This window comes from Synechococcus sp. GFB01 (assembly GCF_001039265.1).
In the GTDB taxonomy this organism is placed as follows: Bacteria; Cyanobacteriota; Cyanobacteriia; order PCC-6307; family Cyanobiaceae; genus NIES-981.
On sequence record NZ_LFEK01000009.1, the window covers coordinates 1 to 47,354 of the forward strand.

The 47,354-nt window shown below is 66.7% G+C and carries 41 protein-coding genes, 1 tRNA gene, 9 pseudogenes and 1 riboswitch; of the genes and pseudogenes, 23 read left to right on the forward strand and 28 right to left on the reverse strand.

Annotation, left to right across the window (positions count from 1 at the left end; translation table 11 throughout):
- On the reverse strand, positions 1-554 hold a 554-nt coding region (gene ndhI, locus SYNGFB01_RS01615; RefSeq protein WP_048016654.1), incomplete at its 3' end, for an NAD(P)H-quinone oxidoreductase subunit I.
- Between the two features lie 78 nt (positions 555-632).
- Positions 633-1,100: pseudogene (locus SYNGFB01_RS01620) on the reverse strand (NADH-quinone oxidoreductase subunit H); the annotation flags it as partial.
- Between SYNGFB01_RS01620 and SYNGFB01_RS01625 the strand changes: the two are divergent.
- Positions 1,098-1,439, forward strand: a pseudogene (locus SYNGFB01_RS01625) (J domain-containing protein); the annotation flags it as partial. The pseudogenes SYNGFB01_RS01620 and SYNGFB01_RS01625 overlap by 3 nt on opposite strands.
- A 1,045-nt stretch (positions 1,440-2,484) precedes the next feature.
- Here SYNGFB01_RS01625 and SYNGFB01_RS01630 read toward each other — a convergent pair.
- A pseudogene (locus SYNGFB01_RS01630) lies at positions 2,485-2,978 on the reverse strand (allophycocyanin).
- Positions 2,979-3,096: 118 nt separating this feature from the next.
- Here SYNGFB01_RS01630 and rlmD point away from each other — a divergent pair.
- Positions 3,097-4,485 (forward strand): 23S rRNA (uracil(1939)-C(5))-methyltransferase RlmD, encoded by a 1,389-nt coding sequence (gene rlmD / locus SYNGFB01_RS01635; RefSeq protein ID WP_048016685.1) that lies wholly within the window; start codon positions 3,097-3,099, stop codon positions 4,483-4,485.
- Between the two features lie 21 nt (positions 4,486-4,506).
- On the opposite strand, the gene pheT is transcribed toward rlmD, so the two are convergent.
- Positions 4,507-6,951 carry a phenylalanine--tRNA ligase subunit beta gene (gene pheT, locus SYNGFB01_RS01640; RefSeq protein ID WP_048016656.1) on the reverse strand — a complete coding sequence of 815 codons (2,445 nt, stop codon included), beginning with the start codon at positions 6,949-6,951 and terminating at the stop codon, positions 4,507-4,509.
- A gap of 123 nt (positions 6,952-7,074) precedes the next feature.
- On the opposite strand from pheT, the gene rpmG reads away from it, so the two are divergent.
- The 5 genes and pseudogenes from rpmG (at position 7,075) to SYNGFB01_RS16095 (ending at position 9,646) form a co-directional block, all read left to right on the forward strand.
- Positions 7,075-7,269: a 50S ribosomal protein L33 gene (gene rpmG, locus SYNGFB01_RS01645; protein ID WP_048016657.1), complete on the forward strand. Its 195-nt coding sequence runs from the start codon at positions 7,075-7,077 to the stop codon at positions 7,267-7,269.
- A gap of 110 nt (positions 7,270-7,379) precedes the next feature.
- Complete coding sequence (gene rpsR, locus SYNGFB01_RS01650; RefSeq protein WP_010308434.1) at positions 7,380-7,601, forward strand: 30S ribosomal protein S18; 222 nt, start codon at positions 7,380-7,382, stop codon at positions 7,599-7,601.
- Positions 7,602-8,142: 541 nt separating this feature from the next.
- Positions 8,143-9,054 (forward strand): annotated as a pseudogene (locus SYNGFB01_RS16085) (RNB domain-containing ribonuclease); the annotation flags it as partial.
- Between the two features lie 142 nt (positions 9,055-9,196).
- Positions 9,197-9,262: pseudogene (locus SYNGFB01_RS16090) on the forward strand (hypothetical protein); the annotation flags it as partial.
- A 63-nt stretch (positions 9,263-9,325) separates the two neighbouring features.
- Positions 9,326-9,646, forward strand: coding sequence for a hypothetical protein (locus SYNGFB01_RS16095; RefSeq protein ID WP_369795450.1), 321 nt, complete (start codon positions 9,326-9,328; stop codon positions 9,644-9,646).
- Between the two features lie 4 nt (positions 9,647-9,650).
- Here the strand turns inward: SYNGFB01_RS16095 and SYNGFB01_RS01660 are convergent.
- A pseudogene (locus tag SYNGFB01_RS01660) lies at positions 9,651-11,512 on the reverse strand (FAD-dependent oxidoreductase).
- Between the two features lie 76 nt (positions 11,513-11,588).
- On the opposite strand from SYNGFB01_RS01660, the gene SYNGFB01_RS01665 reads away from it, so the two are divergent.
- Together SYNGFB01_RS01665 and lptC are read left to right on the forward strand one after the other, a co-directional pair.
- Entirely contained in the window at positions 11,589-13,151 is a 1,563-nt protein-coding gene (locus SYNGFB01_RS01665; RefSeq protein ID WP_048016658.1) for a methionine--tRNA ligase, read from the forward strand.
- Complete coding sequence (gene lptC, locus SYNGFB01_RS01670; protein ID WP_048016659.1) at positions 13,148-14,293, forward strand: LPS export ABC transporter periplasmic protein LptC; 1,146 nt, start codon at positions 13,148-13,150, stop codon at positions 14,291-14,293. The genes SYNGFB01_RS01665 and lptC overlap by 4 nt, the downstream gene beginning before the upstream one ends.
- Here the strand turns inward: lptC and SYNGFB01_RS01675 are convergent.
- Entirely contained in the window at positions 14,217-14,894 is a 678-nt protein-coding gene (locus tag SYNGFB01_RS01675; RefSeq protein ID WP_048016660.1) for a cofactor assembly of complex C subunit B, read from the reverse strand. The genes lptC and SYNGFB01_RS01675 overlap by 77 nt on opposite strands.
- Positions 14,895-14,996: 102 nt before the next feature.
- Here SYNGFB01_RS01675 and psb32 point away from each other — a divergent pair, with 102 nt between their 5' ends.
- From psb32 to SYNGFB01_RS01705, 6 genes are all read left to right on the forward strand, one after another.
- Positions 14,997-15,647, forward strand: a complete 651-nt coding sequence (gene psb32, locus SYNGFB01_RS01680) for a photosystem II repair protein Psb32 (protein ID WP_053068259.1) — start codon at positions 14,997-14,999, stop codon at positions 15,645-15,647.
- A gap of 8 nt (positions 15,648-15,655) precedes the next feature.
- Positions 15,656-16,801 (forward strand): proton extrusion protein PcxA, encoded by a 1,146-nt coding sequence (pxcA, locus tag SYNGFB01_RS01685; protein ID WP_048016687.1) that lies wholly within the window; start codon positions 15,656-15,658, stop codon positions 16,799-16,801.
- Positions 16,802-16,803: 2 nt separating this feature from the next.
- Positions 16,804-17,349, forward strand: a complete 546-nt coding sequence (cobU, locus tag SYNGFB01_RS01690) for a bifunctional adenosylcobinamide kinase/adenosylcobinamide-phosphate guanylyltransferase (protein ID WP_048016661.1) — start codon at positions 16,804-16,806, stop codon at positions 17,347-17,349.
- Entirely contained in the window at positions 17,349-17,879 is a 531-nt protein-coding gene (locus tag SYNGFB01_RS01695) for a tRNA (cytidine(34)-2'-O)-methyltransferase (RefSeq protein ID WP_048016662.1), read from the forward strand. The genes cobU and SYNGFB01_RS01695 overlap by 1 nt, the downstream gene beginning before the upstream one ends.
- 201 nt (positions 17,880-18,080) lie before the next feature.
- Entirely contained in the window at positions 18,081-19,121 is a 1,041-nt protein-coding gene (locus SYNGFB01_RS01700) for a peptidoglycan DD-metalloendopeptidase family protein (RefSeq protein WP_072061514.1), read from the forward strand.
- An 18-nt stretch (positions 19,122-19,139) separates the two neighbouring features.
- Positions 19,140-19,213, forward strand: a tRNA-Met gene (locus SYNGFB01_RS01705).
- A gap of 194 nt (positions 19,214-19,407) precedes the next feature.
- Here SYNGFB01_RS01705 and SYNGFB01_RS01710 read toward each other — a convergent pair.
- A complete protein-coding gene (locus SYNGFB01_RS01710; protein WP_048016663.1) occupies positions 19,408-19,671 on the reverse strand; it encodes a hypothetical protein in 264 nt (87 codons plus the stop codon).
- 184 nt (positions 19,672-19,855) lie between these two features.
- Here SYNGFB01_RS01710 and SYNGFB01_RS01715 point away from each other — a divergent pair, with 184 nt between their 5' ends.
- Positions 19,856-20,446 (forward strand): peroxiredoxin, encoded by a 591-nt coding sequence (locus SYNGFB01_RS01715; protein WP_048016664.1) that lies wholly within the window; start codon positions 19,856-19,858, stop codon positions 20,444-20,446.
- 47 nt (positions 20,447-20,493) lie between these two features.
- Here SYNGFB01_RS01715 and purQ read toward each other — a convergent pair whose 3' ends face one another.
- Positions 20,494-21,150 (reverse strand): phosphoribosylformylglycinamidine synthase subunit PurQ, encoded by a 657-nt coding sequence (purQ, locus tag SYNGFB01_RS01720; RefSeq protein ID WP_048016665.1) that lies wholly within the window; start codon positions 21,148-21,150, stop codon positions 20,494-20,496.
- A complete protein-coding gene (gene purS, locus SYNGFB01_RS01725; protein ID WP_048016666.1) occupies positions 21,147-21,419 on the reverse strand; it encodes a phosphoribosylformylglycinamidine synthase subunit PurS in 273 nt (90 codons plus the stop codon). Before purS ends, purQ begins: the two co-directional genes overlap by 4 nt.
- Before the next feature lie 97 nt (positions 21,420-21,516).
- On the opposite strand from purS, the gene SYNGFB01_RS01730 reads away from it, so the two are divergent.
- Positions 21,517-21,852: a hypothetical protein gene (locus SYNGFB01_RS01730; RefSeq protein WP_235299854.1), complete on the forward strand. Its 336-nt coding sequence runs from the start codon at positions 21,517-21,519 to the stop codon at positions 21,850-21,852.
- 31 nt (positions 21,853-21,883) lie between these two features.
- Here SYNGFB01_RS01730 and cobW read toward each other — a convergent pair.
- The 3 genes and pseudogenes from cobW to SYNGFB01_RS01745 form a co-directional block, all read right to left on the reverse strand.
- A pseudogene (gene cobW, locus SYNGFB01_RS01735) lies at positions 21,884-23,007 on the reverse strand (cobalamin biosynthesis protein CobW).
- Between the two features lies 1 nt (position 23,008).
- Positions 23,009-23,611 carry a HupE/UreJ family protein gene (locus SYNGFB01_RS01740; RefSeq protein WP_048016667.1) on the reverse strand — a complete coding sequence of 201 codons (603 nt, stop codon included), beginning with the start codon at positions 23,609-23,611 and terminating at the stop codon, positions 23,009-23,011.
- A 22-nt stretch (positions 23,612-23,633) separates the two neighbouring features.
- Positions 23,634-23,785, reverse strand: a riboswitch (cobalamin riboswitch).
- Positions 23,786-23,812: 27 nt separating this feature from the next.
- Positions 23,813-24,253, reverse strand: a complete 441-nt coding sequence (locus SYNGFB01_RS01745) for a pentapeptide repeat-containing protein (RefSeq protein ID WP_369795446.1) — start codon at positions 24,251-24,253, stop codon at positions 23,813-23,815.
- Positions 24,254-24,481: 228 nt separating this feature from the next.
- Between SYNGFB01_RS01745 and SYNGFB01_RS01750 the strand changes: the two genes are divergently transcribed.
- The 4 genes from SYNGFB01_RS01750 to SYNGFB01_RS01765 all read left to right on the forward strand — a co-directional run bounded on the left by SYNGFB01_RS01750 (position 24,482) and on the right by SYNGFB01_RS01765 (position 28,081).
- Positions 24,482-25,036, forward strand: coding sequence for a uracil phosphoribosyltransferase (locus SYNGFB01_RS01750; RefSeq protein WP_369795447.1), 555 nt, complete (start codon positions 24,482-24,484; stop codon positions 25,034-25,036).
- Between the two features lie 24 nt (positions 25,037-25,060).
- Entirely contained in the window at positions 25,061-25,384 is a 324-nt protein-coding gene (locus SYNGFB01_RS01755) for a hypothetical protein (protein WP_053068258.1), read from the forward strand.
- A gap of 26 nt (positions 25,385-25,410) precedes the next feature.
- On the forward strand, positions 25,411-27,087 hold the full coding sequence (gene ilvD / locus SYNGFB01_RS01760) for a dihydroxy-acid dehydratase (protein WP_048016668.1): 1,677 nt from the start codon (positions 25,411-25,413) through the stop codon (positions 27,085-27,087).
- 157 nt (positions 27,088-27,244) lie between these two features.
- Positions 27,245-28,081 carry a ferritin-like domain-containing protein gene (locus SYNGFB01_RS01765; protein WP_235299855.1) on the forward strand — a complete coding sequence of 279 codons (837 nt, stop codon included), beginning with the start codon at positions 27,245-27,247 and terminating at the stop codon, positions 28,079-28,081.
- A gap of 62 nt (positions 28,082-28,143) precedes the next feature.
- Here SYNGFB01_RS01765 and SYNGFB01_RS01770 read toward each other — a convergent pair whose 3' ends face one another.
- The 7 genes from SYNGFB01_RS01770 to glpX all read right to left on the reverse strand — a co-directional run bounded on the left by SYNGFB01_RS01770 (position 28,144) and on the right by glpX (position 35,141).
- The gene (locus SYNGFB01_RS01770) at positions 28,144-28,557 is read right to left on the reverse strand and encodes a hypothetical protein (protein ID WP_048016670.1); all 414 of its coding nucleotides are present in this window, start codon (positions 28,555-28,557) and stop codon (positions 28,144-28,146) included.
- 5 nt (positions 28,558-28,562) lie between these two features.
- Positions 28,563-29,144 carry a CIA30 family protein gene (locus SYNGFB01_RS01775; RefSeq protein WP_048016671.1) on the reverse strand — a complete coding sequence of 194 codons (582 nt, stop codon included), beginning with the start codon at positions 29,142-29,144 and terminating at the stop codon, positions 28,563-28,565.
- Between the two features lie 5 nt (positions 29,145-29,149).
- The gene (gene pgl / locus SYNGFB01_RS01780) at positions 29,150-29,866 is read right to left on the reverse strand and encodes a 6-phosphogluconolactonase (protein ID WP_048016672.1); all 717 of its coding nucleotides are present in this window, start codon (positions 29,864-29,866) and stop codon (positions 29,150-29,152) included.
- Complete coding sequence (gene gndA, locus SYNGFB01_RS01785) at positions 29,863-31,281, reverse strand: NADP-dependent phosphogluconate dehydrogenase (protein WP_048016673.1); 1,419 nt, start codon at positions 31,279-31,281, stop codon at positions 29,863-29,865. Before gndA ends, pgl begins: the two co-directional genes overlap by 4 nt.
- Before the next feature lie 114 nt (positions 31,282-31,395).
- The gene (locus tag SYNGFB01_RS01790; RefSeq protein ID WP_048016674.1) at positions 31,396-32,691 is read right to left on the reverse strand and encodes a glucose-1-phosphate adenylyltransferase; all 1,296 of its coding nucleotides are present in this window, start codon (positions 32,689-32,691) and stop codon (positions 31,396-31,398) included.
- 112 nt (positions 32,692-32,803) lie between these two features.
- Complete coding sequence (locus SYNGFB01_RS01795; RefSeq protein ID WP_048016675.1) at positions 32,804-34,111, reverse strand: glutamyl-tRNA reductase; 1,308 nt, start codon at positions 34,109-34,111, stop codon at positions 32,804-32,806.
- Positions 34,112-34,136: 25 nt separating this feature from the next.
- Positions 34,137-35,141, reverse strand: a complete 1,005-nt coding sequence (gene glpX, locus SYNGFB01_RS01800) for a class II fructose-bisphosphatase (RefSeq protein ID WP_048016676.1) — start codon at positions 35,139-35,141, stop codon at positions 34,137-34,139.
- A 229-nt stretch (positions 35,142-35,370) separates the two neighbouring features.
- On the opposite strand from glpX, the gene rpe reads away from it, so the two are divergent.
- Positions 35,371-36,054: a ribulose-phosphate 3-epimerase gene (rpe, locus tag SYNGFB01_RS01805; RefSeq protein WP_048016677.1), complete on the forward strand. Its 684-nt coding sequence runs from the start codon at positions 35,371-35,373 to the stop codon at positions 36,052-36,054.
- A gap of 115 nt (positions 36,055-36,169) precedes the next feature.
- Here the strand turns inward: rpe and ccsB are convergent, their stop codons facing one another.
- From ccsB to SYNGFB01_RS01845, 8 genes and pseudogenes are all read right to left on the reverse strand, one after another.
- Entirely contained in the window at positions 36,170-37,105 is a 936-nt protein-coding gene (gene ccsB, locus SYNGFB01_RS01810; protein ID WP_048016678.1) for a c-type cytochrome biogenesis protein CcsB, read from the reverse strand.
- Between the two features lie 72 nt (positions 37,106-37,177).
- Complete coding sequence (locus SYNGFB01_RS01815) at positions 37,178-38,335, reverse strand: LptF/LptG family permease (protein WP_235299856.1); 1,158 nt, start codon at positions 38,333-38,335, stop codon at positions 37,178-37,180.
- A 17-nt stretch (positions 38,336-38,352) separates the two neighbouring features.
- Positions 38,353-39,081: an LPS export ABC transporter ATP-binding protein gene (gene lptB / locus SYNGFB01_RS01820; protein WP_048016679.1), complete on the reverse strand. Its 729-nt coding sequence runs from the start codon at positions 39,079-39,081 to the stop codon at positions 38,353-38,355.
- Positions 39,078-39,416, reverse strand: a complete 339-nt coding sequence (locus SYNGFB01_RS01825) for a hypothetical protein (RefSeq protein ID WP_369795448.1) — start codon at positions 39,414-39,416, stop codon at positions 39,078-39,080. The genes lptB and SYNGFB01_RS01825 overlap by 4 nt, the downstream gene beginning before the upstream one ends.
- A gap of 166 nt (positions 39,417-39,582) precedes the next feature.
- Positions 39,583-39,990, reverse strand: a complete 408-nt coding sequence (locus tag SYNGFB01_RS01830; protein ID WP_048016681.1) for a DUF309 domain-containing protein — start codon at positions 39,988-39,990, stop codon at positions 39,583-39,585.
- An 8-nt stretch (positions 39,991-39,998) separates the two neighbouring features.
- Positions 39,999-41,806 (reverse strand): annotated as a pseudogene (gene typA, locus SYNGFB01_RS01835) (translational GTPase TypA).
- A gap of 162 nt (positions 41,807-41,968) precedes the next feature.
- A pseudogene (locus SYNGFB01_RS01840) lies at positions 41,969-44,541 on the reverse strand (U32 family peptidase).
- Positions 44,538-45,167, reverse strand: a complete 630-nt coding sequence (locus tag SYNGFB01_RS01845) for a D-alanyl-D-alanine carboxypeptidase family protein (RefSeq protein ID WP_369795449.1) — start codon at positions 45,165-45,167, stop codon at positions 44,538-44,540. Before SYNGFB01_RS01845 ends, SYNGFB01_RS01840 begins: the two are co-directional and overlap by 4 nt.
- Before the next feature lie 264 nt (positions 45,168-45,431).
- Between SYNGFB01_RS01845 and chlP the strand changes: the two genes are divergently transcribed.
- A complete protein-coding gene (chlP, locus tag SYNGFB01_RS01850) occupies positions 45,432-46,832 on the forward strand; it encodes a geranylgeranyl reductase (RefSeq protein ID WP_048016682.1) in 1,401 nt (466 codons plus the stop codon).
- A gap of 65 nt (positions 46,833-46,897) precedes the next feature.
- Here chlP and SYNGFB01_RS01855 read toward each other — a convergent pair.
- Positions 46,898-47,354, reverse strand: a 457-nt coding sequence (locus SYNGFB01_RS01855; RefSeq protein ID WP_048016683.1) for a DALR anticodon-binding domain-containing protein, incomplete at its 5' end; no start/stop codon positions are given.

Consider the following 47,354-nt stretch of genomic DNA (forward strand, 5'->3'; position numbering starts at 1 on the left):
CGGGCAGTCTGCGGCGCGCGGGCCGTGTCCGGCACCCCATGGGGATCCATCTCACCCTTGGGCAGATAGGCAAGTTCCCGCAGAGCGATCACTGCGGGATCGCTGGTCACGCTGGTGGGTAGACGGCCGAGGGCCACGTTGTCGTAGTTGAGGCTGTGGCGATCGAAGGCCGCCAGCTCGTATTCCTCGGTCATCGAGAGGCAGTTGGTGGGGCAGTACTCCACGCAGTTGCCGCAGAAGATGCAGACCCCGAAATCGATCGAGTAGTTCCGCAGTTCCTTCTTCTTGGTGGCCTTGTTCATCACCCAGTCGACCACCGGCAGGTTGATCGGGCAGACGCGCACGCACACCTCGCAGGCGATGCACTTGTCGAACTCGTAGTGGATACGGCCGCGGTAGCGCTCCGAGGGGATGAGCTTCTCGTAGGGGTACTGCACCGTGATCGGGCGGCGGCGCAGGTGATCGAAGGTCACCGCCAGACCCTGGGTCATGTACTGGGCCGCACCCACCGCATCGCGGGTGTAGTCGCCGACTTTCTTGAGAAACCCGAACATGCGCGGAGGTTGCGGAAGGGATTCAGGCCGGTCCAATGATGGCCGGTCGTGGAGCGGGCTGGGGAGGCGGAGCCGGGATCAGCCTCCGAACACCGCCGGGAAGGCCAGCTTGAGGCCGGCGGTCACCAGCAGGTTGACCAGGGCGATGGGGAGCAGGAATTTCCAGCCCAGGTCGAGCAGCTGGTCGATCCGCACCCTGGGGGTGGTCCAGCGCAGCAGGATTGCCAGGAAGACCAGCAGGTAGGCCTTGAGCACGGTCATCACGATCCCCACCGAGGCCGTGATCACCTGCACCAGCGGTGCATCCACCGGCTGGCCCAGCCAGCCGGCGAGCCACTCCACCGGCAGGGGGAAGCCCCAGCCACCCAGGTACAGCACCGACACCAGCAGTGCCGAGAGCACCAGGTTGATGTAGCTGCCCAGGTAGAAGAGCGCGAACTTCATGCCGGCGTACTCGGTCTGATAGCCGGCGACCAGTTCCTCCTCGGCCTCCGGCAGGTCGAACGGCAGGCGCTCGCACTCGGCCAGGGCACAGATCCAGAAGATCRGGTCATGGTGATGGCCGGTGTGCTGGAGGATCCCTTCAGCGCCGACACGCTTGAGATGCGTCAGCCCACCCTGATCCGCCGATTCGTACAGCGTTTCCGACGCCGCCGACGGGGAATGTCATTCGAAACGCTGGCCCACACCATGACTCTGCATGGAGCCCTGCGGATGCTCAATCTGCCGACGGCCCCCGGGCATCGTCTGACCCTCGAACAGATCCGGGAGGCGTACCGCGAGCTTGCACTGGCCAATCATCCCGATTCCGGCGGCTGCGACCAGACGATGCGTCGGCTCAACGAGGCCTACCAGCTGCTCAAGGAGCTGTACCGCCGCCAATGACGACTCACCTATCGCAGTTGAGCCCGATTGCGTGTCTAGGCACGTATCCAGGACAAGGTTCATGAGACTGCTTGGTATGGACCGATTCAAAGCCTTTCCTGCCCCAGCGGCACAGCCGCCCGAGAAACCACCATTCGTCTATGCGATGTCCACCTGGTCTCAGGCTGAGTCCCGGAGCTTGTCCAGGGCCGGCAGCATGAGACCTGCCCTGCGGCGTCGGTCGACGCTGTCCTTGGTCGTGTATCACGCGAGGCATTCCCACAAGTTTCGCGCCTGGGTGAACACCCATAGCCACGGCACGATGCAGGCCTATCCCCGGAAATGAAGATGAGACACAGGCTGGGTACCATACCTAGACCTGGGCGCGACATTGCAGACGTGCGTTTCCATCAATTCTGATTGCGGCCAGGGAGACCTGAGAGGCTTGCAGTTCACGCTCCCTCCGTGCAGGGAAGACTCTGTCCAGTCGCCATGGCCAGATCTGCTGCTGCGCTAGAAAGTGTTGCTGCAACAAGCTTCTGATTCTCGATCATCTGCGGCGGACACAGGTACGCAGTAATTTTGGTCTCGCGGACGCTTGGGCGTTCCGCCTGAGGAGCACTTGGCCCAGCTTGCCCGTCACGGGCCGCGAGGGCGCGCAAACATGCTTCAGGGCGTATCTCAGTTTGCGCATGGGACCCCAGGCGAGACCGGAAATGCGTCCGATTCGAGACTGCTGCGAAGCAACCGGGTGGCGCCTCCTGCCAGGCCTCCCGCTGCCACAGCCATGTCTTGGAGGGCTGGCAAGGCGAGCAGGGGAAGCTAACCCAATCAGCCCACGGCGGAGCTGCGCAGGGCCAGGCATGTACAGCTCGATCCATGGCCCGGTGGTTTGATGAGCCCCGACCCTGCAATTCAACCGATCGCTTCGGACAGGGTCACTGACGGATTCACGCGAATTTCAGGAGCGCGACTCGGGGGCATGCCAAGGGTCAGGCAAGACTCAAGGATCAAGCCCTAGACGCATAACGAGACCGGCCTCTGGTCCTGGATGCGACAGGTGAGATCAGGTGGCTGTCTGCATGCCCTGGATCAGGAAGTCGAAGTAGGGTCCCGCCAGGCTGCCTCCGAGCCGCTGAGCAGATCGATCGAGGCGTCCTTGAGGGTGCGCATCGCCTCCACCATGCCGGGCATGGGCACGCCGAGGCTGTTGTACATCTCGCGAGCTCCCACCAGCCCGATCTGCTGGATCTGTTCGGTGCTGCCGGCCAGCACGCCGTAGGTGACCAGCCTCAGGTACCAGCTGAAATCGCGCAGGCACTGGGCGCGCTGCTTCTGGCCGTAGGCATTGCCGCCGGGCGCCACATACTCAGGTTTGCGGGCAAACAGCTGACGGGCAGCTTCATCCACGATCTTCCGTTCGTTCTCAGTCAGCACCCGAACCACCGCCAGGCGCTGGGCGCCACCGGCGAGAAACTGCACCATCGATCGGAGCTCGCCACCGGTGGGGTAACGCAACTGATCGTCTGCCTGAAGGATCAGATCCCGAACGACGCTCATTGCTGCGGACCGACGCGCCCGCCAGCATATCCAGCCGAACCGCATCTTCAGCGGCCTGCGGAGCCAAGGTGTAACGGCCCTTTGCACGCCGTAGGGTCGAGAGAGCTGCGTGTTCGTGATGGACCCCCACGCCGCGGCATCGCCGCACCGGGTCGGCAGCCGCGTGGAGCTCGAAGTGACAGGACTCACGCACAGCGGTGACGGCGTAGGCCGGCTCGACGGTCAGGTCTGCTTCGTGCCGGGTGCGCTGCCCGGCGAGACCGTGCGGGTCCTGCTGCGGCAGGCCACGCGCCGGCACTGGCTGGCCGGGCTTGAAACAGTGCTGGCGGCCAGTCCGGAGCGCCAGCGCGCCACTTGCATCCTGGCCGACCGATGCGGGGGCTGCAGCCTGCAGCACTGGAGCGTGGAAGCGCAGCGTGCGTGGAAGCGCGATCTGGTGAAGGAGACCATGCAGCGCATCGGACATCTCACGCCACCAGTGCTGCCGATCTGCAGCGATCAGCAGGTGCTCGGCTATCGCAACCGGGCGATCATTCCGCTTCGCCGGCCGGCCGATCAACGGCTGCGCGGCGGCTATTTCCGCCGCGGCAGCCACCGGATCGTGAACATGAACCACTGCCCGGTTCTCGATCCCCGCCTCGATGCCCTGATCGAGCCGATCAAGCAGGATCTCGACGCCACCGGCTGGCCTGCCGACTGCGATGCCGCAGGGGAGGGGGGGTTGCGCCATCTGGCTGTTCGGATCGGCCACGGCAGCGGCGAGCTGCTCATCACCCTGGTAAGCAGCCACGACCGCCTGCCTGGGCTGGAATCGCTGGCCGACGCCTGGATGAGGCGCTGGCCGCAACTGGTGGGCGTGGTGCTCAACCTGCAGCCGTCCCCCACCAACACCCTGATGGGCGACACCAGCCGTACGCTCTGCGGCCGTGGCTGGTTGCGCGAAAGCTTCGCCGGCCTGTCTCTGCGGATCGCTGCGGACACGTTCTTCCAGGTGAACACCGCCCTGGCGGAGCGAGTGGTGACGCCGCTGCTGATGGCCCTGGCCGGTGGGCCGCCCGGCCGCCTGATCGATGCCTACTGCGGCATCGGCACCTATTCCCTGCCCCTGGCACGGCAGGGGTGGCAGGTGGTGGGTCTGGAGCGCAACCCCGAGGCTGTGCGCCTGGCCCGTCTCAATGCCGCTGACAACCGGCTGGAGAACCGCTGCCGCTTCGAAGCGGTGAATGTGGCCGAGGTGCTGGCCGAGCAACTGCCCAACTGCGAGGCACTCCTGCTCGACCCCCCACGCAAGGGTCTCGATGCCGCCTGCATGGCCGCCATCACAGCGATGCCGCCTAAGAGTCTGTTGTATCTGAGCTGCGATCCAGCCACTCTCGCCAGGGATCTGCACCAGCTGAGCGGTGCTGCCGGCTACGCCATCGAGTCGCTGCAGCCCTTCGACTTCTTCCCACAGACAGCCCACGTGGAGACCCTGGCCGTGCTGCGCCGCTCAGAGGATGGAGGCTGACCCGCTCTCATCTGGAGCGGTTCAGCTACGCAGCACGGCACCGCACTCCTTCTCGAGCGCGGCCCGCACCTTGGCGTGACAGCGGTCCACATCCTCATCGGTGAGGGTGCGCCGGGGGTCGCGGTAGCGCAGCCGGAACGCCTGACTGCAGCGGTCAGCGCCGAGTTGCTCGGCCTCGAAGCGATCGATCAGTTCGGCCCTCTCCAGCAGCGGTCTCCCCGCCTTGCGGATCACCTGCAGCAGGGAGAGGCAGCTGGTCCGCTGCGACACCACGACAGCCAGATCCCGTTCCGAGGCCGGCACGGTGGGGAAGGGGCTGAAGGCCGGCTGCCAACGGTTGCGACGCGTGGCAGCCACAAGCAGAGGCTCGAGTGCGATCTGGAACAGGTGGCAGGCCTCGGGCAGATCCAGAGCGGCAGCCTGCTCGGGATGGAGCTGCCCGAACCAGCCCACCGGCCTGCCCTCCACAAGCAGCTCTGCGGCACGGCCCGGATGGAGCAGACCTGGGTCGCTCAGCGGCCGGTCCTCCACGGCCAGGGCCAGGACATCCAGGGCCTGCTGCAGCACGCCCCGGGCCTGGTGGTACTCGGGTGGCCTGGGCTTGCCCGAGCTGCTCCAGCGTTCCGAGCGACGTTCACCACAAAGGATGCCGGCGAGCAGTGATCGGCTCTGTTCGACCTCCCCCGGACGGAACACCGCCCCGATCTCGAAGGCCCAGAAGCCCGGCTGCCCCGCCTGAAGGTTGCGTCGCGCAGCAGCCAGGAGTTCACCGTGGAGCTCGTCGCGGAGATGGCCGTAGTCGGCCAGCAGAGGATTGGCCAGAGGGATCCGGCCCGGCCCGGCTGGCACCAGGGAGAAACTGCAGGTCTCCTGCAGTCCGGCGGCAGAGAGGGATCGGCGCAGCCGGCGCTCCGCCAGTTGTGCAGGGGTGAGACCACCCGGTGCGATCGGATCGGGGAGGTGACAGGCGAACCGGTCGTAACCGATGAGCCTCGAGACTTCCTCGATCAGATCCACCTCTCGCTGCAGATCGATGGCGCGCGCCGGCGGAGGCAGCACCCGCCAGCCTTCCGCGTCGGGGTCGGGATCGACCTCGCAGCCGATGGCCCGCAGTGTCTGCTCGATGCGGGCATCGGGCAGATCGATCAGCTCACCTCCCTCTTCCACCGGTCCGAGCCGGTTGTGCAGAGCATCGCGGCGCAGCACCAACGGCTCGGGCGGTGTGGAGGGCCGGCTGACCGACCAGCGTCCCTCCACGGTGGCGCCGCAGAGCTGCTGCAGCAGCAGAACGGCACGATCGGCGGCCGGCAGCGTGGCCTCGATGGGCAACCCCTTCTCAAAGCGGCAGCTCGCCTCCGTCCGCAGCCCCTGGCGACGGGCCGAACGGCGGACCTGCTGGGGAGGGAACACCGCCGCCTCAAGCCAGATCGCATTGGTGTCGGGCTGCACGCCGTCCTCCAGGCCCCCGATCACCCCCGCCAGTGCGATCGGGCGATCGGCATAGGTCACCACCAGATGCTCGGGATCCAGCTCACGGGTTTCGCCATCCAGGCTCACGAAGAGCTCATTGGGGTGACCCTGGCGTAGACCGACACGGCTGAGGTCGGCATCGGGCGCGCCACCGGCAAGGCGGAGGCGATCGTAGGCGTGCANGGGCTGCCCCGTCTCCAGCATCACCAGGTTGGTGACATCCACCACGTTGTTGATCGGCCGGATGCCGGNCTTGGTCAGTCGCTGCTGCAGCCACGCCGGAGAGGCAGCCACCGTGATTCCGCCCAGCGACGTGATCGAGAACAGACCGCCCGCCTCCATGCAACTGCGGCTCGCGGCACTCGCCGGCAGGCTGGCGCAAGGCCATGGCGACGCCGTCGGCGGGAGCTGCACCACCCCGTCGATGAGTGCAGCCACTTCGCGGGCGATGCCCAGCATGGAGAGGCCGTCAGGCCGGTTGGCGGTGATCGCCAGCTCAAGAACCTGGTCGTCGAGCCCGAAGCTTGGGCCCACGGCTGTCCCCACCGGCGGCACGCTGGCAAGCAGCTCATCGAGGATGGCGATACCGTCGGATGAGGCCTCCAGGCCCAGTTCCGCCAGCGAACAGATCATGCCGCTGCTGGCCACTCCTCGAAGCTCGGCCGGCTTGATGGTGAGATTCGCCGCCGGCAGGGTGCTGCCCACCAGTGCCACGGGTACGTGGATGCCAGCCCGCACGTTGGCGGCACCGCAGACGATCTGCAGCCGTGCCTCAGGGCCGACGCGCACCTGGCAGACGCTCAGCTTGTCGGCGTCGGGATGGGGCTCGCGCTCCTCCACCAGACCCACCACCACCCCAGCGGCCCGGGCGGCGAGATCCGCGATCGCCTCGACCTCGAAACCGGCCATCGAGAGGCGATCCGCCAGGCTGTCGGGCGCGAAGGCCTCGGCAGGGCCAGTCACCAGCTCCTTCAACCACTGGAGCGAGACCCGCATGACGCAGTCCTTGAGTCAGGCGGGATCCTACGGAGCAAGCCAACCGGTAGCTGGCGAGGGGAACATGGCCAGGTAGGGTGGCTCCTTGTCCTTTCGCATCGCACCAGCGGCGCAACGTCCTTCATGGCTAAGAACAANGGCGTCCGGATCGTGATCACTCTCGAGTGCACCGAATGCCGGTCCAACCCCGCCAAGCGGTCTCCCGGTGTGTCCCGCTACACCACCGAGAAGAACCGTCGCAACACCACGGAACGGCTCGAACTGAAGAAGTTCTGCCCGCATTGCAACAAGTCGACCGTGCACAAGGAGATCAAGTGAGCCGTANGGCTNCCCTCTGATCGCCGCACTTCGTTCGTTGTTGCAGGCTGCGGCAAGCCTTCATCCTCTTCCTTCAGGATCCTCGTCCAGAGTCGCTGTTCCACCATCCCATGGCCAGTTCATTTTTCAAGAAGCGTCTGTCGCCGATCAAACCCGGCGATCCGATCGACTACAAGGATGTCGATCTGCTCAAGAAGTTCATCACCGAGCGCGGCAAGATCCTGCCCCGCCGCCTCACAGGGCTCACGGCCAAGCAGCAGCGCGATCTCACCAATGCTGTAAAGCGTGCCCGCATCGTGGCCCTGCTTCCCTTCGTGAATCCCGAGGGCTGACCCCCTGGCGTCCGCCTCGCTCCACCCCGGCGACCTGGTCGGTGTTGCGGAGCCTCGCGGCGGCCAGCTCGGCGTGGTCGAAAGCTGCCAGGGCAGCAAGGTTCGCCTCTGGGTCGGCTTCGAAGGCCGCTCGCAGGTCCTGCCCCAGCGGCAGCTGGATCTGATCAGCTCCCTGCCGTCCGGCACAGAGCCCCCGCGGCGGCTTGGATCACCCCCCTGGTCGCTGAGTGCCGANGGGCTTCGGATCGCGAAGCCCGATCCGCGTGCCTGGGCGACCGCCTGGCTGCTGCTGCGCGACGAGCCCAGCGCCCTGCCGTTGGCGGCATTCACCGATCTGGTTTGCGGCACCACCCGGCCGGTGGAATTGGCCGCCTGCTGGCAGGAACTGGTGGGAGCGCAACTGTGGTTTCGCTGGAAGCATGGCCAGGTCCAGCCTCGCCGGCTTGATGAACTCAGACAGCTGCGTTGGGAGCGCCATCGCAGGATCCTGATCGAGCGGCAGGAGCAGAGCTGGCTCGACCTTCTGCGGCGGCGGCGGCGCATGGATGCCGCCGAGCTGCCGGAGGGGCAGCGCCTGCGCCTGGAACTGCTGAAGCAGCTGGCCGGCGGTGCTCTGGAGGCCGATCAGCTTGATCCGGCTGTACTCCAGAGCCTCAGGACCCTGCACATCGGCACTGATCGGGGCGAGATCCGTCATCTGCTGGCGGATCTGGGTCAGTGGGATCCGCACCATCTGGTCTCCGTCGCAGGAACCACCTGGAGCACCGGCTTCACCCCGGAGCTGCTCGAGGAAGCCGATCGACTCCTGCGGCACAGCTCCGATCCCTGGCCCGGTGACGACGAGCGCCGCGACCTCACCCGGCATCGGTGCTTCACCATCGACGATGACGACACGCGTGACATCGACGACGCACTGGCTCTGGAGCGACGCTCCGATGGCCCGCCGCGGCTCTGGATCCATGTGGCCGATCCCGGCCGGCTGATCCAGGCCGATTCACCCCTCGATCTGGAGGCGCGCCGCCGCGGCAGCAGCCTGTACCTGGCCAGCGGGATCCTGCCGATGTTCCCGGAGCCCCTGTCGGTCGGGCCATTGAGTCTTCGGGCCGGTGAGCGCTGCGCCGCCTGGAGCAGCTGGGTGGAGCTTGACGCCGATGGCGCGATCGCCGCCTGCGGCATCGTGCGCAGCTGGGTGCAACCCACCTATCGGCTCAGCTATGGCGATGCCGACGAGCTGATCGACCTGGCCCCTCCCGAGGAAGCCGACCTGGCGGAGCTGGAGCGGCTTCTGCAGAACCGCCGCCGGTGGCGGGTCAGCCAGGGGGCGCTGCTGATGGATCAGCCCGAGGGGCGGATCCGCTGCGTGGATGGACAGCCACAGCTGGAACTCACCGATCCCTCCCCCTCCCGACTGATGGTGGCCGAGGCGATGATCCTGGCCGGTTCCGTGGCCGCCCGCTTCGCGCAGGAACAGGGCCTGGCCCTTCCGTTCCGCAGCCAGCTGCCAGCCGAGCTGCCCTCGCACGCTGAGCTGCAGGCCCTGCCGGAGGGAGCGGTGCGCTTTGCCGCGATCAGGCGGTGCCTCAGCCGGGGGCTNGATGGGCACCCGGCCGGCTCCCCATTTCAGCCTCGGCCTGCCTGCCTACGTTCAGGCCACCTCGCCGATCCGCCGCTACGGCGACCTGGTGGTGCAGCGGCAGATCGGTGCCTGTCTGACCGGTCAACCCGTGCTCAGCGACTCGGAGCTGGGGGAGCTGCTGGAGCAGTTCGATGGCGCGGTGCGCCAGGGCATCGCCATTTCCCGTGAGGATCAGCGCCATTGGCAGCAGGTCTGGTTCGAGGCCCACCGCAGCGGCCAGTGGCGGGCGCGATTCCTGCGCTGGCTGCGGCCCCAGGACCGGCTCGGACTGGTGCGCGTCGACTCGCTGGCGATGGATCTGGCGGCCGACTGTCCCCAGAAGGCCAGTCCCGGCGAGGACCTTCTGCTGCGTGTGCTGCAGGTGGACTCCCTGCGCGATCAACTCAGGCTGGTGGCATCGGCCAGCTGACAGGTCAGGGCGCCAGCCTCGAGACTCTCAGCCAGGGCCCCCAGGCGTTGACGCAACCCAGCAGCCGCACGGGCCTGGCGGCATCCTGCAAGCTCAGCCAGTGATGCAGGCCGGGCTCCAGGGTGATCAGAGGCCAGAGACGCCGCTGCTCGCCGGGGTGAGGCGCGACGCAGCCGGAGTCCAACGCCAGGGCGTAGCCACCCGCTCCGTCGGGATGCAGCGTGCCGGTCCAGAGATGCTCGTGCGCTTCGGTTGGCGCCGACTCCGGGCCGGCGGCCGGCGCCGTAGCCGGGTCATCGGCGCATCCCTGCCAGCGCCCGTCCACGCCCACCAGGCCCGGGTCGTCGAGCGCCGCCCGCTGGCGCTGGCGCCAGCGCGGATGGTGCCACGGCAGGTCCCACAGCGGAACCACCCGCGAGGGTGCCATCACGTCGCCCAGCAACGCCTCCTGCAGGCGTCGCACCGGCAGCTCCGCCGGGGTGATGCCACCCTGCACCGCCAGGGCGGCAGCCGCTCCCGCCGCCTGACCGATGTTGAGAATCAGGGGCTGCAGACGGGTGGCCCCATTGGCCATGTGGCTGCAGCTGAAGGCCTTGTCGGCGGCCAGCAGGTTGGGCAGATCGGCACTCACCAGGGCGCCGTAGGGGATGCAGAAGGGGGTGCCGCTCCATCGCCCCCCCCAGCGGCAGCTTTTGGGAGCCAGGGGCCAATCGGGGCCGGGATAGTGATGGTCGTTGGCGTAGTTGCCCACGGCGATCGACTGCAGCACTCCGGTCTGATCCGCGGGCAGGGGGGCGATCGCCTGGCCATCGCTGCACGGCAGCAGCTGCTGTTCGATCACCACCTCCCGGCCCACCAGGCGGCGACCCTCCCGCCAGTAGGGCATCAGCGCCAGTGACGGCGAGACTGCACCCAGCTCCATCGGGAAGGCTTCCCCGAGCCGCAACCAGCCGCCGCTGGCCTCGCTCAGGGCAGTCGCGAAGGCGAGGCTGTGAGCCTGCATCTCGCGGGCCAGCGCCCCGTCGAGCCGCGATCCGCCGGCGAAGGCCCGCTCCAGGCGCTGATGCCAGTCGTTGCCGTGCAGCGGCCAGTTGAGCATCACCAGCCCGCCGGGCAGACGCCCGTAGCTGATCGTGCGCTCCAGGCCGAATGCCTCGCAGGCCCGCTCGAAGGGTGGTGGAAGCAGCGGCCTGGCCTGCGGATCGATCCGCCACTCGGCATCGGCCTCCAGCCGATCGCTGCCCAGCTGGCCCATCACCACCCAGGTGGGCGACTGCACGGGTTGACGGGCGAAGAAGGGATCGGTGTCCAGGCGCTGCTGGACCGGGGCACTGGGCTCGCCCCACTGCTCCTGGGCCTCCCAGCCCAGCCGGTAGGGCGCCTCAGCCAGCGGCAGCAGATCACCGCGATCACTCCCGTCGATCAGCACCTGCAGCTCCACCCGCAGCAGACCCGTGTCCCGCTCCACCACAACGGCACCAACCCGTGAGCCCAGCCGCTCCACGGATCGCACCGTGGATGCGGGCCACCAGACCAGGTTGGGGAGCTGGCGAACCCAGCCCTGCAGGATCGCCTCGGCGGTGGCCGGCCGGTAGCGAAGCAGCTCACCCAGTTGTGATCGAGCCCCTGCTGCTCCGAGCCGGCGAGTGCGCGCAGGAACGCGCCCCACAGGCCGGTCTGCCAGGGGCTCAGCTCATTGCCATCGGGGCAGCAGACACCCGCCGCGCTCACCATGCCGCCCAGCCAGCAGCCTGGCGTGAGCAGAAGGGTGTTGGCACCGCAGCGTGCCGCCTGGATCGCGGCGGCCACGCCCCCTGTGCCGCCGCCCCATACCACCACCGGAAACGACTCGCAGCGGAGGTCCATCCCGAACGTGGCAGCGGATCTGGGTCAGGCTCGCAGGCGACGGGCCACTCCGGAAGGGCTGCGTAGGATCCGCCCGATGACCTACACGCTCACCACCCCGCTCTACTACGTCAACGACAAGCCGCACCTGGGCAGCGCCTACACCACCCTGGCCTGCGATGCGCTGGCCAGGTTCCAGCGACTGCGGGGTGAGCAGGTGGTGTTCATCACCGGCTGCGATGAGCACGGCCAGAAGATCCAGCGCACCGCCGAAGCCGCCGGGCTGACCCCTCAGGCCCACTGCGACGCGGTCAGCGCGCTCTACCGCGATCTCTGGAGCCGCTGGCAGATCAGCCATGACCGTCTGATCCGCACCACCGATCCGCGTCACCGCCGGATCGTGGAGCAGTTCTTCGCCCGGGTGGACGCGGCAGGCGACATCGTCGAGGGTCGTCAGCANGGCTGGTACTGCGTGGCCTGCGAGGAGTTCAAGGACGATCCCCACGAGGCCCAGGATCCCGAGTGCCCCACCCACCGCCGCCCTCTGGAATGGCGTGACGAGCTCAATCTGTTCTTCAGGCTTTCGCGTTATCAGCGCGACATCGAGGAACTCATCGGCCGGCCTGGATTCATCCAGCCCGCAACCCGCCGCAACGAAGTCGAGAGCTTCGTGAGGCAGGGTCTCCGCGACTTCTCGATCTCCCGGGTGAACCTGCCCTGGGGCATCCCCGTGCCCGGCCATGCGGGCCACNCGTTCTATGTATGGTTCGACGCACTGCTCGGCTACATCACCGCCCTGCTGGAGAACGACGACGACGCTGACCTCGGCCTGGCGCTCAGCCGTGGCTGGCCGGCCTCCGTGCATGTGATCGGCAAGGACATCCTGCGCTTCCATGCCGTCTACTGGCCGGCGATGTTGCTCTCGGCCGGCCTGCCCCTGCCCGACAAGGTGTTCGGACACGGATTCCTGACCCGCGAGGGGCAGAAGATGGGGAAGTCGCTCGGCAACGTGCTCGATCCCTCGGTGCTGCTGGAGCGCTGCGGGCGCGATGCGGTGCGCTGGTATCTGCTGCGCGACATCCCCTNCGGCGACGACGGCGACTTCCAGCAGCAGCGGTTCTGCGATCTGGTGAACAACGACCTGGCGAACACGATCGGCAACCTGCTCAACCGCACCAGCTCGATGGCTCGCAAGTGGTTTTCCATGGCGGTGCCGCCCGCCGGAGAGGCAGCTCAGAGCAGCCACCCTTTAGCAGAGGCCGCCCGGCTGGCCGCTGACCAGAGCCTGAGCTCGCTCGAGGCGCTCGACTTCCGCAGTGCCGCCGAAGCGATCCTGCAGCTGGCCGTGCAGGCCAACGGCTACCTCAACGAGCAGGCCCCCTGGGCCCGGAAGAAGCAGGGAGATCAGGATGATCAGGTGGCAGCCGACCTCTACGCCGTGCTGGAGGCCAGCCGCTGGATCGCCGTTCTGCTCACCCCGCTGCTCCCGGATCTCTCGGCCCGGATGCTGGGGCAGCTGGCCCAGCCGCCCCTGGCCAGCGAGGTGACCCGTGACGGTGGCCTGGCCGATCTGCTGCGCTGGGGCCTCCTGGAGCCGGGGCTGGGCCTGCCGGAGCCGCAGCCTGTGATGCAGCGGCTGGAGCTGGACGAACCGCTGTGAAACGGTCCTCCACCCCCGCCATCGCCCTGGTGATCCTGCTGCTGGCGGGCTGCCAGGACCAGAACCGCTCGCCGCAGGCCGGCGAGCCTCCATTCGTGTTCCGCAGCCTGGCTCTGCGCCAGACGGACCCGAAGGGCCGGCCCGCCTGGGAGATCAGCAGCCCGGAGGCCCGCTATGAACTGGGCCGCAAGCTGGCCCGTGCCCGCAACCTGCGGGGTCTCGTCTACGAGAAGGGCGTACCGCGCTACCGGGTGTCGGCCAACCGCGCGATCGTGCTCAATGACGGGGAGGTTGTGCAGCTGGAGGGCCTCACACGGGTGGAGCGCATCGACAAGGATCCCGTCGTGATCACGGCCCAGCGCGTTCGTTGGTATCCCCACANGGGCCTGATGCAACTGGATCGTCAGCCCATGGCCCGCCAGAAGCGAATGCAGCTCACCTCCCTGGAGGCGCGCTTCGATTTCAATCAGGACAAGCTCACGCTGGATGGGGAGCCCGTGCTGATCGATCAGAACCAGCCGCGCATCGAGCTGAAGCTGACGCGCCTGCACTGGTGGGCCAAGACCGGCCAACTGCAGGGTGAGGGTCCCGTCCGGGGCGAACGCCGCGATGCGACCAACCGTCGTCAGCGGCTGAGCAGTCCGGGGCTGAGCGGCAACAGCCTGCGTCAGGAGCTGTTGCTCCATGCACCGGTGCGGCTCGTGGATCCAGCCGAAAAGGCCGAGCTGATCGCCGGAGCCACCCGCTTCGATCTGGAGCGGGAGACGAGCAGCAGCGATCAGCCCTTCGTGGGAACCCGCGGGGCGGCCACCCTGCGGGGCCCCTCCTTCATGGCCTTCAACAAGACGACCACGCTTGAGATGCCGCAGGGCTGCGATCTGTCCCAGCCCGGAGATCGGCTCACCGCCGACCACTGCAACTGGAACTGGAAGACCAATCAGGTTCAGGCGACCGGCGCCGTGACACTCAGACGGGAGGCCCAGGGTCTGGTGACCCGGGCCGAGAGCCTGGATGGCCGCGTGGCCAAAGACGGCATGGTGGTGTTCACCCGACCCGGGGGCTCGGTCACGTCGACGGTGCGGGTTCCCGAGAGGCGGGAGGAGCGGGCTCGACCGAAGCGAAGGCCACCAATCCAGCTGTGATCTTGCGGGCCCATCCCTCCAGCCAGAGCAGATCGCTGCGATCGAAACAACGGGGTGCCCATCCCCCCAGCACCAGAACCCCATCCTTGCCGAGCGGCTGAACCACCACCGCCGGCAGCCCTGGAAGCAGACCCTCGAATTCCTGCCGGCCTGGATAGAGACGCAGGTCGACCAGGGAGATGGCGCGAGCCTGCTCGCAGGCCCGGGCGCAGATGGGCCCTGGGATGAAGGTGCCGTTGGCGATCAGGCCCCGGTGCAGCAGGGTGCGGCCGCGCCAGTGGAGACACACCACCGCGGCCGGGGTGGCGGTGAGCAGCATCTGGCTCCCCCAGGCCAGTTCCTGGCGGAGCGGCTCGTCAAGCCCCGCTGCCAGCTCGAGGCCCTGCTCTCCCTGCAGATCAGCCCGCTCCGGATTGCGCGGCACGATCCGCACCCAGAGGCTACCGATCAGCAGCAGACTCACAGCGAGCAGGCTGGCCAGAACGCTGGAACGCTGCAGGGCCGGATCCACCTCGGTCGCCGTGATCTGATTTCCGATCGTCAGCAGCAGGGCGACTGTGCCGCCAACCAGGCAGAGACGGGCTGGCAGGGGAGAGGCCATCGGCGGGGGTGCAGGGGACGGGGCTGGTTTCAGGCGGCAAACTAGATCTGATTCGGATCCGCTCCCGTGCTCAGCCGCGTCGCCTCGCATCTGTCCAGAATGATGCTCAGCCTCGTTCTGGCTCCTCTGCTGCTGCTGCCGGTATCGGCGGCCCTGGCAGCCTCGATCGGCAGTCTGCCGGAGTCCCCACCGCCGCAGCGTGTGCTCGACACGGCCGGCGTGCTAAGCCGTTCCGCCAGCGCTGAGATCAGCCGCCAGCTCGAGCAGCTTCACGACCTCGACGTGGATGCCCACCTGATCACCGTCCCCCGGCTCGACTACGGGCTCGGAGTGGATCAGCTCGGCGCTGAGGTACTCGAGCGCTGGCGCGATGCATCGCCATCCAGCCAGCAGCTGGTGCTCCTGATCGACTCCCAGACCAGTGCCGCAGCTGTGGTGGCCACTCCGGAACTCACCGACCGGCTCGGAGCTGACCTGCTGCGCAGCACCGGCCGCACCACCCTCAGCCAGCCCCTGCGCGACGGGGGCCGCTACCGTCAGGCCAGCCTCGATGCGCTGACACGTCTCAGCGCGGTGCTGCAGGGCGGCGCCGATCCCGGCGTGCCTGTGGTGGCCGCGGACGTGGAGCCAACCCCCACCAACGTGCCGAGCCGTGAGGAGACAGCGGCCAGCCGGGCCTGGGTGTGGGTCAGCGTCTTGCTGGTGGTCGGGAGCATCGTGCCGATGCTCACCTGGTGGGTCTTCTCGCGCTGATCCGTTTCATGGCTCTCAACGACTGGATGAGCGCCTTTGGACGCGCCCAGGCTCTGGACATCAGCCACGACCTGGAGCGCGGCTATGAGGCGGCTCTGCTGATCCAGACCATCGAACTGGAGCATTACAACGACCGCCCCGTGCGGCCCGAGCTGGAACTGAGCATCCCCCGAGCCGCTCAGGCGCAGCTGCTGCGTCGCTTCCGTGCAGCCCTGGAGATCTGCCATCAGACTCTGGCCGCGATCGAGGCGCATCGCGGCGAACTGGCGGGTCAGGAACTGCGTCAGCTCCAGCTCATCGAGGCGGTGGTGAACCGCTACGACCTGGAGCGATCCCCGCTGCCCAAGATCAGCCGCTCGCCCGAAGTGCTGCCGCGCAGCCTGCTTGGGGTGGTGGATCAGGTGCGCCGTCAGCTGGATCCGGAAGCCGAAGCCAACGTGGTGGCCGGCTTCCGCAGGCGACGCGATTCGACGCTTGTCTCGCTGCGCATCCTGCTGCTCCTGATCCTCGTGCCGCTGCTGATTCAGCAGGTCAGCCGCACCTATCTGATCTCGCCGCTGGTCGATCACTTCGCTCCCGACAATGCTTTTCTGACCTACCCCAAACCTCAGCTGGAGGAGCGCGCTGCCGAGAAGCTTCGCCTGTATCGGGAAGAGATCGAATTCGATGCGGTTCTGAATGGCAAGCCGCTGCCCACGCCCGATGAGCTGCATCTGCAACTCTCCGAGCGAGCCCGTGAACTCAAGGAGGAGGCCGATCTTGAAAGCACCCATGCCATCAAGAATGTGCTCTCTGACCTGGCCGGGCTGCTTGGATTTGTGGCCGTCTGTGTGGTCTGCCAGCGCGATCTGCGTGTGCTGCGAGGATTTCTGGACGAACTGGTGTATGGATTGAGTGACAGCGCCAANGCATTTGCGATCATCCTCTTCACCGACATCTTCGTGGGCTACCACAGCCCGGAAGGCTGGACCGTGCTGCTCGACGGAATAGCCACCCACTTCGGACTGCCCGCACGCGAAAACTTCATCTTTCTGTTCATCGCCACCTTCCCGGTCGTTCTGGCAACCGTCTTCAAGTACTGGATCTTCCGTTATCTCAACAGGGTCTCGCCGTCGTCGGTCGCGACCCTGCGCAACATGAATGGTGGGGGCTGAACTTGGCCCCGCTCACCCTTGTGCTCGGGCCCGCCCGCAGCGGCAAGAGTCGCTGGGCTGAGCTGCTCGCCAGCCGCTCCGGCGCCGCCGTGATCTACCTGGCCACCGGCGGCAGGGCCGAGGCCGATGCCGACTGGCAGGAACGGATCGATCGCCATCGCCGCCGCCGCCCGGCCCACTGGCAGTGCCTGGAAGTGGGCAGCGACCTGGCTGCCGCCCTGGAAGCGCTCGAGGCCCATCAACTCGGCTTGGTGGATTCGCTCGGCAGCTGGGTCGCCCACGGCCTGGCTCTCGACGACTCTGCCTGGGAGACGGCCTGCCGCACCTTGCTCCAGGCCCTGCAGCGCTGCTCGGCCCAGCTTGTGGTGGTGAGCGAGCAGACCGGCTGGGGCGTGGTGCCAGCCACGGCGATCGGCGGTCTGTTCCGCGATCGGCTGGGGCAGCTCGAGCAGCAGGTGGCGGCCGTCAGCGACACCTGCTGGCTCGTGATCGCCGGCCGCGCTCTGGATCTCGGTGCGATCAGCGAGCCGGTCCCGGCCGATCCCTGATGCCTCAGGTCGTTCTGTTCGAGCCACAGATCCCCCCCAACACCGGCAACGTGGCCCGCACCTGTGCGGCCTGCGGCTGCGCCCTTCACCTGATCGAGCCGCTCGGCTTCCGGATCGACGATCGCCATCTGCGACGCGCTGGACTGGACTACTGGCCCCTGGTCGACCTGCACCCTCACCGCAGCTGGGCAGGCTTCCAGGAGTTGCGGGGCACCCGTCCGGGACGACTGCTGGCGTTCAGCAGCCACGGCCGCCTTCCCTATCACCAGTTCCGCTTCGAGCCTGACGACTGGCTGTTGTTCGGGAGGGAGACCGACGGGCTTCCCGCACAGCAACTGCGCGGCGCCGACGCCGTGCTCACGATCCCGATGGCACGCCGCGTGATCGAGGGCGGGCAGCCAGGCGTGCGCAGCCTCAACCTCTCGGTGGCCGTCGGCATCGCCCTGTTCGAGGTTCTGCGGCAGCTGGGGCTGTTGGACCGGTTCGATCCCCCGCCAGCAGAGGGATCAGCCGAATCGCCCTCCCGCTGATCCCGAACAGCGCCCGCCGATCAGGATCTCCACACGGATCGGCGAGATCCCCTCGGGCAGCGGGCTTTGGACAGCGCCGGCCGGAGGTCTGCGGCCCTGCTGTGCCGAGCTTGCCTTGCCCGCCCCGGGGCCATCCGCTACTGTCTGCCCGACTCAGAGATCACGGCTTCTGACTGAGTCATGTCGTTCGGGGACACAACGATGACATTTGCCAAGGCCGTTCCTTTGCTGCGCGCCTGTCTGAAGGCAAGCCTTCCGCTCACCCTGGCCCTGCCCGCTGCGGTTGTGGCCTTCACACCGGAGAACCCTGATCAGGAATCGGTCGACCAGCTGATCGCCTCATTACCTGCCCCCAGCAGCGACAGGGTATGGGTGCGCATCCGTCAGCCCATCACCATCGAGAATCTTTCGGAGAGCCTTCTGGTTCCCGAGGAGAAGCTGGCCAAGCTCAACGATGTGAGCCTGGATCACGAGTTCCGTCAGGGCGACTGGCTGGTGATTCCCAGCAGACAGTCCCGGGATGTGAAGCAGCTCGCTGCCATCGACACCACTGAGCTGCGCCGCACCCCGCCTCTGCAGAGCCTGCCTCCGCTCGAAGAGCGTGGCGTCGTGCGCATCGGCGACTCCCTGGTGAAACTCGCCCAGCGCTACGGACTCACGCTTCAGGAGCTTCTGCGGCTCAACCCCGGTCTCGAAACCGCCCGACTCGTGGCAGGCACCCAGGTCCAGCTGGTTCAGTCGGCCCCANGGCGCTCGCGCATGGTGCTGGGCCTGAAGCCGACCACCAGCGGCGGCACGAGTTGGCCGGAACTTCCCGACTTCGGCAAGACCACCCGGCCGTTCGGCGTTCCGAGCACCACCACAGGCTGGGTGTGGCCCACCCAGGGCATCTTCAGCTCCGGCTTCGGCTGGCGCTGGGGACGGATGCACAAGGGGATCGATGTGGCCAACAACGTGGGCACACCGATCGTGGCCGCCCGGGAGGGACGCGTGGTGTTCTCCGGCTGGCACGACGGGGGCTATGGCTATCTGGTGACACTGGCGCATCCCGACGGCAGCCGCTCCCTCTATGGCCACAACAGCCGCCTCCTGGTGAAGGTCGGGCAGGAGGTCGGGCAGGGCGAACAGATCGCGCAGATGGGAAGCACGGGCAGGAGCACGGGCCCGCACCTCCACTTCGAGATCCATCCCCCCGGTAGCGGCGCCATCAACCCGCTGCAATTCCTGCCACCCCGCGCCTGATAAGATCCTGCTGTCCGCGGCTCGGTAGCTCAGCTGGTTAGAGCGTGGGATTCATAACCCCAAGGTCGGGAGTTCAAGTCTCCCCCGAGCCATCCTGGCTAGTGCGCGCTCAGGCACATGCGTTTTATCCAAAAATTTGATTCGTGAAGGAAACACCTTCTTGACCAGGCCTTGATGTCAGAAAGGACATCTGAAGGCCTTCCGAACGATCTGGCTGCGATGTGCAGATCGTCCGGCATGACTGATCCAGCTCAGGGAAGGGTGCCGAATCCGCGCTCAGCCACCATCAGCCGGGGTCGGAGAGGTCCATCGCGGCTGGAATCGGAGCAGGGGGAGTGGATGTCGCGGCAGCCTGACGACGGCTGCGGGTGGCAGCAGCCTTTTCGGCAATGGCGCGGATCAGGGAGCGGCTGCGGTTCACCTCGGCGATGCTTTCCCCATCGCGGGGACGGACCAGGGGGTTGGCCTTCAGTTCGCTGCGCAACTGACTGAGGAGCCTGAAATGGCCTGTGGTGTTGTAGCGGCGCAGAATTCCAGGATCCCAGCCCATCGCTGCCTCATTCGGACCCGCCCAGCCTATGGCGCGGTTGCGCCAGGATCTGTGATAGGTTGTTACGAGCCAACTGGTAGTCGTTCCGACTACGATATGGATCGGGAGCCTGTCCGGCGCGACAGGCCTTCGAAACCGTCGTCAGGACGTCTCCAGCCCGGCCGATCCATCACCTCTCGCGAGCATGTCCCGACTCGTCGGTCTGCAGGCCCCAGACTTCACCGCCACCGCCGTGGTGGACCAGGAATTCAAGACCGTTTCCCTGAGCCACTACCGCGGCAAGTACGTGGTGCTGTTCTTCTATCCGCTCGATTTCACCTTCGTCTGCCCCACGGAGATCACGGCCTTCTCCGACCGCTACGCCGATTTCACCAGCCGCAACACCGAGGTGCTGGGCGTGTCGGTGGACAGCGAATTCAGCCATCTGGCCTGGGTGCAGACCGATCGCAAGAACGGTGGCCTGGGTGAGTGTCGTTATCCCCTCGTCGCCGACCTCAAGAAGGACATCGCCCGCGCCTACAACGTGCTCGACGAGGATGCCGGCGTGGCACTGCGCGGTCTGTTCATCATCGATCCCGATGGTGTGATCATGCACAGCACGATCAACAATCTGCCCGTGGGCCGCAGCGTCGACGAGACACTGCGTGTGCTGCAGGCCTTCCAGTACGTGCAGTCTCATCCCGATGAGGTCTGCCCGGCCAACTGGCAGCCTGGCGACAAGACCATGAACCCGGACCCGGTGAAGTCCAAGGACTTCTTCGCCGCCGTCAACTGATCCCTGCGGGGGCCGCTCGAGCGGCCCCCTCAGATCCAGGTCGTAGTTCAGCTCTGCTGCAGCGAAGCGAGAAGACGCTGACCATCGGTGCTGCCTGTCTGGAGATCGCAGGCCCGCTCGGGGTGGGGCATCAGGCCCAGCACATTCCCCTTGGCGTTGGTGAGTCCGGCCAAATCCCCCATGGACCCATTGGGGTTGTCGGCGTAGCGCAGCACCACCTGACCGTTCTCCTCGAGTTGGCGAAGCGTCTGAGGGTCGCACTGATATCGGCCTTCTCCGTGGGCGATCGGCAGGGTGATGGCCTCGCCGCTGGCATACCCCTGAAGCCAGTCACAGTCGCCGGGGGACACATGCAGACGCGCCGGCTCGCAGATGAAGTGCAACCTGGCATTGCGGGTGAGGGCTCCCGGCAGCAGACCCATCTCGGTGAGCACCTGAAACCCGTTGCAGATTCCCAGCACCGGACCGCCGGCATCGGCGAACACTCTGACGGCTTCCAGCACGGGTGAGAAGCGGGCGATGGCCCCGCAACGCAGATAGTCGCCATAGCTGAAACCCCCGGGGATCACCACCGCATCGATGCCATCGAGCAGTGGATCTTCGTGCCACAGGAAGCGGGTCNTCACACCCAGGCAGNCCTCGANGGCCCAGCGCACGTCCCGGTCACAGTTGGAACCGGGGAACACGACCACACCCACCGTCATGCGACCGCACCCTCGGAGGACTCGGCCAGCTCCAGGCTCCAGTTCTCGATCACCGGGTTGGCAAGCAACCGGTCACTGAGCAGCTCCAGCTGGGCCTGGGCACTGGCTCGATCGGGAGCGTCGAGCTCCAGTTCGATCGCCTTGCCGATCCTCAGCTTCTGGATACCGCTCACACCCAGCCGGGCGGCCGCGGCTCGGGTGGCCTCGCCGGCCGGATCGAGCACGGAGGGCCTCAGCGAGACCTGAACGCGAGCGTGAAAACGGGGCACCTGGGCAACTGGAGGTTTGTTAAATCTTGGCAGCACGCCGGGCCACATCCCCCCGCTGTGGACAGGTTGGACATGAGTCGCGTTGGCCTCTGTGCCCGTGTCGCTGGTTCATGCCATCGCTGGGTTGGGGTTGGCCGGGCTGCTGATGGGCCAGCCGATCGCGCTGGCTGGTGAACGCCCGAGCCTGGTGCCGCTGGAGTGCCGGCTCGGCGACGGCCCCTGGCGGCAATGCGAAATGCAGGTGCTGCAGATCGGCCACCAATGGCAGCTGCGCGTCAACGGTGAGCAGATCAGCTTCTCTCACGATGGCCTCGGCAACGTGCGGATGCGACGCGGGCAGAGCGACTGGATGCCGGTGGAAGCGCGCTGGAGNCCGGATGCATCGCTCTGCTGGGATGGGGTCTGCGCACGAGGCGATCTGCCGCTCGACTGAATCGGGTCAGGATCGGGGCTCCCGCAGTGGCTCAGCGCTGGGCCGGGGTTGTCACCAGGTTCTCCAGACGCCGACGAAGATCATCAGCGGGCAGGCCGAACCCGAGGATCACCAGCTCCAGCATCGGTTCGGATGACGCCTGAGACGATTCGGCTGGCTCTGCGGTGGCGGAAAACCAGCTCTCCAGACNGGGCCCCACCGCCTGCAACTCCAGTGGTCTGGCCTTGCCCGGCATCCAGAGGCAACCCTTCAACCGCACCAGCCCGGGAAGGCGGATCAGCTCGATGAGGGCTGTCTCGAGCTGCTGCCGTTCAAAATGCCCGGCGATGCGCAGGGCCAGCGACTCGATGGGCACATGGCTGTGGTCGTGGTGCTCGGCGTCGTCATGGTCGTGGTCATGCTCGTGATCGTGGTCCTGTTGGACGTGAGCGCCGTCCTGATGACCATGCCCATGGCGATGGCCAGGCAGTCCCAGCACCAGCTCGGGAGCCAAGGCACCGCGCTGCACCGGCAGCACCACCGTGCCAGCGCGCAGCCGCGGCTCCAGTTCCCGGCTCACCCGATCCAGCTGCGCCGGATCGAGCCGATCGGCACGGCTCACCAGGACGAGATCGGCACAGGCCAGCTGATCGGCGAACAGCTCCTCGATCGCCGTGGCGTGCTCCAGGCTCGGATCGGCCTGCCGCTGGGCATCGAGTGCAGCGCTGTCCGCCACCACGGCGCCAGCCGCCAGGCTTCTCCATCCACCACGGTGACGACGCCGTTGACCCTGGTGCGGCTGCGGATGGCCGGCCAGCGAAAGGCAGCGACCAGGGGTTCCGGGAGTGCCAGACCGCTGGTTTCCACCAGGATCCCATCCAGCTGATCCGCACGCTCCAGCAGGGTCTCCATGGTCGGCAGGAAGTCGTCCTGCACCGTGCAGCAGAGGCAGCCATTGGCCAGCTCCACCAGGCGCCCATCGAGTTCCTCCTCCGGGCAGAAGCCGCAGCGGCGCAGCAGATCACCATCGATGCCAACCTCGCCGAACTCGTTGACGAGCACGGCAAGCCGCTGACCGCTGGTCAGCAGCAGATGGCGCAGCAGGGTGGTCTTGCCGGCACCGAGAAATCCGGTCACCACGGTGACCGGCAGGCGTTCCGAAACAGCTGGGCTCATCTCAGGGCACCAGGGCGGTCCACGTGAACCCGGCACCCACGCCCAGCAGCATGCCGGCCAGCAGCCGCAACTGGCCGGGGCGCGCCTGCAGCGACCAACGGCGGATCAGCCGCAGCGAAAGGCCCATCAGGACAGCCTGGCTGATCAGCAGGCCTGTGAGGTAGGCCAGCAGGGGCGTGGTTTCCCAGCCGATCACCGAGGCGCTGAGCACGTAGCCATGCAGGGCAATCGAGGGCACCAGCACCCAGGGCGGCAGGCGATCCAGAAGCACAAGGGCGACTGCCACCAGCGAGAGTGCCACCAGTGCTTCAGCACCGGGAAATCCCGGCAGCAGCACTCCCACGCCGGAGGCGGCCAGACCGACACCGAGCAGAAGCAGCATCCAGCGCCCCGAGTGCTTCAGTCCCACGAGCCCCAGGGCCAGAAGGAAGAGCAGATGGTCAGGGCCGAGGACCGGATGGCCCAGTCCGCTCAGCAGTCCGGCCAGCGGGGTGGGTTGGCGCTGATGGAAGAGTTCCATCAGGTGATGCGCCGACGCGGGTGATGCGCAGAGCAGGAGCAGGACGACGCCGCAGGGCGCCTGCCGGAGGAGACGTTGGAACATCCAGTGAACTGGTCCGCGCCAGGGATGAAGGTGACGAGCCGGCGGGCGTTCTGACTGGAGCAGGAGCGGACTCCGTGCTCTTCACAGCTGCGGGACAGCGCCGGATTTGCACCGGACTTTCCCCGTTGCCTCCGCTGGATGACCACCAGCGGAACCGGATCCCGATCGTAGACGCAGCCGGCGGGATCGCCTCAGTGGTCCTCAGCGGCAGCCCAGACTGTCACGGGTGGTTACACCGGTGACGGGGTTGGTCCCCGCCGCCCTGGCACAGAGCGCCTTCTGTTCGGGCAGATCGAGAACGGCATCGGTGAAGTCGGCTCCGTCGATCCGGGCATCGCGGAAGTGGCTCTGCATGAGCATGCCGTTGCGCAGGATCGTGCCGCTCAGGTCACTGTCTTCGAAACGGGTGGCGTAGGCCACCACGTCGCCGAGATCGGCACCGCGCAGGTTGGCTCCCCGCAGATCGCTGGCGTTGAACACGGCGCCGCGGAGGTCGGCGTCGCTGAAGTCAAAGCCGGAGAGCTGGGCCTTGAGAAATTCCTGCTGCTGCAGGTTGCGACCGCGCATGTCGGGCTGCAGATCCTGCAGAGCCCGTTGGCCACGCAGTTCCGGGGCCGTGATCGCGGCGCGCCGGCGGGCCACCCCAGCAGCAGCATGAGTGCGAGGGAACAGGCGAGGAGGCTGGTGCCCAGCCATCGGATCACGGAGCGGGTCGCCATCGGTGCGGACCTACGGTGGGCCCACAAGTTATGGCAACCATGGCGATGAGCCTGCGGGTGGTGGTGCCCCCGCACCCCCTGATCGCTCACTGGCTCACNGGTGCTGNNNCGCGANNTCAGCNACACGCCTCAGCCGCTGTATGCCACGGCGATGACGGAGCTTGGGCGCTGGCTGACCTACGAAGCCGTGCGCGACTGGCTGCCGCATCGGCGGGTGCCGCTTCACACCGACCTGGCCTCCACGGAGGGAGAGGTGGTGGATGCCGGGGTGGCGCTGCTGGCGCTGCCCATCCTGCCCGCCGGGCTGGGCCTCTGGAACGGCGCCCAGACGGTGCTGCCGGCTGCACGGGTGGCGCATCTCCTGATCCGCAGCGACGGCCGCATCGAGGGTCTACCGGAGCAGATCGACGAACGCATGGGCGTGCTGGTGTTCAGCGGCGAGGTCGCCACTGGCGAGCGGCTCGAGGGCCTGCTGACTGCCCTTGCATCGCTCGGGGTGCGGGGACGCCGCCTGCGGGTGATCAGCGCGCTCACCGCCAGCCCGGGCCTGAAGCGCCTGGGGGAGACCAACCCCGATCTCACCCTCTACACGGCCTGCATCGATGCGGAGCTCAGCAGCGAGGGACGCATCGTCCCAGGCATCGGCTCGGTGCCCGAACGGCTCTACGGCACCATGCAGCTGGATGGTGCGGCCGCGGGTGCCTAGGCTGATCGCAACCAGAGCTGCCCGATGGGCGACCCCAGCCGCGACCGCCAGTCTCATGACCATCCCTCGCAGGGATCAGCCCTCGTGCTGAGCGCCGTGGCAGGGGCGATGCTCGGTGCCGCCGGTCTGGCCTGGTGGTTGCTTTCAGAAGCGGAGCGCAGGCGATTGCAGCAGCGTCAGCAGCGCCTTCTTTATCTGTCTCGCCTGCAGGACGGCAGCGAGATTCACGAGGCTGGAGCCGTGAAGCAGCCCGACCAGCAGCGCGATCTTCATGACAAGGTGCACGAACTCAACCAGGCGATCGATGAGGTGCGACGCCAGCTCGAGGCGATGGCCACCACTCGGTAGGTTTCTTCGACAGCGCCTCCCTGCCCATGCTTCGCTCAACCGCCATCACGCAGGGGATCCAGCGATCCCCCAACCGCGCCATGCTCCGGGCGGTTGGCTTCGGCGACGACGACTTCAGCAAGCCGATCATCGGCATCGCCAACGGCTACAGCACGATCACGCCCTGCAATCTCGGGCTCAATGACCTGGCCCGGCGGGCGGAGGAAGCGGCCCACGCGGCCGGTGCCATGCCGCAGATGTTCGGCACGATCACAGTGAGTGACGGCATCTCGATGGGTACGGAAGGGATGAAGTATTCCCTGGTCAGTCGAGAGGTGATTGCCGACTCCATCGAAACAGCCTGCAATGCCCAGAGTATGGATGCTCTGCTGGCGATCGGCGGCTGCGATAAGAACATGCCGGGCGCCATGCTCGCCATGGCCCGCATGAACATCCCCTCCATCTTCGTGTATGGAGGCACCATCAAACCGGGCAGGCTCGGCGCCTGTGACCTCACCGTGGTGAGCGCCTTCGAGGCGGTGGGTCAGTACAGCGGCGGCAGGATCGATGAGCAGGAACTCACCGCCATTGAGAAGAACGCCTGCCCCGGCGCCGGCAGCTGCGGCGGCATGTTTACCGCGAACACGATGAGTGCGGCCTTCGAGGTGATGGGCCTGAGCCTGCCCTACAGCTCTACGATGGCTGCCGAAGATGCCGAGAAGGCTGACAGCGCCGCTCGCAGCGCCGAGGTTCTCGTGCGAGCGATCGAGCGCAACATCCTGCCGCGTGATCTGCTGACCAGGGATGCCTTTGAGAATGCCATCAGCGTGATCATGGCGGTGGGCGGCTCCACCAATTCCGTGCTGCATCTGCTGGCCGTGGCCCGCACCGCTGGGGTGGATCTGAGCATCGACGATTTCGAGCGCATCCGTCAGCGCGTGCCGGTGATCTGCGATCTCAAGCCCAGCGGCCGCTACGTGACCGTGGATCTTCACCGGGCAGGCGGCATCCCGCAGGTGATGAAGCTGCTTCTGGATGCTGGCCTGCTGCACGGCGACTGCCGCACGATCGAGGGCAAGACCCTGCGCGAGGTTCTGGTTGACGTGCCCGCAGAGCCCCCCGCCGGTCAGGACGTGATCCGTCCGCTCTCCGATCCCCTCTACGCCAAAGGGCACCTGGCGATCCTCAAGGGCAACCTGGCCGAGGAGGGTGCCGTCGCCAAGATCAGCGGCGTCAAGAACCCTGTGATCACGGGCCCGGCACGGGTGTTCGAGAGCGAGGAGAGCTGCCTGGCCGCGATCCTCGACATGCGGATCAACCCCGGTGATGTGGTGGTGGTCCGCAACGAAGGCCCCGTGGGTGGACCGGGGATGCGCGAGATGCTCAGCCCCACCGCCGCCATCGTGGGCCAGGGACTGCTCGATTCGGTGGCCCTGATCACCGACGGGAGGTTCTCCGGTGGCTCCTTCGGTCTGGTGGTGGGCCACGTGGCCCCTGAAGCTGCCGTCGGCGGAACCATCGGCCTGGTGGAAGAGGGCGACAGCATCACCGTGGATGCCGATCGGCTGCTGATCCAGCTGAACGTGCCGGATGAGGAGATCGCCCGCCGCCGCGCCGCCTGGGTCAGGCCGGAACCTCGCTACCGCACCGGCGTGCTGGGCAAGTACGCCCGCCAGGTGAGCTCCAGTAGCAAGGGCGCCGTCACGGACCAGCCGGGCCTCTGAGCAGCCCCGGGCACCCGCGCCTGCTGGCAACGGCTGAGCCCTGTGGGCACGGTGAGCAGCACAGGCTCGTTACCATCTCCCACACGCACACACCGGGTTTCCGATGGCTGTCAGCTACCCCCGCAAGATCCTCAACTCCATCNGTCCCCGTGAGGTGATGGCTCAGGTGGTGAAGGAGAGAAAGCTGCAGGTGCTGTTCCTCAACAGCTATCGATTCAATGAGCAACGCTCGTGCCTGGAGCTCACCAGCCTTGTGGAGAGTCTTGATGGCAAGCCACGCGAACTGGTGCTCGAGCTTTCCCATCACATCAGCGATGAAGCCCGCCATGCCGTCTGGCTCACCGATCTGCTGTACGAGATGGGTGAAGAGATCGGCAACCCTGAAAGTNGTTCCTATATCGATGAGTTGAATCGCCTGTTCGACAAGAGCGGCGATGATGTTCAGCAGGAGGACGGTCTGATCGCTGTTCTGGCGTCCATCAACGCCACTGAGAAGCGAGGCTGCCAGGCCNTTTCCGCCCACATAGCCGCGCTGCGACAGGCAGACCCGACCGACGAGAACATCCGGATCCGCGAAACTCTTGAGAAGATTCTCCCGGAGGAGGCGGCTCATGTGAGCTGGGGCAGCCGCTGGCTCGGCAGGATCGCCAGCCGCAGCCCCGAGCATCGTGTGCGGGTCAATGCGGCCAAACGAAAGTACGCGATGATTGAACATGCCGCGTTCGAAGCCGGCATGGACATCACCGCCGGGGCCGAACTGCGACGCCTCGGCAACCTGGTGGAGATCGCCAACACGCTGCCGGTCTGGGAGCGACCCGGTTACGTCCTGGAGCGGCTTCCTCAGGCCCTGCTTTCGCAGGATCTTCAGAAATCCCGCCTGCTGGCCGTCAGGCGGGTCTGGGAGGACAAGCCCGAGCATCTCGTCGAACAGTTCATCCCGATGTTCCTGCGGGGCCTCCAGAACCTGCGGCCCTCCCTGGCCTCGGGCCACTGAGCTGAGCTCGCTGATTGGGGCCGAAGCGGCAAGATCCTGCTGAACCTGACTGGGCCCCCGCTTCAATCAGCATCGGCCCCANNCCCCAGGAGGGCCCGCACACGTCGGCAGAACGCTTCCAGCGACGCCCCGTCGGCGGGTCTCTCGCAGCGTTCGCCGTTGTCCGCACGAAGCCAGACGGGGTGGCTGCCATGCCACAGCATCGCAGCCGCCTCGTCCCCGGGGCGACTCAGCAGCAGATTGAGCTGGCAACCGCTGCGATAGATCTCCAGTTCCAGGTCATGCAGAGGCTGGCGTGCTCCATCCGCACCCCGGGCCTCGATCCGCAGCGTGCAGTCGAGCGGAGCATCCGAGTCGCTCAACGACTCTGGTTCGCTGCGCGGATCACAGAGCCGCACGGCGTGCCGCCAGGGTGAAAGACACAGGTCTGCGGCGCGGGCGAGCTGCTCGGGCGTCAGGGTGAGGGCGTCGCCCATCCGACTCAAACCACCGCCTCGATCCGGCGGATCAGCAGGCTCAGAGGGCCGGCGCGGAAGCCTGGATTCAGCCCGCCGCTGTCGTTGAACTTCGAGTGAAGCAGCTGCAACCGCCGGATGCGGCGCGGATCGAAGCGCAGCGGTATCCCCAGCGGGCGGGCCCGGATGCTGGGGGTGAGGCGCTGGAAGGGGACCACGACCCTGGTGGTGCCGCTGGAGCTGGTGTCGAATTCGGCCACCCAGCGCAGCCCACCGGGAATCAGCTCGGTGGCTCCCGTCACCAGATCGGCGCAGGCCACGGCCAGCTTGTAGCGACGCCCGTCGNCGTCGAGCTCGAGGGCCAGGGCGCGGAAGGGCGAGAGATCAAGCGGCGGAACGAACTCGGCCGAGCGGCAGCTCACGAAGCCGCCTCCCTGCTCCACCACCTCGGCCTCCATCCGGAGTCCGTCCGGACCCGCGCTGCACCGGCCGGTGCTTCGTCCGCCCATGATCGTGTCATTCAGGAGGCTCCAGCCGCTGAATCCCGGCCCGGCCACAATCAGGCGGGCCGTCTCACTGGCGTGCTCTCCATGCCGGGACTCCGCCACGCTCGTCAGCCCTCCAGTGCCTCGGCAGCAGCCTTGTCGGCGAAGATCCAGATCTCTCCCTGCGGTTGTGCCAGCCGGGCGGGCGTGCGCTCCGGCGACTCCTCAGGATCCAGCAGCCGCTGCAGAGCCTGCCGCTTGCCAGCCCCGCTGACCAGAAACACCACCCTGCGGGCGGCCGACAGGACCGGAGCGGTGAGGGTGATGCGCGGCAGTCCCTTGCCTTCCCCGACCGTAACCGGCTGCTCACGGACCGCCAGGGCCGGCGTGCCGGGAAACAGGGAGGCAGTGTGCCCATCGTCACCCAGCCCGAGCAGCACCAGGTCCAGGCGAGGCGTCTCGCCGCTGCAGAGCTGGCGCAGCAGATCTGCATAGCTGCGAGCGCCGTCCGCGGGCGTGGGCAGATCGGTCGGAACCGGATGAAACCGTGCGGAGCGCGCCGGTCCCTGGGCCAGCAGGGTCTCGCGCAGCAGGCGGGCATTGCTGGCAGGGTCATCCGACGGCACCCAGCGCTCGTCACCCAGCAGCACATCGACCCGTTCCCAGGGGAGATGCTCCTGGCCAAGGCGGGCGTAGGTGGCCCGTGGGGTGCCCCCACCGGCCAGTGCGATCTGGGCACGGTCGCGCTCCGCGAGGGCCAGATCGATCGACGTGGCGATGGTCTCGGCGCACTGGCGGGCGAGATCCTCGGCGGATCCAGCCACCACCAGGTGGTAGGCACTCATGTCAGCCATTCGGTGTGGAAGCTGCCGGGCCGGTCGACCCGTTCGTAGGTGTGGGAGCCGAAGCAGTCCCGCATCGCCTGCACGAGATTCTGGGGCAGCCGCGCGCTGCGGTAGCTGTCGATGTAATCGAGCGTGCTCGACAGACAGGGGACGGGGATGCCGGCCAGGGCGGCGCCGGCCACCACCTGGCGCAGACCGGCCAGCCGCTGGTTCACCTGGGTGGCAAACCAGGGGTCCACGAGCAGGTTGGCCAGCTGCGGATTGGCCGTGTAGGCATTCTGGATGCGCTGCAGCAGGCGGGCGCGGATGATGCAGCCCCCCTTCCAGATCTGGCCGATGGCCGCCAGATCGAGGTTGTAGCTGTGCAGCCGCGAGGCCTCCTGCATCAGGGCCATGCCCTGGGCATAACTGGCCATGCAGGCCAGAACGCAGGCATCCCGCAACGCCGGCATGCCGGCGGAGGGATCGCCGAGATCGATGGCATGGGGAGCTGGGGCCGCGAGCACCTGCTCCGCGGCCTGGCGTTCGGGGCGCAGCGAGCTGAGCACCCGCGCATTCAGAGCCGCATAGATCGTGGGCACCGGCACGCCCATCTCAAGGGCGCTGATCACCGTCCAGAGTCCCGTGCCCTTCTGCCCGGCCGAGTCCACGATCAGCTCCACCAGATCGGCTCCGCTTTCGGGGTCCTTGGTGCGAAGGCAGATCTCGGTGATCTCCACCAGAAAGGAGGCCAGCTCCTCGGACTGGTTCCACTGCCCCAGAACGTCGGCCATCGCCGCGCCGTCGAGGCCGGCAGAGCGCTTCATCAGGTCATAGGCCTCGGCAAGGATCTGCTCGATGCCGTATTCAATGCCGTTGTGCACGGTCTTCACGAAGTGACCGGCACCGCCAGGGCCGATGTAGGTCACGCAGGGGCCGTCGTCGACCTGGGCCGCCATCTTGCGGACCAGCGGCTCGATCGCGTCGTAGGCAGCCCGGGTGCCGCCGGGCATCATGCTGGGGCCCTGGAGGGCTCCCTTGGCGCCACCGGAGACGCCCATGCCGATGAAGCCGAAGCTGCGGCTCTCCAGCTCCCTGACGCGGCGCTCGGTATCGGTGTAGAGGGAATTGCCCCCGTCGATCAGCAGATCGCCTTCCTCCAGATAGGGAGCGATGGCGGCAATCGTGTCGTCGACCGGCTGGCCTGCCTTCACCATCAGCAGGATCCGTCGCGGCCGCTCCAGGGCCGCGACAAACTCCTCGATGCTGCGCGCGCCGACGATGTCAAGGCCCGCACCGCGACCTGCCAGAAATTCGTCGGTCTTGGCGGCGGTGCGGTTGTACACCACGCTGGAAAACCCGTTGCGCTCAGCGTTGAGCACCAGGTTCTCGCCCATCACCCCCANGCCCACCAGCCCGAAATGAGCCTTACCCATGGATCGTCAATCATGCCGTTCGCCCCAGTGTGGACACCAGCTGGTGGGCCGTGTGGTCAAGATCACGACTTGCGTCAACCCTGTCAGCAAGTGCTGGCCTGACAGGCGGGCTCGTTAGATCACCGTGCCGTCGGCGATCGTCCCGTTCTTCACAACAACCACAATGCCGTTGCGGATGTAGAAATTGAGCTCGGGACGGTCGGCTTCCTCGACACGATCCTTGTTGATGATCGTCACGTTCTGGCCGATCCGCACGTTCTTGTCGATGATGGCCCGCTTCACGGTGGTGCCGCGACCCAGGCCGATCGGAATCCCTCCCCTCGCCCTCAGGGCTGCCCGTTCCTCGGCCGATTCGAAGTAATCGGCACCCATGACCAGGGTGTCCTGCAGCACCACTTCGTCTTCCACGCGGGCACGAACCCCCAGCACGCAGTGATGAATGCTGCAGGCCTTGAGCAGTGATCCCTCTCCGATGATCGACTCGGTGACCTGGGCGTCCTGAAACTTGCTCGGTGGCAGATAGCGTGGCCTGGTGTAGATCGGGAACTTTTCGTCGTAGAACGAGAACGGGGGATTCGGTTGCTCGGTGAGGGCGAGGTTGGCTTCATAGAAGGCGCCGATGGTGCCGATGTCCTCCCAATAGTCGTTGAACAGAAAACTCTGCAGACGATCCCCTCGAGCCAGCGAAGTTGGGATGATCTCCTTGCCGAAATCGGTGGCGGAGGGGTTGTCGGCAAGCAGGTCGAAGAGGGTGTCCCGGCTGAACACGTAGATCCCCATCGAAGCCAGGAAGGGGCGCTGGGCGGCCTCCTGGGCGGTGAGACCCAGACTCTGCGTGTCGACGCGCATGGCCTCAAGCGCTTCGCCCTTCGGCTTCTCACGGAATTCCTGGATCCGGCCGCTGCCATCGGTGCGCATCAGACCGAATCCCTCGGCCTGGATGGCATCGACCGGCAGGGCACCAACGGAGAGCTGGGCACCAGTGTCGATATGGTGCTTCACGAAGCGGCCGTAATCCATCCGGTACAGTTGGTCGCCGGAGAGGATCAGATAGTGATCCACATCCCACTCCTGGAATAGCCACTGGTATTTGCGTACGGCATCCGCCGTTCCCTCGAACCAGCTCGGGCTGTCCGGTGTCTGCTGAGCAGCGAGAACCTCAACGAAGCCCTGGCCGAACCCGGCAGAAAGGTTGTACGTCATCGTGAGATGACGGTTCAAGGAAGCACTGTTGAACTGCGTCAACACATAGATCTTGTTGATCTCGGAATTGATGCAGTTACTGATGGGAATATCGATCAGGCGGTATTTCCCGGCCAGTGGAACGGCTGGTTTGGCCCTCATCTTGGTGAGCGGATACAGGCGTGTACCGGCTCCTCCGCCGAGGATGATGGCCAGAACACGCTTCATGACAGCCGCTCCACGGATCGATCGGGGGCACCGTACCGGAGCACTTGCCGCTGGCGATAGTCCCCCGGACACCGGCAGCACGAACTGTGACAGTCGCTACGGAATGGCGTTCTCACGCCTCGCCGGCGTCGTGGAGCTCGAACAGGTCCTCCAGCACGCGCATGGCCGCGTGGCGCTGCGACCGGGGCTGGGGAGACCTGATGTTGGTCACGGGCGTGTGCAGGATCTTGTTGATGATCCCCTTGCTGAGTGCCTCCACCACCTTGCGCTCCCGGGCCGAGAGATCCGGTCCCATGCGGCTGAGAGCCTTCTGCAGCTCCTGCTCGCGGATGGTCTCGAGCTGACGCCGCAGCCGGTTCACCACCGGTACCGCCTCCAACCCGTCCCACCACTCCAGGAACAGGCGCGCCTCCTCCTCCAGGAGCCGTTGGGCCTCGGCCGCCACCTCGCGGCGGGCCTCCTGATTGCGGGCCACCACCTCCTGCAGATCGTCGACATCGAAGGCCTGCACCCCCTCCACGCCGGCCACGTCGGCGGCGATGTTGCGCGGCACACCGATATCGATGAGCATCAGGCTGGAGCGCCGGTTGAGCTTCTCCAGACGCGCCCCTGTGATGATCGGCTCCTCCGCGGCTGTGCTGGTGAACACCAGGGAGCAGGTGCTGAGGCAGTGGTCGAGATCGTCGAGCGGACGGCACTGCACAGGCAGGCCAGGGAAATCGGCCGCCAGGGCCTCGGCCCGGGCGGCAGTGCGGTTGAGCAACACCACACCACGGCAGCCCTTGGCCTGCAGGTGCTGCAGCAGCAGCCGGGCCATGCGACCGGACCCCACCACGGCGACCTGCTCCTGATCCAGCGGCAGCAGCTCATCGACGCCGCGGGCCTGACCCACCTTGAGCTGGGCCAGCTCAACGGCGGCCGAACTGATCGACACGGCGCCCGTGCCGAGATTGGTCTCGGTGCGGACCCGCTTGCCCGTGCTTACAGCCTGGTTGAGCAGACGATTGAGGATCGGCCCCACGGAGCGATGCTCCTGGCCGAGGCGCACCATCTTCTTGACCTGCGAGAGGATCTGACCCTCGCCGAGCACGAGCGAGTCGAGTCCGGCAGCCACCCTCAGCAGGTGGCTGATGGCGTCCTCGTGGTGATAGGTGAACAGATGCGGGCTGAGCTGGTCGAGATCCAGACCCGACTGCTGGCTCAGGAACTGACCAACGGCTGAGATCCCCTGCTCGGGATGGCGCAGCAGGGTGTAGATCTCAAGGCGGTTACAGGTGCTGAGGATCGAGGCCTCGAGCACCTGATCGTCTGCACGAAGGGCCTGCAGAGAGGCCTCCATGGTCTGCTCCGGGATGCTGAGACGCTCCCGGATCTCCACCGGAGCCGTGCGATGCGACAGGCCAACGACGGCGATATGCATGGAGATGACCGATCAGCAGCGGAGCTCAGCGCAGCGCGATGCTCTGGGCACCGGGCTTGATATGGACCGTGGTGGTGAAACGGGCGGTGTTGTCGAGGGTGCTGATCACCAGCGAGCTGGTACGGATGCAGTCCTTCTCGAATTTGACACCGTCGAACAGGAGGCCATCGGTAATGCCGCTGGCCGCGAAGACCACGTTCTCACCGGAAGCGAGTTCCTCGGCCTCGTAAACCTTGTCGGGATCGCTGATGCCCATCTCAGCCAGGCGGGCCAGGTTGCCCTCGCGGGTGAGGCCCTCCCACTCCTTCGTCTGGGCCACGGCCGGGTCGTAGACGAGCTGGCCCTGGAAGTGCCCTCCCAGAGCCCGCAGCGCTGCGGCGGAGATGACGCCCTCGGGGGCGGCGCCGATACCCATCAGGCAGTGGGTACCCGTGCCGGCGAAACCGGCAGCGATGGCGGCCTGCACATCACCGTCGGAGATCGGCTGCACGCGAGCGCCGGTGGCTCGGATTTCGGCGATCAGGTCCTTGTGGCGGGCGCGATCCATCACCACGATCACCAGATCGCTCTTGGGCATGCCGAGGCACTGGCTGAGGATCTCGATGTTCTCGGTGGCCGACTTGCGGATGTCCACCTTGCCCTTGGCCGCCGGGGGCGCGGCGAGCTTCTTCATGTAGAAGTCAGGGGCGTTGAACAGGCCACCACGGTCGGAGGCGGCCAGCACGGCCATCGACCCGCGCTGACTGTTGGCGCACAGGTTGGTGCCCTCGCAGGGATCGACGGCGAAGTCAACGCCGGGACCGGTGCCGCTGCCGACCTCCTCACCAATGTAGAGCATGGGGGCTTCGTCGCGCTCACCCTCACCGATCACGATGCGGCCCTGCATGGGGATGGTGCCCATCCGCAGCCGCATGGCTTCGACGGCCGCTGCATCAGCCTCGTTCTTGAGGCCCATGCCGGTGAGCTTGGCCGAGGCGATGGCGGCCTGTTCGACCACCTCGAGAATTTCCTGAATCAGGGAGCGATCCACAGCAGTCCGGCAGAGGGCAAGGGAGCTTCGGCGGGAAGGGCGGGGGCGGCGTGGAGCAGCGGTCGACGGAACCCGGGCGGCATGACCTGGACCACCCGGTTCCGTTCGTTTGCGACCTCCAGCAGCGGTGCCTCTCAGGCTTCAAGCCGGGTCACTGTATCAGCGCTGGTCTGGAGAGCTCCGACGCCACTCCCTACAATCCGACATCCCTCAGTCCGGTGGAGTCCGCATGAGCACCAAACCCCTGGTGATATCGCCTTCGATCCTCTCGGCCGACTTCGCACGCCTCGGTGAGGAGGTGCGTGCCGTCGACGAAGCCGGTGCCGACTGGATCCACGTGGATGTGATGGACGGGCGCTTCGTCCCCAACATCACCATCGGCCCCCTGATCGTGGAGGCGCTGCGCCCGGTCACGGCCAAACCGCTCGACGTTCACCTGATGATCGTGGAGCCCGAGAAATACGTGCCGGATTTCGCACGGGCCGGTGCCGACATCATCTCGGTGCAGGTGGAGGCGTGTCCGCACCTGCACAGGAACCTCGCCCAGATCAAGGATCTCGGCAAGCAGGCCGGTGCCGTGCTGAACCCCAGCACCCCACTCGACACGCTCGAGTACTGCCTGGAGCTGTGCGATCTGGTGCTGATCATGAGCGTGAATCCCGGTTTCGGGGGTCAGAGCTTCATCGAGAACCAGGTTCAGAAGATTCGGGACCTGCGGCGGATGTGCGACGAGAAGGGTCTGGATCCCTGGATCGAGGTGGACGGCGGCATCAAGGAGCAGAACGCCTGGAAGGTGATCGAAGCCGGAGCCAACGCCATCGTGAGTGGCTCGGGCGTGTTCAACCAGCCCAGCTACGCCGGCGCCATCCAAGGGATCCGCAACAGCCGCCGGCCGGAACCCGCCCTGGTCTGAGCTGGTCACCCGCCGCGGGGCACGGGGACCGGGATCGCCAACATCCAGCACCTCTCCTCCGCGGGGGTGCTGGAACCTGTCCCAGCGCAGGATGCCCTCTGCGGCGGTCGGGGTGTCAGTCTCCGAAGAACCAGCCGTAGCTGTGCAGACCGATGCCCAGCAGGTTGACCCCGATGTAGCAGACGGCGATCACCAGCAGACCGGCAGCGGCCACCAGGGCAGGCCGTCGTCCCTGCCAACCGCGGATCAGGCGGGTGTGCAGGTAGGCGGCATAGACGAGCCAGCAGATCAGCGCCCAGGTCTCCTTGGGATCCCAGCTCCACCAACTGCCCCAGGCCTCGTTGGCCCACACGGCACCGCTGACCAGGCCGACCGAGAGGAGCAGGAAGCCCACCGTGATGGTGCGATAGCTGAGCGAATCGAGCTGCTCGGATACAGGCATCGGGGCACTGCTGAGCCGAAGAGGTGCAGCCATGGCCCCAGGTCCGTCACTGGCCAACTGGGCCTGACGGAACCCACCACTGCCGATCGAGCTGCTGCGCAGCTCCAGAGCGTTGCCACGATCCACCAGAAGCACTGCCACAGAGAGGAGCGATCCGACCAGCAGCGCTGCATAGCTCAACATGATCACGCTGACGTGCATCACAAGCCAGCTCGAGCGGAGGGCCGGCACCAGCGGGGANGCCTCCTGGAGGCGATCCGGCAGGACGAAGCTGGCGAAGGCCACACAGCCCAGCGCCACGGGCGTGACCGACGCGGGTACCAGCGGCGAGGGCCAGGCCCGCTCAACCAGCAGCTGAGTAAGCGTGGCGCCCCAGGCCAGAAAGCAGAGCGACTCGTAGAGATTGCTGATTGGGAAGTGGCCCGACTGCCACCAGCGCAGCACCAGCTGGGCGGTGAGGCAGAGGTTGGCGGCAGCGATCAGCAGGCGCACGGCTGTGCTGCTGCGCTGACCGCTGAGGCTCCAGAAGGCGAGTGGCAGCACCGCCAGGAGCAGGGCGAAGGCCGCCAGGCCAAGGCCGGTGACGGGATCGCTGAGGAGATCTGGCACAGAGGGAACCGAACCTGGCGACAAGTCTGACCTGACGCCGGACCGTTCTGGGGAGGGCTGCAACCGGAGTGCTCAGCGGCTGGCCTGGCGCAGCAGCAGGCCTCCGGCGCCGAGGCCGAGCAGCACTGGCGTCCAGGCCGTGACATAGGGCGGCAGCACACCCTTCACGCCGAGGGAACTGAACACAAACGCGACCACGTAGTAAGAGAAGATCAGCACCACGCTCACCCCGAAGCCCTGGCTGCGGCTCTGGCGGGAGTGGGGTCTCACGCCGATGCTGCTGCCGATCATCCCGAACACCAGGCAGACCGCCGGAAAGGCAAATTTCTCCTGGATTCGCACGCGCATCTTGCGGGCGCCCTTCTCATCACCTGCTTCACGCATCAAGCGCTCGGCGGTGCGGGCCTGGCCGATCGTGAGCGAGTTTGAATCCTTCGGAAGCTTCGCCCTTTCGATCACCTCAACACCGAGAGGATAGAGATAGCGCTGAAATTCCGCGATCGTGGTTGGGGAATCCTGATCCTCTGGCACGACAAACACCTTGCCGTCCAGAAATTCCCACTGGCGGTCCCGCTCGCTCCAGCGGCCGCGCTCAGCCGTGAGCAGGAAACGTTGGTTGGGTCGTGAGAGATCAANGATGGTGACACGCTTCATCTCTCCATCCTCGAACTTCTGGGCATAGAAATATTGCGTCAGGGCCCTTCTGCTGGAACCATCGGGCCGCTCGATGTCCCCAAAATTAGAGAACTGCACATCCCGCCGCTCCTCGCCTGCAACGGCGCGACCGATGGCCCGGTTCAGCATGGCCTTGGATGCGGTCAGGGTCTGAGGCACAACTGCTTCATTGAATGTGAAGGTGATCAGGGTCATCGCCAGCGCCAGAGACACGGCTGGGATCACCATGCGCCAGGTCGGCACGCCCACGCTGCGCAGGGCCGTGAGTTCGCTGTTGCTCGAAAGCTTGCCGTAGGTGAGCAGGGTGGCCATCAGGGTGGCCATCGGAAATGAAAGCACAAGGAAGCTCGGCAGCTGCAGAACGAGCACCTGTGCTGCCACATCGAGCGGCAGGCCAGATTCGGCAACGCGTCGCACCAGCTCGAACACCGCTCCGACTGACACGGAAACGGCCGTGAAGGACCCGATCCCGAAGAGCAGCGGTCCGATCAGTTCACCCAGCAGCAGGCGATCGAGCAGGGGCAGAATGCGCCAGAGCCGTTTCAAAGGACGCACCAGGACTCCAAAGCGGTTCACAGCCGGAACCCCTCGCCAAGGTAATGACGCCGCACCAGGGGGTCATCGGCCACCTGCCGGGAGTCGCCTGAAGCCAGAATCGCTCCCTCCGAAAGGATGTAGGCCCGGTCGGTGATCGCCAGGGTCTCCCGCACGTTGTGGTCGGTGATCAGCAGTCCCATGCCGCGCTCGCGGAGCTGTTCGATCAGCTGCTGCAGGTCGGAGACCGCGATCGGATCCACCCCGGCGAAGGGCTCATCGAGCAGCAGATAGCGTGGACCGTCAAGACCGACAGCCAGGGCGCGGGCGACCTCAGTGCGGCGGCGTTCGCCGCCGGAGAGCTGGAACCCCCTGCGCCACTGGAATTCTGTGAGGTGGAACTCCTCGATCAAGGCCTCGAGTCGCCGGCGACGCTGGTCAACCGGCGTGCCGCTGACCTGGAGCGCTAAGGCGAGGTTATCGCGCACCGTGAGTTGCCGGAACACGCTCGCCTCCTGAGGCAGATAACCCAGGCCGAGCCTGGCCCGTCGCGGCATCGAGAGGCTGCGGATGTCGCGCCCGTCGAGCAGAACAGAGNCCTGATCGGGACGCAGCAGGCCCGTGACCAGGCCGAATGTGGTGGTCTTGCCGGCCCCATTGGGGCCCAGAAGCCCGACCACCTCGCCGGGACTGAGGGTCAGCGACACGTGATCCACCAGCACCCGCCCACCGAGGGCGAGCACGACGCTGTTGAGCTCCAGGCTCATCGAGGCTCCCCCGAGCTGGGAGGCGGGGCATCGAGGTTGTACTGAGCGAACACCTGTTCACCCGGAGCAGGGACCGCCTCGATCCGTTCAAGGTCGACGAGGTAGACCAGCTGCTCGGCTCTGACGCTGTGGCCATCGGCCTGAACCACATCCACGTCGCCGCTGAGCACCACCCTGCCCTCGCGGCTGAAATACTGGGCCTGTCGCGCGGTGGCCACCACCTTGCGATCGGGGTAAAGAATGCGCACGTTGCCGATCGCGGTGACCACGCCGGTGCTGTTGTCAGCGATCTGGCGGTCGGACTCGATCGTCACCAGGCCGGTGGTGGGCGTCACGACGGCAGGGGTGGAGGGCGTCTGTGACGGTTGCGATTGAACCGCCGGAGGAGCGACGCTGCCGATCAGCAGCAGGGCGGCCANGGGCTGAAGTGCCCGGACCAGGGCATCGGCGAGGAGCGAACGGAGCGCAGACAAATCGCCATGGGCAGGTCTCCGAACGAATCTACAGAGCACCACCGATCGGTCTGAGAACCAGCACGGGAAGCTGATCCCGCAACCGTTCTGCCGGCTCGTCGCTCTGCAGAGCCCGCAGCCAGACACGTCCGTCGCGTCGCAATCCCTCCAGGTCGAGCCCGAGGACGAGCGCTGGAGCACGCTCCAGACGGCCCAGGCCCTCACCGGTGAGAATCGTGGCCCCGCGGCGGTTGCCTCGCTCCAGGTGCAGCTGAGCCACGGCCAGCTGCAGGATCCCCTGCAACACCGTGCGATGGGGACCCGCCGTCTCGTGCCAGAGCTCCTCGAAACCGTCGTGGGCCTCGTACCANGCGCCGGCGTTGAACAGCCTCACGGCCTCCCCGAAGCGTGGGTCCTCCATCAGCAGGGCGTCCTCAGGATCTGGGCAGGCCGGCATGGCGCCGTTCAGCGCTTGGCAGGCTTGCGGACCGGCAGCTTGCGCAAGCGGATCGATTCGGGAGTGACCTCGAGCATCTCGTCGGGGCCGATGTACTCCAGAGCGCGCTCCAGGGTCATCTGCAGCGGAGCCTGCAGCGTGTCGAGCTCCTCGGCCCCAGCAGAGCGCATGTTGGTGAGCTGCTTGGTCTTGCAGACGTTGATCTCCAGGTCCTGGGGTCGGTTGTGCTCACCCACGATCATGCCCTTGTAGACCTTGGTGCCGGGGCTGATGAAGAACTGGCCGCGATCCTCGGCGTTCTTGAGGGCATAAAAGGTGGCGGTGCCCTCCTCGAAGGCGATCAGCACGCCGTTGCGGCGGGCGTCGAAGTNCCCCTGCATNGGTCGGTAATCGAGGAAGGAGTGGCTCATGATCCCTTCGCCACGGGTGGCCCGGATGAACTCACCGCGGAAGCCGATCAGACCGCGCGACGGCACCACGAATTCGAGCTGGGTGCGGCCATCGTTGGTGTTCTCCATGTTCTGCATCTCGGCCTTGCGGATGCCGAGTTTCTCGATGCAGGCCCCGACCGATTCCTCCGGCACATCGAGCACCAGGGTTTCGAAGGGTTCATGGGGGGTGCCGTCGATGGTGCGGAAGATCACCTGCGGCTGACTCACCTGGAACTCATACCCCTCGCGCCGCATCGTCTCGATGAGGATGCCAAGGTGAAGCTCACCACGGCCACTCACCGACCAGCGATCGGGAGAGTCGGTGTCGTCGANCCGCANGGCCACGTTGGTGAGCAGCTCCTTCTGGAGACGGTCGCGCACCTGGCGGCTGGTGACGAACTTGCCCTCCTTGCCGGCGAATGGCGAATCGTTCACAACGAAGGTCATCTGCAGGGTGGGTTCGTCCACCTTGATCAGAGGCAGGGCCTCGGGGTTGTCGGGGCAGGCGATTGTCTCGCCGATGTTCACTTCATCGAAGCCGGCCACGGCCACCAGATCGCCGGCGCTGGCCTGCTCGATCTCAACCCGCTGCAGGCCCTGGAAGCCCAGCAGCTTGCTGATGCGGCCGCGCTTGATGGTGCCGTCATCGCGGATCAGGGCGGCGGGCTGACCGGCCTTGATCGTGCCGTTGTGGATGCGGCCGATCATGATCCGGCCGAGAAAATCGCTGTAGTCGAGCGTGGTCACCTGCAGCTGCAGGGGCTTGGCTGGATCCCCCACCGGCGGCGGCACATGGCGCAGGATGGCATCGAAGAGCGGCCGCATCGTGTCGCTCTCGGTGGCCATGTCCGGCTTGGCGTAACCACCCATGCCGCTGCCGAAGAGATAAGGGAAATCGCACTGATCGTCGTCNGCGCCGAGCTCCAGGAACAGATCGAGCACCTTGTCGACGGCGATCTCCGGATCGACGCGGGCACGGTCGATCTTGTTGACGAAGACGATCGGGCGAAGGCCCTTCTCGAGAGCCTTCTTGAGCACGAAGCGCGTCTGCGGCATCGGACCCTCATTGGCATCCACGATCAGCAGACAGCCATCCACCATGCCGAGCACGCGCTCAACCTCGCCGCCGAAGTCGGCGTGGCCCGGCGTATCCACGATGTTGATGCGGATGCGTCGTAGTCGACGGCGGTGTTCTTGGAGAGGATCGTGATGNCCCGCTCGCGCTCGAGGTCGTTGGAGTCGAGCACGCAGGTGGGCACCGCCTCGTTGTCGCGGAAGATGCCCGACTGGGCCAGCAGCGCGTCCACCAGGGTGGTCTTGCCGTGGTCAACGTGAGCGATGATCGCGATATTGCGGATCGGCGTGCCGGGATGGGTGCCGGTCATGGGGAAAAGGCTCTGAAACGTCTGTCCGGCTGGTGGCGGATTGCGGCACACCGCCTCCGAACGGAAGCGCATTGCGGCAAACCCCTGACACATCGCCAACAGTCCGGATCCGGCTGATCGGGTGACGACCGCACACAGACAAGCCGGACAGCGAGAAGGGTCTCAACCAGATCCTGATGATACGGCACGCCGCCCACTCGTCTGCAGGCTGCCCCGCGTCACCCCCAGCCGGCTCTCGAACTGTTCGCTGCGCCACAGGTCTCGGCCGCTGATCCGCCCCGCCACAGTGTCGAGATAGGCCAGCACCCGCTGTCGGGCCTGATCGCCGCTCTCCTCCAGCAGTTCCAGGCGCAGGTGACGCACCCCCGCCGCCAGCAGCTGCGGCAGGGCCTCGGCAGCCGTCTGGGCGCGAGCGTTGTAGAGGGTGTTGCGGCAACCGAGGTCGGCACGCAGGGGGTGATCGCAGCCGCTGCGATCCCGCAGCAGCACCGTGTGGCGCTCGCAGGGGCGGCCGCAGTCGGTGTGGTCGTGCCCCGAGCAAAGGAAGGCGCAGAAGAGGCAGTGCTCCATGTGGAAGAGCGGCATGTGCTGGTGCACCGTGACCTCCAGAGCCGCGGAGGGCAGGCCGGCCGCCAGGGCGAGCAGCTGCTGCAGGTCGAGGTCGTAGCTGGCGGTGACCCGCTCCAGGCCCCAGCGGTCGAGGAACCAGGCGGCGCTGAGCGGATTTGCCACGTTGAGACTGAAATCGCCGACGCAGGGCGCCAGGCCGGAGAGCCGCTCGAGCTGATCGGCGTTGCGCACCAGGTAGCCATCGGGTCGCGCCTGCAGCAGTGGATCCAGGCTCCAGGCTTCGTCGGGGCGGGTGATGCGTGCCCCGGCCAGCCGCACCCCGGCCGGCCAGCAGCCACGACCCATCGCCACCGCCTCCTTCAGCTCCCGGGGCTGATCCAGCTCGGCGATGACGCCCGCGATCGGGAGGTCGCGCAGGGCGCGCAGCTGCGCGAGGCTTCGCACCAGAACGTGCAGCTGGACCTCGGGGGGAGGCGCGGGACGCGCGGCCGGTGCCAGACGGGAGAGGGTGCCGGGGATGGCATGCAACAGACTGGCGGCGGAATCCGCCGAGGTCTCCTCCTCGCTGCGAGGGGGCCCGAGCTGCTCCACCAGGGCGCGGCGCAGGCGGTTCAGTTCCGCAACCGGCAGAAACAGACCATCGGGCAGATCGATCTCGAGGCGATGCAACTGCCAGCCGGTGCCGCCGAGCGTCCGAGCTTCGCCTCCAGCCGGGGCCTGTCGAGGCCTGCCCCTTCGGCCCTCTGGAGGGGCAGGCTGGAGCGGCACTGCACGGACAGCACCCTGGCGTCGGTGCGGCCCTCGGCGGCCAGCACGGCCAGCTCGAGAGGCTCGCCGGCACGACCCCGGACGCGCAGTTCGAGCCCGGATTCTCGCTCCGGGGTGGGCGCGAGGGCCAGACGCTGCCAGCGGCGCTCCAGATCCGGATCACTGGTGAGCCAGCAGGGGCTGCCCGCCGCCAGACCCCGGGCGCTGATCCTGCCGGGGCCGAGGCGCACCGCCACCAGACCGGCGGCAAGCGACCGCACCGCCATCACCCGGCCACCGACCTCTGCGGGCGGTTCCAGCGGCGCTCCTGCCGGCGCTTCGAGCACAAGGCCATCGCCCGGCTTGAGCATCCGATCCGAGCGCAGCCGCCACCAGCCGTCAGGTTGGATCGTCTCGAGGCGACCGATCAGGCGACCGCGCTTCTTGCTCCAGCGGCCATGCACGAGGCGCCGGTGGTTCACGCCCTCCAGCCAGCCCGTGGCAAGGCCGCGGGAGAAGGCCAGATCCAGATCGCGGCTGTCCTCCTGGCAGGCCTGGGCTGGCGTTGCGGATCGGCCGCAGCTCAGCTGATCGAGACCCTGGCGATAGGCCCGCGTGACGGCCGCCACGTAGGCGGCATCCTTGAGCCGCCCCTCGATCTTGAGGCTGGCGATGCCGAGTTCGGCCAGCTTCGGCAGCAGCACCCAGGCGGAGAGGTCCTGGGGAGAGAGCAGGTAGCGCTGATCGCCCATCTCGCGCTCCTCACCATCCACGATCAGCTGGTAGGGCAGCCGACAGGCCTGGGCGCATTCGCCACGGTTGGCGCTTCGCTGGCCCAGGGCCTCGCTGGTGAGGCACTGACCCGAGTAGGCCACGCAGAGAGCGCCGTGCACGAACACCTCCAGGGGCATGGTCAGTTGCCGTGNCCTGAGCTGAGCCTGGATCCGCCCCAGGTCACGCAGGCTCAGTTCACGGGCGAGAACCACCTGGCGGCATCCCAGCGCAGCGGCCTGGGCGACACCGGCCGCACTGGTGATCGTCATCTGGGTGGAGGCATGCACCGGCAACTGCGGAGCCAGGTCCCGGGCCAGACGCGCCAGACCGACGTCCTGCACGATCAGGGCATCGATCCCCGCCGCGGCGGCCTCGAGCACGAGTTCGGCTGCCTGGCTGAGCTCATCCGGAAACACGAGCACATTGAGGGTGAGGTAGGCCCGTACGCCTCGGCGATGCAGCCAGGCGGTGATGCGCGGCAGCTCGGACCGGCTGAAATTGGCGGCCCGCATGCGCGCATTGAACGCATCCACCCCGAAATAAACCGCGTCGGCGCCATTGGCGACGGCTGCCTTCAGGGCTGGCCAGTGCCCGGCTGGGGCCAGCAGCTGGGGCCGGTCGATGAGGGGAGCGCCGGCGCTCATCGGGCCAGGCGCTGCGACGGTTCGAAGACCTTGAGGGCCTCCGATGTGCCCTCGAAGCGCCAGTGCCAGGGCTCATAGCTCACACCCTGGGCATTGCCGCGGGGGAAGGAGAGCTCGAAATGGAAGCGGGGCGCGTTCTTCTGCAGCCAGCGGAAAGCCGCCGTGGTCTCGAAGGCCTCGGCGAGGTTGGTGGCGGGCGACATGGCATCCCCCAGATCCACCGCATAGCCGGTGCTGTGTTCGGAGAACCCCGGCGGTGCACTGACCTGGGCGCGCTCACGGGCACTCTGGGCACGCTCCGACTTGACATCGAAGAACAGCTGCTTCTGCAGATCGATCGAGCGGAAGGCGCTCAGCACCACCAGCTCAACGCCATCGGCCGCAGCGGCGCGCTGCATGGCCAGCAGAGCGGTGGCGGCGTCGCGGTGCAGCTGTAGNCCCGGCGCAATCGCCACCAGCGTCTNGGGGGGAGTCTCCGCATAGGGGAAATGGCCCAGCAGACGCCCGTCGGGACCCAACCGGGCCGCCAGCCCAGATACCGGAGCGGGAGCGAGCCAGCGGCGAAGCGGCCCCGGAAAGATGACGGCGATGGCCGCTGCCAGCAGCACAACCACCGCTGCGCCCACGGTGAGCCTCCGAAGCCCAGTGGGGCGGGATGGCCGTAGCGGCACCACCCGCCGGGCTTCAGGGATGTCGTCGGCGGAGCTGCGGACGGTCCGCGATCGGGAGAGGCCTGGGCGCTGGCCTCGCTTCGCACCGATCACGGCCTTGCCCCCACGGCGAACTCTGCACCGTGAAGATCCTAGGCGGGGAGCCGGGAGTGACCGGCCGCGGGCGGAACAGCGGTGTTAGCTTCCTGCCACACGTCCTTTCCGGCGGAGCGGTTCTCGATGTTGCGTGTCGCAGTGGTGGGCGGAGGCCCAAGCGGATCCTGTGCGGCCGAGGTCCTGGCGAAGGCAGGCATCGAGACCTGGATCTTCGAGCGCAAGCTCGACAATGCCAAGCCCTGCGGAGGCGCCATTCCGCTCTGCATGGTGAGCGAGTTCGACATTCCCGAGGAGATCATCGATCGGAAGGTGCGCAACATGCGCATGATCTCCCCCTCCAACCGCGAGGTGGATATTCACCTCGACAATCAGGATGAATACATCGGTATGTGCCGCCGTGAAGTGCTGGATTCCTTCCTGCGCAACCGTGCTGCAGACCTCGGGGCTCATCTGATCAACGGTCTGGTGACCAGAATCGACACCGGCGTCGATCGGCAGGGGCCCTATGCGATCACCTACTCCGACTACAGCGGCGGCGAGGCTACCGGGGTCACCAAGACGCTCGAGGTCGATCTGATCATCGGTGCCGATGGAGCCAACAGCCGTGTCGCCAAGGCGATGGACGCTGGCGACTACAACGTGGCGATCGCCTTCCAGGAGCGGATCAAACTCCCCCCGGAGGAGATGAGCTACTACGAGGATCTGGCAGAGATGTACGTGGGCACGGACGTTTCGCCGGATTTCTACGCCTGGGTGTTTCCCAAGTATGACCACGTGGCCGTCGGCACTGGCACGATGCAGAACAATCAGTCGCTGATCAAGAGTCTGCAGAAGGGCATCCGTGAGCGGGCCAAGAAGCGCCTCGTCCACGGCGAAGTCATCAAGGTCGAAGNCCACCCGATCCCGGAGCACCCCCGTCCACGCCGGGTGGTGGGCCGCATGGCTCTGGTTGGCGATGCCGCCGGCTACGTGACCAAGAGTTCAGGCGAGGGCATCTATTTCGCTGCCAAAAGCGGCCGGATGTGTGCCGAGCAGATCGTTGAGGCGAGCCGTGGTGGCCAGCGGATCCCCACGGAGGCCGACCTCAAGAAATACCTGAAGAAGTGGGATCGTCAGTATGGCGCCACCTACAAGGTTCTGGAGATTCTGCAGAACATCTTCTATCGCAACGACGCAGCTCGCGAGGCTTTCGTCGAGATGTGCGACGACAAGGATGTGCAACGACTCACTTTCGACAGCTATCTCTACAAGCGGGTCGTTGCCATGAACCCCTGGCAGCAGCTCAAGCTCACCTTCCTCACCCTGGGAGCGGTGCTGCGCGGCAACGCCCTGGCGCCGGGCAGCTACAAGCCCGTGCCCAGTGCCGTTCGCGACGACGCCGAGGTGAATGCCATGCTCGCGGTCAGCACGATCAAGGGAGGAATCCGGGTCNGCACGACGAACGGAACCAGCGCCTCCAGAGAACCTGCCGACGCCTCGTCGCCCGCCACGCCTGAACGCGAGCCGGCGCTCGCAGGCCAGTGACCTCGCAGGAGCTTCAAGCGACTGAACACGCAGAGGGAACGGCTGGCTGATCGTCTGTCACGGGCTCAGCCAGCGATCCGGCTGAAGTCGGCCAGCGCAGAGGCCTGATTGCGCAGCACGGCCAGCAGGTTGAGCCGGTTGCGGCGGATCGCTGCATCCTCGGCCATCACCATCACGCTCTGCTCGCCGTCAAAGAAAGCGGCAAGGGTGGAGGCGCTGGCCGCCAGGGCCGAGGCCAGGGCGGCATAGCGCTGAACCCTCCCCCCGTGGGGCTCCGCAGCTGGGCTGGCCAGCGGTTCGAGCCGCTCGAGCACCTGGAGCATGGCCAGTTCGCTGGGCTGCTCGAACAGCTCGGCTTCCACCACACCCGCCGGGCTGAGCACGGCACCATCGAGATCACCCTTCTCGGCCAGACGGGCCGCCCGGGTCACCACGGCCTGCACCGCCTCGAGCTCGCCGGAGCGGCGCAGGGCCATCAGCAGATCGGCCCGCTGACGGGCGTCGGCGGGATCCCGCAGCAGC

Excerpts from the sequence above, each read along its gene's own strand:
- SYNGFB01_RS01740 (WP_048016667.1), bottom strand. The coding sequence starts at position 23,611 with ATGTTCCAACGTCTCCTCCGGCAGGCGCCCTGCGGCGTCGTCCTGCTC.
- rlmD (WP_048016685.1), top strand. The coding sequence starts at position 3,097 with ATGGACCCCCACGCCGCGGCATCGCCGCACCGGGTCGGCAGCCGCGTG.
- ilvD (WP_048016668.1), top strand. The coding sequence starts at position 25,411 with ATGCTTCGCTCAACCGCCATCACGCAGGGGATCCAGCGATCCCCCAAC.
- SYNGFB01_RS01750 (WP_369795447.1), top strand. The coding sequence starts at position 24,482 with ATGACGGAGCTTGGGCGCTGGCTGACCTACGAAGCCGTGCGCGACTGG.
- rpe (WP_048016677.1), top strand. The coding sequence starts at position 35,371 with ATGAGCACCAAACCCCTGGTGATATCGCCTTCGATCCTCTCGGCCGAC.
- SYNGFB01_RS01715 (WP_048016664.1), top strand. The coding sequence starts at position 19,856 with ATGTCCCGACTCGTCGGTCTGCAGGCCCCAGACTTCACCGCCACCGCC.
- psb32 (WP_053068259.1), top strand. The coding sequence starts at position 14,997 with ATGCTCAGCCTCGTTCTGGCTCCTCTGCTGCTGCTGCCGGTATCGGCG.
- SYNGFB01_RS01755 (WP_053068258.1), top strand. The coding sequence starts at position 25,061 with ATGGGCGACCCCAGCCGCGACCGCCAGTCTCATGACCATCCCTCGCAG.
- pgl (WP_048016672.1), bottom strand. The coding sequence starts at position 29,866 with ATGAGTGCCTACCACCTGGTGGTGGCTGGATCCGCCGAGGATCTCGCC.
- SYNGFB01_RS01790 (WP_048016674.1), bottom strand. The coding sequence starts at position 32,691 with ATGAAGCGTGTTCTGGCCATCATCCTCGGCGGAGGAGCCGGTACACGC.
- SYNGFB01_RS01710 (WP_048016663.1), bottom strand. The coding sequence starts at position 19,671 with ATGGGCTGGGATCCTGGAATTCTGCGCCGCTACAACACCACAGGCCAT.
- rpsR (WP_010308434.1), top strand. The coding sequence starts at position 7,380 with ATGGCCAGTTCATTTTTCAAGAAGCGTCTGTCGCCGATCAAACCCGGC.
- SYNGFB01_RS01695 (WP_048016662.1), top strand. The coding sequence starts at position 17,349 with ATGCCTCAGGTCGTTCTGTTCGAGCCACAGATCCCCCCCAACACCGGC.
- SYNGFB01_RS01675 (WP_048016660.1), bottom strand. The coding sequence starts at position 14,894 with ATGGCCTCTCCCCTGCCAGCCCGTCTCTGCCTGGTTGGCGGCACAGTC.
- SYNGFB01_RS01795 (WP_048016675.1), bottom strand. The coding sequence starts at position 34,111 with ATGCATATCGCCGTCGTTGGCCTGTCGCATCGCACGGCTCCGGTGGAG.